Below are 57,148 nucleotides of genomic sequence, written 5' to 3' on the forward strand. Positions count from 1 at the left end.
CCCGAGGGCTGGATCCGGACCGAGGCGCTCGCCGGCCTGCTGACCCTGTCGCCCGACAGCGACGACCCGCGCGCCCGGACGGTCTCGGCGGTCCGCGACGGGATCAAGCGGGCCGCCGCCCTGGTCCGGCTGATCACGCCGATCCCCGCGCAGCCCGGGCCGGCCGGAGCCGCCGCGGGCGGGCGCACGGCCGAGGAGTTCTTCCGAACGGTGCTGGACCAGACCGGCGACGGCCACCTCGACTGGCCCGACCTGGCGGCCATGGCCCGCGAGCTCTCCGGCCGGCTCGACCTGGACGAGCCCGAAGAGACCCGGCTGTACGCCGCGTTCGCCGCGTGGTGGAAGGAGCTCCAGGGGGCACTGGACGCCGACGGCGACGGCCGGGTGAGCGCCGAGGAGTACGCCGCGGCGGCGCCGGGTCTCGCCGGGCCGGCGCTGATCAGGCTCGCGGACGTGCTGTTCGACGCCGCGGACGCCGACGGCGACGGGTCGATCGACGCCGAGGAGTACCGGGCACTGTTCCGCACCGGTTTCCACCGGGACCCGGCCGACGCCGACGGGACGTACGCGCGCGGCGCGTTCGTCAAGGACTTCCTGTCCTTCATGTCGGGCCGTCGGCGGTCGCGGGCGTACGACCCGCTGCTGGCCCAGGCGTGAGCCGGGCCCGGGGGCCCGGGGCCCCCGGGCCGGGTTCAGCCGGGATCGCCGAAGAACCGGGCGGCGCGCCGGAGAACGGCCGGGTCCCCCTCCAGGTCGGCGGGCCGGCCGGCCCGCGTCAGGAGGGCGCCGCCCCAGCGCATGCCGAGGTAGTCGGCGGTCTGCCGGAGCATCCCGGTCAGCGGGTCGGTGTCCCGTGCCTCCCCCCGGGCGTAGGCGGTGACCGCCCACAGCGTCTTGCCGCGCATGCGCTCCCGGAAGCCGACGTCCGGCAGGCCCATCCACAGCGCCCAGTAGTCGAGGTAGAGCTTGGTGGCCGCGGACACGCTGTACCAGTAGAGCGGGGAGGCGACGACGAGGTCCGTGCTCCCCAGCGTCGCGTCCAGCAGCAGCTTCTCGTTGCCCCGGGGTGCGGGGCGCCCGTCGCCCGGCCCGGGTTCGGTGAACTCCGGGAGCGGCAGGTCGTGGAGCCGGAGCCAGGTGCGGCCGGTGTCCGGGCGGAGGCCGCCGGCCGCGTGGCGGGCCAGGGCCTCCGTGTTCCCGCCGCTGCGGGCGCTGCCCAGCACGAAGGTGAAGTTCCGCGTCGCGACGTCGCCGGGCGTGCGCGTCACTGCTGTCCCGCGCACCCCGTCAGCCGTGCGCCGGTACGGGCCCGCCGGCGCGCGCGACGAGCTCGACGTGGCGCTTGGCGTCGCTGAGCAGCTCGTCCGTGTACTTGACCTTGCCGCCGCGGCCGGCGTAGCGCCGGTTCTTGGCGGCGGTGGTGCGGCGCAGCACGGTGATGCTGTTCTGCATGAGCTTCTGGGATTCCAGGAGGTTGACGACCTCCAGCTCGCCGGGGTGGGCGCGCTGGAACTGCTCGATGTAGCGCAGCAGTGCGTCGCCCTCGGGGTAGGTCATCAGGTAGTGCATGACGACCAGGCCGCCGTCCGGGTTGATCAGCTCCCAGAAGTGGTCGAAGAAGTAGAGGCACTCCCAGGCGTCGACCCAGGCGAAGTCGATGGGGGCGAAGTCCTCGGGAAGGCGGTCGAGGGAGTCCCGGAGGTCTGCGTTGACCACGGTGACCCGGTCGTCGAGGCCGAGTTCGGTGAGCACCTCGTGGACCCGGCCGGCGGAGGAGTCCGCGATGGACAGGTTGTCGATGGCCACCAGCCGCGGGCGGTACGGCTCCAGGTGCAGGGCCGGGGAGACGAGCGGCGGGTTCGCGAGCAGCCAGTCGTCGTTGAGCTGCTCCCCGCCGTCGAGGTGGCCGCGGGTTTTGGCGGCCAGCGCCAACGACTCGGCCGCGACGGTTTCCTCGGCTTCGGCGAGCGCGCCGGCGAGAAACGGGGTCGTGTAGCCCATGCCGACTTCGAGTACGCGCTCGGGCCTGAGGAGTTGCACGAGATTCGCGAGAAGCGGACCGACGACTTCCGTACCCATTCCGGGCACACTCAGTCGCGCCACGGCCGTACGGAACTCTGCACTGTGAACGGTATGAGTCATTGCCTACCCTTATTCGTGGATCCGTCTGCGCGGGTGTACGCCACGCGAAGAAATCTGCCGGCGCCGGGCTCGGCCGGGCAGCAGTTAAATCCCCCACAATGATTTCCGCCGGGGGTTGCCACTACAACGCTCCGCCCTAACATGTATGCGCAATGCATGATCATGCTGGAAGGGCAAATGGGATATAACGGGTGCGAAAACGAGATCTGCCGACCTGGACTCTGCGACACCGGCCTCCTGCGCTACCAGGAAGCCGTCACCGCGGGGTCCGTCCCCGCTGAGCCGACCGTCCGCTGCGCCGTGGAGCTCGGGCTCCTCGAACCCGTCCCGGGCGACCCGGAGCGGCTCGCGCCGGTGGTCCCGACCGTCGCCGCCAGCCGGGCGATGGCCCCCATCGAGGAGGAGATCGCGGCCGGACGCCGCAATCTGCAGACCCTCGCCCAGTCCTTCGAGTCGGCGGACGAGGTCTTCCGGGCCGCACGAGCCGGACAGCTGCCCTCCTCCAGCATCCTGCGCGGCGGCGACCTGATCGCCCGGACCATCGACGCGGCGGTCACCGCCTGCCAGTCCGAGCTGCTCACCGCCCAGCCCGGCGGCCGCCGGCCGCCGCAGATCCTGGCGACCGTCGTGCGCCGCAACCTCGAACTGCTGGACCGGGGCGTCGCCCAGCGCACCCTCTATCAGCACGCCGTGTGGACGCACCCGCCCACCGCCGAATACATCAGAAAAGTCGCCGAAGCGGGCGGAAACATAAGAACCGTTGATGAGATGTTCGACCGGCTCATCATCTGCGATCGGAAAGTCGCCTACATACCGACGAGTTCGGAGTACCCGGACGAGGCACTGGAGGTCCGCGACCCGGTGATCGTCTGGTTCCTGGCGAACGTATTCGAGTACACCTGGGCCCGCGGCACACCCGTCGATCCCGGGGTCAGCAAGCGCCCCGAAGCGGTCGTCTCGGAAATCGAGCAGAGCATCGTGAGATTTCTCGTCGCGGGGCACACGGAAGAGAAGATCGCGCGCGGACTCGGCATCAGCCGCCGCACCGTCGCGGAATACATCAGCCGCATTTCCCGTCGGCTCGGCAGCGCCAGCCGGGCCCAGCTCGGCTATCTGATCGCGACCCACGGCTTACTCGGCGACCAGGAGCCGGCCGGCCCCGGCTGTCCGTGCGGACAGGGCGGCTTCCACACCGGCTGAGCGGACCGGCCGGCCGGTGGCGCCGGCGACGTCCCGCGTGATGCGCGCGGCGACTCCGTCCGGATGGTCGAAGAGGTAGAAGTGGCCGCCGGGCCAGGCACAGGCCGTGGTGGCCGCCGTCGTGCGGCCGCTCCAGGGAGCGGTCATGGCGGGGGTGGCCACGGGGTCGTCCGCACCGGTGAAGACGGTGACCGGGCAGGCGAGCGGCGGGCCCGGGTGCTCCCGGTAGGTGTCCACGACGGCGAGGTCCCCCCGCAGCACCCGGACCATCAGGTCCACCACGTCGGGGAAGGCGAGCACCTCCTCGGGGGTGCCGCCCAGTTCGCGCATGAACCCGACCAGCCGTTCCCGCGGCCACAGGTCGCGGCGGTCGTGTCCGGGGCGGTGTCCGGGAGCGGGCGCACCGGACAGGCCGACCCACACGGGCGGCGCCCCCTGCCCGGAGAGCCGGCGGGAGAGCTCGTAGGCGACGAGCGCGCCCATGCTGTGGCCGAACACCGCGTACGGGCCGTCGAGCAGCGGCAGGAGCCGGGGGGCCAGCCAGTCGACCGCCTCCCCCGTCGAACGGCAGCCCCGCTCCCCGGTGGCCATCATCCGGCCGGGGAGGTCGACCGCCAGGACGTCCCAGTCGGCGGGGAACCGGTGGGCGAAGGGTGCGAAGGAGGCCGCCGACCCGCCGGCGTGGTGCAGCAGGACCAGCGTGAAGCCGGCCCGCGGACGGCGCGGCCGGGTCCCGTCGGGCGGGAGCACCGGGGCGAGCCGGGCCCGCAGGTCCTTGGGGCCCGCCGCGGCGGACGCGTCGACGCTCATCGGCCCCGGTACTCCACCGCGGTGACGCCCCAGGTGAACCCCATGCCGCTGCTGGCGAGCAGCAGCAGGTCGCCGGTCTCCAGGCGCTTGTGGTCCGTGAGTTCCCGCAGGGCGATGAGCAGGTCCGATCCGCCCATGTGCCCGAGCCGGTCGTAGCTGAAGACGCTCCGCTCGGCGGGGAGGCCGAGCCGGTCGAGCAGCCGCTCGTGCATGCCCTTGTCCCCCTGGTTGATCAGGAAGTACGAGACGTCGGACAGCGTGCGGCCCAGCGCGGTGAGGACGTCGTCGACGCGGGCCGGGAAGTTCTCCAGGTAGGCGTCGCCGAGCCCTTGGCGGCGGCCGCGGCGGCGCATGAGGACCTGGGAGTCCTCCAGGTCCCCGGAGTAGTAGTCGGCCCAGGACGGGTCGGTGCGCATGGAGGAGGTCAGCACCTCGAAGGCGCAGTCCTCTCGGCCCAGGAGCACCGCGGCCGGTGCGTCGCCGAAGTTGAACAGGGCCTTGGAGTCCGGGTCGGTGTAGTCGACCAGCCGGCTGAGCCGGTCGCCGATGAGGACGAGCGCGTACGGGGCGGCGCCCAGCGCGAGTTCGTTCAGGCCGGTCCGCACGGCGGTCATGCCGGCGTTGCAGAAGTTGGCGACCTCGAAGCAGTGGGCCCGGCCTATGCCCAGTTCACCGGCGACCTTGGCGGCCGGGGACCAGAAGGGCAGGTCCCATTCGCCCGAGCCCGCGTAGATGACGTGGCCGATGTCGTCCGGGGAGACCCCGGTGCGCGCCAGGACGGCGCGGGCCGCCTCGGCGGCCAGTTCCCAGGCCTGTTCGTGTTCTCCCAGGGCGGGGAACTCGGCGGTGTGCGTGACCGCCAGGATGTCGGCGACCGACACCCCGGAGTCGGCGTGCATGTCCTGCACGCGCGCGCGAGAGGAGGGGAAACGGACTTCGAAGTCGACTATGCCACCCACGGTCCCATTCGCTTTCGTCGTTCTTGTTCCGCTGGTCACGGCTGTACGTGCGGTCGGCCGGCGAGTTCGCGCAGCGTGTCGAGGTGCCGCAGGCTCTCCAGGACGGACCGGGTGGGGAGCCCGAAGTCGATGAGGCAGGCGACCTCGTCGACGCCGATCTCCTCGAAGCGGGCCACCGTGGAGCGGGCCTTGTCGACCGTGCCGAGCAGGCCGCCGTCGTCGAAGTAGCGGTCGAAGGAGCGCGCCACGATGAAGTCGATGTCCTCGGGGGCGAGCTTCGAGGCGTCGATCCGGCGACCGTCGAGCTGCGAGCCCAGCAGCAGCCCCAGCGAGCTGCGCAGGTAGTCGCCGAGCGGCTGCCGCACGGCCTCGCGGACGGTGTCCTCGTCCTCGCCGAGGAAGGTGTGCACCATCAGCGCGACCTGGCCGGTCCAGCCGTCGGTCCGGCCCTGCTCCGCGATCGCCTTGCGGTACTCGGAGATCTTGAACGCCAGGTCGTCCAGGTCCTGGCCCAGCAGGTGGGTCAGCAGCCCGGCGCCCGCCCGGCCCGCGTTGCGGAAGGTCTCGACGCCGCCGGCGCTGGTCACCCAGACGGGCAGCTCGGGCTGGACCGGGGGCGGGTAGATGCCCAGTTCCCGTGCGGTGCCGACGCCGTCGGTGACGGGGATGGTCTCGCCCCGCCACAGCGCGCGGACCTGCTCCACCTGCTCCAGCAGGATGGTCCGGCGGTTCTCGTAGTTCTCGGGGCGGAGCGCGAAGTCCGTGGCGTGCCATCCGGAGGCGAAGGACAGTCCGACCCGGCCGCCGGAGAGGTTGTCGACGACCGACCACTCCTCGGCGATGCGCAGCGGGTGGTGCAGCGGGGCCACCACGCTGCCGGCCCGGATGCCGATCCGCTCGGTGACGGCGGCGATGGCCGCTCCCGTGACGGCGGGGTTGGGGTAGAGCCCGCCGAAGGGGTGGAAGTGCCGCTCCGGGGTCCAGACGGCGGAGAAGCCGTTGCGGTCGGCGAACCGGGCTCCCTCCATCAGGAGTTCGTACCGGTTCGCGTCCCGCTCGGTGCTGTCGTTGGCGAAGTAGAAGAGGCTGAAGTCCATCGGGTTCTCCGGGCGGTCTATGCGGGCTGGGCGACGGCGGGGGCGGGCTGGCGGGTGCGCTCGGCCCAGGCCGCGACGGCCGGGGCGGCGAGGCCCGCGGCGAGCAGCAGGCCGGCGAAGACCAGCCAGCCGGGCCAGCCCAGGCGCACGATCAGTACGGTGGCCAGCGCCGGGGTCACCACGGAGCCGAGCTGCGTGGACATGCCGAACATGCCCTGGTACTGGCCCTGGGCGTGGTCCGGGGCCAGGCCGAACGCCAGGGACCAGGAACCCGCGCTGTAGAACATCTCCCCCACCACGTGCACCGCGGCCCCGGCCAGCAGGAGCACGATCGCGAGCCAGGCGGGCTGCCCGGCGGCCAGGGCGAAGAGGCCGCAGCAGACGGCGAGGAGCATGCCGCAGCGGCGCAGGGTGCGGGCGCCGCCGCTCACCTCGTCGCTGCCCTTGCTCGCCCGCACCTGGAACAGCACGACCATGATCGTGTTGAGGATGAGGATCACCGAGTACAGCCACTTGGGGGCCGAGGTCTGGGTGGTGATCCAGATGGGCAGCGCCACGGTGAGGATGGCGACGTTCATCACCAGGACGGAGTTGAGCAGGGCGACCGTGGCGTAGGGGAGGTCGCGCAGGACGACCCACTTGGGGCCCTGCGCCTCGCGCGGGACCGGCTCCACCTGCGGCACGGTCAGGTAGGCGAGGCCCGCGATGACGAACATCGCACCGCCCGCGATCAGCAGGCCCACGTAGGCGGGCCGGTTGTCGAACCAGAGCGCGACGGCTCCGGCCGCGGCGCCGAGCGAGACGCCGAGGTTGCTGACGGCCCGCATGTAGGACCAGGCGCGGACCCGTTCCTTCTGCGGGATGAGTCCGGCGATGAGCGCGCCGCGCGCCGCGTCGGTCGAGGACTCGGCCATCAGCGCGAGGCTGGTGGCCACGGCCAGGCCGATGAAGCTGTCGACGAACCCGTAGGCGCCGACGAACAGGCCGAGCAGCAGCAGGAACCCGACCGTCGTGTTGCGCGGGCCGATGACGTCGGCCAGGCGTCCGGCGGGGATGCTCGCGGCCATGCCGACGGCCGCACCGATGGTCAGCGCCAGTCCGACCTGCTCGGCGGGGATGCCCACGGTGCGGGTGAAGAACAGCACGCTGACGGACATCAGGATGCCGTGCCCGGCGGTCTTCGCCAGGTTGCTCAGGCACAGGGTGCGGACGATGCCGGGTGGCGGGACTATGTCGGTGAGCAGGGACATCGAGGCTCCTTAGCGGGAGGCTCGGACGGCCGTCGCGGTGTCGCGCGCGAGCAGTTCCGAGGTGATGCGGGGCCGGTCGACCTTGCCGTTGGGGTTGAGCGGCAGGGTGTCCAGGTGCTGGAAGCGGCGGGGGACCATGTGCACGGGTACGTGCTTGCGCAGCCAGCGGCCGAGGATGTTCGGCTCGATCGGGCCGCCGGTGTGGCAGCCGACCAGTTCGACGGTGTCCTCGCGCGTGAGGGCGATGACGACGGCCTGGCCGATGTCGGGGTGGCGCCGCATCGCGGCCTCGATCTCGCCGAGTTCGATGCGGTAGCCCCGCAGTTTGATCTGGTTGTCCAGGCGGCCGAGGTGGACGAGGTGGCCCGCTTCCCGGCGCACCCGGTCTCCGGTGCGGTAGTAGTGCGCGGGGGTCAGGGGGCCTTCGCCGTCGTACGCGGTGGCGCCGTCCGGGCCGTGGCTCAGGAAGCGGCCCCGGTTGTCGGCGGGGTCCAGGTAGCCGTCGAAGCGCTGGGAGCCGCGCACGCACAGCTCGCCCTCTTCGGCGGGGCGTCCGTCCTCGTCGAGGACGAGGTGGTCGAGGAACCCGTAGACCGGTCCGATCGGCACCGTGTCGTTGGAGGTGGCCGGCCAGGCGCCGGGGTCCGCCGGAAGGGCGAACTCGGTGCAGGCGACGGTGAGTTCGGTCGGTCCGTAGACGTTCTCGATGGCCGCCGCCGGCGCCACGGCCCGCCAGGCGCGGGCCTGGTCGTAGCTGAGCTGCTCGCCGATGAAGACGCTGGTGCGCAGCTCGGTGACGCGGCCGGTGGGCAGGCTGCCCAGTTCGGCGCTGACCGAGACCACCGAGGGCACGGAGAACCAGTGGGTGATCCGGTTGTCCACGAGGTAGTCGACGGGCGACAGCAGCTCGGCCCGGCCCGGGACGACCAGGGTCGCGCCGGCGCCCCAGGTGACGAACAGGTCGAACACCGAGGGGTCGAAGGTCAGGTCGAAGGTGTGGGACATCCGGCAGCCGGGCCCGATGCCGTAGCGCTCGATGTTGTGCGCGATGTACGGGGCGAGGTTGCGGTGGCGGATCGGCACGCCCTTGGGGCGGCCGGTCGAGCCCGACGTGAACAGCACGTACGCCACGTCGTCCGGGGCCGCGGTGCGGGCGGGCAGCCCGCCCTCCGGGAGGCCGGCGCCGGCGGCGGCCCCGGTGTCCCGGTCCGCGGCGCGTCCGGCGGCGGCCACCTCGTCGGCGTCGAGCCGCAGTTCGGTGCGGACGACGCCGGACAGCTCCTTGTCGAGCTGTCCCGCGTCGGCGGCGTCCACGACGAGCACCTCGGCCCCGGCCAACTCGCAGATCATGCGGTTGCGCTGGGCCGGGAAGGCGGGGTTGACGGGGGTGACGGTGGCACCCAGCCGCAGGGCGGCCAGGTAGCCGGCGAGGACGGCGACGCTGCGGGTCGCCATCACGGAGATCCGCTCGGGCACGCCGCCGTGCGCCAGCACGATCCGGGCCGCGACGCTCTCGGCGGCCCGGCGCAGCTCGGCGTAGGTCAGGCGGGCGCCGCCCGCCTCCAGGGCCGGCTCGTCCGGGTGGAGCGCGGCCGAGCGGTCGAACCACTCGTACAGGGTGCGGTCCTCGGCGTCAGCCACGGGGGGCCTCCACGGCGGCCGGGACGGCCAGGTCCGGGGCGTCCACGCGCATGGTCGTGGGCAGCTCCTGCGGCGCGGGCTCGATGTGCAGCAGCTCGATGTCCTCTCGGCCGCTGCCGGGCCGGGCGGCCAGGGCCGCCTGCTCCGCCAGGCAGCCGCAGTCGCTGCCGGTGAACCCGGCGAAGCGGTAGGCGACCTCCATCATCCGGTTGCGTTCCGTGCGCCGGAAGTCGGCGCTCAGGTGCACCCCCGAGGCGGCGGCCTGGCCGATGAGCCAGCGCAGGATGACGGTGCCCGCGCCGAAGGAGACCACCCGGCAGGAGGTGGCGAGCAGCTTGAGGTGCCAGAGGCCGGGGCGGCGTTCCAGCAGGACGATGCCGACGGCTCCGTGGTCGCCGAAGCGGTCGCGCAGGGAGATGACGAGGACCTCGTGGCCGGGGTCGGCGAGCAGTTCCCGCAGCCGCTCGTCGCCGTAGTGGACCCCGGTGGCGTTCATCTGGCTGGTGCGCAGGGTGAGTTCCTCGACCCGGGCGAGGTCCGCCTCCGCGGCCCGGCCGATGGTCATGACCAGGCCGAGGGTGCGCAGGAACTCCTCGTCGGCGCCGCCGTACTCCTCGCGGGCGGCCTCGCGGCGGAAGCCCGACTGGTACATCTCCCGCCGGCGGCGGGAGTCGGCGGTGGTGACGGGGCTGAACTCGGGCAGGCCGGTCAGCTCGGCGACCTGCTCCGCCGGGTAGCAGCGGACCTCGGGGAGGTGGTGGTTGACCTCGGCGCGCTCGGCCGGCTGGTCGTCGATGAAGGCGATGGTGGAGTGGGCGAAGTTCAGGTGCTCGGCGATGCTGCGCACGGACTGCGACTTGGGGCCCCAGCCGATGTGCGGGAGGACGAAGTACTCGCTGACCCCGAGCTTCTCCAGCCGCTCCCAGGCGTGGTCGTGGTCGTTCTTGCTGGCCACGGCCTGGAGGATGCCGCGCTCGTCGAGGGCGGCGATGACCTCGCGCACCGCGTCGGACAGCACGACCTCGCCGTCCTCCAGCAGCGTGCCGGCCCACAGGGTGTTGTCCAGGTCCCAGACCAGGCACTTGACGGCCTTGACGGGGGTCCCGGCCGCCTCGGCCGCTTCGGGAGCGGTCGTCGCGGACTCGGTCGGGTTCGGTGCGTCTGTGTTCACTGCGTCTCTCACGGTCGGGGCGGCGGCTTCCGGCACGGTCACACCTCCCACAGCGTCACGGCCCAGGCGGCGACCGGGCTGTTGTTGAGTACGAGGACCAGGTCCCCGGGGGCGAGTTCGCCTCCGGCGAGCAGCCGGTCCAGGTTGAGCACGACGTCCATCGCGCCCAGGTGGCCGTAGCGGGTGAGGTGTTCGTTGCAGACGGGGTGGATCGGCAGGCCGAGGAGGGCCTCGTAGAACTGGTAGGCGCTGGAGGTGACGTTCTGCATGAGCGTCGCGGCGACGCCCTTCTTGTCGACGCCCGCCTCGGCGAGGACCTCGTCGACCATCCGGCCGAGGCGGACCCGGCTGTGCATCGCCAGCTCGAAGCGGTAGCGGTCCGGAGACTGGCACTCCTCGCGCCACTCGTAGTACGGCACCTGCTTGTAGTCGACCCGGAAGAGGTCGTGGAAGGTGCCGTCGGTCTCCATGCGGTGGGACCGCAGGACCGGCCGTCCGCCGCGCACCAGGGTCATCGCGTAGGCGCCGTCGCCGATCACGGTGACCGGGAAGCGGACCCGGTCCAGGCCGGTGGGGCGGCTGCCGTGGGCGATGACGACGCCCTGCCGGCCGGGGTCGGCGAGCAGCAGGTCCCGGCCGAGGGCCCAGGCCGCGCTGGAGCCGGTGCAGCCGAGCCCGTCGACGGTGAACGCGAACGCGCCGTCGAGCTTGGCCTCGGCCTGCACCCGGCAGGCGTCGGAGCCCAGCAGGACGTCGGGGGCGCGCGGGCCCACCAGCATCAGGGTGTCCGGCCGGCCGCCGGGGGCGGTGCCGTCCCGGCCGTCGAGCAGTCCGCGGACGGCTTCGGCGGCGAGGTCGCCCGAGGTGCGGTCCTCCAGGACGCCGACGGTGGCGATGCCGCTGCCCCGGACGAACTCGGCCTCCTCGTGCGCGAGCGCGGCGAACTCGGGGAGCTCCTCGACGGGGGTGCGCACGTCCGGGAGGAGGCAGTGCACCGCGCCGATGCCGATGGCGTCGCCGGCGCCGGGTGCGCGGCTCATGACCACACCGCCAGGGCGTGCTTGCCCAGGAGCAGCTGGCTGATCTCGTTGCTGCCCTCGATGATCTCCATGAGCTTCGCGTCCCGGTAGGCGCGGGCGACCGGGCCGCCGTCGCGGGCGCCGGCCGAGGCCAGCACCTGCACGGCCGTGGCCGCGCCGCGGGCCGCGTTGCCCGCGGCCAGGTGCTTCGCGGTGACGGCGGCCGTCACCAGCTCGGGCCGCCCCTCGTCCCAGCAGCGGCTCGCCTGCTCGCAGCAGCGCGCGGCGGCCTCCTGGGCGACGTGCAGCTCGGCGAGGTGCCGGGCGACCAGTTGGTGGCCGGCGAGCGGCGAGCCGAACTGCTCCCGGGTGGCCGCGTGTCCGCAGGCCGCGCGCAGGCAGGCCCGCAGGATGCCCACGCAGCCCCAGGCCACGGAGACGCGGCCGAAGGTCAGGGCCGAGGTGACGAGCCAGTCGACGGGCAGGCCCGCCCCGCCGAGGAGGCTGTCGACGGGCAGCGTCACGGAGTCGAGCCGGATGTCGGCGTGGCCGGCGGCCCGGCAGCCCAGGGGGTCGGCCACCCGTTCCACGCTCACGCCGGGGGCGTCCGTGGGGACGAGCACGGCCGCGGCGCCCTGCTCGTAGCGCCCGAAGACGACCACGTAGTCCGCGTACGCGCCGACGGTGACCCACACCTTGCTGCCGTCGATGACGACCGTGTCGCCGTCCTTGCGGATGGTCGTGCCCATCGCCCCGAGGTCGCTGCCGGCGCCCCGCTCGCTGAAGGCGACGCCGGCCAGCCGGCCCGAGGTGAGCTCGTGCAGGTAGACGGCCTTCTGCTCCTCCGCGCCGAACCGCTCGACCGTCCAGGCGGCCATGCCCTGGGAGGTCATGACGCTGCGCACGGAGGAGCACAGGGAGCCGACGTGGGCGGTGAGCTCGCCGTTGACCGTGCTGCTCAGGCCCAGGCCGCCGTACGAGGTCGGCACCTGGCCGCACAGCACGCCCTTGGTGCCCAGCTCGCGCAGCACGTCCAGCGGCAGCCGGCCGGCCGTGTCCCAGCCCTCGGCCCGGTCGCCGACGAGGTCGGTGGCCAGCCGCTCCAGCTCGGCGAGGGGCGGGGGGAGCACCTGCGCCTCACTCACCGGTACCACCCCGCAGCCGCAGGACGAGCGCGGTCATCCGGTCCACGCTGCGGAAGTTGTCCAGCGTGAGGTCCTGGCCGCCGACCTGGACGCCGAAGGACTGCTCGACGTGGACCAGCAGCTCCATGGCGAACAGGGAGGTCACCAGGCCGGTGGCGAACAGGTCCACGTCGGGCCCGACGGCCGTGCGGGTGCGCTGCTCCAGGAAGGCGGAGAGGGTCGCGCGGATCGCCTCGGTGGTGTCCGCCGGGGTCGTCGGGGTGCTCATGACGCGTGTCCTCCGTACTCGTAGAATCCACGGCCGGTCTTACGGCCGAAGTCACCCGCGGTGACCTTGTCCAGCAGCAGCGCGCAGGGCTCGTAGCCCGCGTCTCCGGTGCGCTCGTGGAGCACGCGCAGCGAATCCACCACGTTGTCCAGGCCGATCAGGTCGGCGGTGGCGAGCGGGCCGGTGGTGTGGCCCAGGCAGCCCTCGAAGGCCGCGTCGACGGAGGCGGCGGGGGCGATGCCCTCGGCGACGATCCGCGCCGCCTCGTTGATCATCCGTTGCAGGATGCGGTTGATCACGAAGCCGGGCCCGTCGCCGACGACCACGCCGTTCTGGCCGAGGTCGGCCAGCAGCCTGCCCGCCGCGGCGAGCGCGGCCTCGCCGGTGCGCGGGCCGCGGATGAGCTCCGCGGTGTGGATCATGTAGGGCGGGTTCATGAAGTGGATGCCCGCCAGGTCCTCGGGCCGCAGCACCGAGTCCGCCTGCTCGTCGATGGGGACGGCGGAGGTGTTGGAGATCAGCAGCGTGCCCGGGGCCACCGCGGCCGAGGCCTCGGCCAGCACCTTGGCCTTCAGCGGGGCCAGTTCGGTGACCGCCTCGACCACGGCCGTGGCTCCGGCGATGTCCTCGATGCGGGTGGTGGTCACCAGCTCGCCGGTCGCACCGTCGCGGGGCAGCTTGCCCATCATCCGGGCCAGCCGCAGCTGGTTGGCGACGTTGGCGCGGGCCCGGTCCAGGATGTCCTCGTCCACGTCCACCAGCACCACGGGCAGTCCGCGGCCGACGGCCAGGGTGGTGATGCCGGTGCCCATGACGCCGGCGCCGATCACCGCCAGGCGGTGGGCGGGGGCGTGCGCGCCGTCCGGCGCGGTGTCGTCGCTCACTTGTCCTCCTCGGGGTCCGCGGACGTGCCCGCGGCGGCGGCCGCGAGTTCGGGCAGCAGGACGCCGATGTCCTCGGCCCGCTGCGCCAGGAAGGCCAGACCGGCTCGCAGCTGCTCGCCGGTGACGGCCGGGGAGAGTCCGCTGCGGCGCAGCCACGGCTGCCAGCCCCGGGCCTGTACGCCGGCCTCGTCGAGCTCGTGGCCCTCCATCTCGTAGAGGGCGGTGGCGGAGAGGACCTTGCTGCCGGTGGCCTTGGCCTGTACCGCGACCAGCCGCTGCCATTCGGTCAGCGTGACGGTGCGGGTGGGCAGGCCGGCCTCGTGGAGGGCCTCGAAGAGGTCCTCCAGGCTGGGCGAGATCTCGTCGACCAGGTGGTAGGCGCGTCCCACGGAGCGGGTGGACACGGCCAGTTCGGCCACCGCGCGGGCCAGGACGTCCACCGGGGAGACGGGCATGCCGCGGTCGTCGACCGGGCGGGCCCCGACGACCAGGCCGCTGGCGAGCAGGAACCAGATGAGGTCCTTGTCGTTGCAGGCGCCGGTCTTGCTGGAGGCCATGATCAGGCCGGGCCGGAAGATCCGGACGCGCATGCCGTCCTGGTCCGCGCGCTCCAGGATGCGCTCGCCGACCCACTTGCTGACGCCGTAGCCGCCGAGCTGGGGGTCCAGGGGCTGTTCGCGGGTCTCCATGAGCTGCCCGTCCGCTCCGGCGGGGGCGGTGGCGGCGACGGTGGAGATGAAGCTGACGTCGCGGATGCCGAGCGGGCGCATCCAGTTGAGGAGGTCGACCAGCGGGAGGATGTTGTCCTCGCGCAGCATCCGGTAGGGCTCGGTGAAGACGACCTTGGCCGCGCAGTGCAGCACGTGGCCGATGCGGGTGGCGAGTTCGCCGCCGCGGTAGGCGCGGACCACGGCGCCGATGTCGCGCAGGTCGCCGGGGACCACGTGCACGCGCGCGGCGTCCGGCTCCGGCAGGTCGAACTTGCGGGCGGCGGCCTGGAGCCGTGCCATGCCCTCGGCCTCGTCGGCGGCCCGTACGACGCAGTAGACGCGCCCCTTGGAGGCGGCGAGCAGCTCGTCGAGGAGGAAGGCGCCGAGGTAGCCGGTGGCGCCGGTGAGCAGGACGTCGCGGCCCGGCGCGGTCTCCTTGGCCAGCGGCTCCAGCGGGATCTGGAGGTCCGCGTCGACCAGGGCGCCGTCGCCGTCGGCCGCCGGGTCGACCTCCTCGTCGCCGAGCCCGGCACCGTTCTTGAGCCCGTGCACGATGGTGGTGAGGCGGCGGATGGTGGCCTGGCTGCCGCCGGCGCGGTGGATGTTGATCAGTACGCCGTGGCGCTGCTGGATCTCCAGGACCATCTGGACCGACAGCAGGGAGGTGCCGCCGAGGGAGCCGAACTCGTCGTCGACGCCGATGGTGTCCAGGCCGAACAGCTCCCGCCACAGGGCGGTCAGCTCGGCTTCGAGGACGCCGGCCTCCCCGGTGGCGGGCGCGGTGGGGGCGGCCGCGGCCGGGGCGGCGGGCAGGAGCGGGCCGTCGAAGGCCGGCAGCCGGTCCAGGGCCCAGTGCCGCTTGCGGGTGAAGGGGTAGGTGGGCAGTGCGACGCGGCGGCCGGTGCGGCCCGCGGCGGCGGCCCAGTCGACCTCGACGCCGTGCAGCCAGGCGGCGGTGAGGGCCTCGTCGAGGAGGTCGGCGACCTCCTCCTCCCGCTCGGGGAGGCGGACGAGGTGGCGCTCGCGGCCCGCTTCTCCGTGGCCGACGAGGATCGGGAAGCGTCCGTCGGGCAGGGTCCCGGCCGGTCCGGTCAGCACGTCGGCCAGCTCGGGCAGCGTCGCACGCAGCCCGTCGGCCAGCGCGTCGACCAGCGGCGCGGGCGTCCCGTCGGCCGGCGGCAGGACGAGCACCGGGCGGCGCGGGGCGGACCGCTCGGTCCGTACGGCCGGAGGCCGCGGCATCCGCAGGGCGGCGGCCAGCCGGCCGGCCGGGGCGGTGACCACGCGGCGCTCGGTGAAGGCGGCGCGGCCGACGCGCAGGGTGTGCGCGACGTCGGCGGCGTCGAACTCGCCCTCGTCGAGGGCGTCGGCCAGCCGGCGGGACTGCTGGTCCAGCTCGGCGCGGGTACGGGCCGACAGGACGAGCCGTACGGTGTCGCGGCGGGGGGCGGGGGCGCGGAGCGGCTCCGGCGGGGCGGCCAGGACCACGGCGGCGTTGGTGCCGCCGACGCCCATCGAGTTGACCAGTACGTGCCGGTCGGCGTCGGTGGTCCGCTCGGCGCCCGTGGTGACGAAGAACGGGCTGTCGTCGAGGATGCCCGGGTCGCGGGGCCGCTCGAAGGTGGGGTGCGGCGGGATCTTGCCGGTGCGCGCGACGTGGACGGCCTTGATGAAGCCGGCGATGCCGGCGGCCGGTCCGGTGTGGCCGATGTTGGACATGACCGAGCCGAGGGCGCAGTAGCCGCTCTTGTCGGTGGTGGCGCGGAACGCCTTGGTGAGGGCGATCAGTTCGATGTTGTCGCCGACCGGCGTGGCGGTGCCGTGCGCCTCGACGTACCGCAGCAGTTCGGCGGGCACGTCGGCGGTGCGCAGGGCGGCGGCGATCACGTCGGCGACGCCGTTGGGGCTCGGGGCGATGAAGCCCAGCCGGTCGCCGCCGTCGTTGCCGACCGCGCTGCCCTTGATCACGGCCAGGACGTTGTCGCCGTCCGCCAGGGCGTCGTCGAGCCGGCGCAGGGCGACGACGCCGACGCCCGAGCTGTATGTGGTGCCCGTGGAGGAGGCGTCGAAGGAGCGGCAGTAGCCGTCCTCGGAGAGCACCCCGCCGGGCTGGTGGCGGTAGCCGCGGAAGGGCTCCAGCACGGTGGCGCCACCGGCGAGGGCGATGTCGCACTCTCCGGAGAGCAGGCTGAGGGTGGCGTAGTGGACGCCGTACAGCGAGGAGGAGCAGCCGGTCTGGAGGCTGACGGCGGGGCCGCGCAGGCCGAGCTTGTAGGCGGCGCGGGAGGTCATGAAGTCGGCCTGGCCGCCCACGGTCAGTTCGAGGTCGTCCACGGCGGCGCGCAGGCCGGACTCGCGGGCCTTGGCGGCCAGGAGCGCGGCCGAGTAGTTGCCGGCGGCGCTGCCCGCGAAGACGCCGACGACCGGGCCGTCCTTGCGGACGGGGTGGCCGGCGGCCTCCAGGGCCTCCCAGGCGGCTTCGAGGAAGATCCGCTGCTGGGGGTCGATGGTGTCGGCCTCGCGGGGCGGGTAGCCGAAGAACTCGGAGGCGAAGTCCGCGACGCCGGGGAGCGTGGTGGCGACCCGTACGAAGGCGGGGTCGGCGAGCATCTCGGCGCTCACGCCGGCGGCCTGGAGCTGCTCGGGGGACATCTCCCGCATGGAGACGACGCCCCGGTCGATGTTGCGCCAGTACTCCTCGGGGGTGGTGGCGTCCGGGTAGCGCAGGCCGACGCCGATGACCGCGATGTCAGTGCTGTTCGTCATGGTTCCGCTTCCTGTTACTCGGATACGAGCTGTTCGCGGCGGGCACGGCCGAGCAGGCCGCCGCGGTTGCGGGCGCCCAGCTCCGCGAGTGCGGCGTCCGCGCCGGCGGGGTCGGCGAGCAGGGCGGCCTGCGCCCGGACGGTGCTGTGCTGGAACAGGTCGGAGACCTTCAGCGTGCGGGAGGTCAGCGGGTGGAGCTCCTCCCAGAGCATGATGAGCAGCAGTGAACTGCCGCCCGCTTCGAGGAAGTTGACGTCCTCGGGGACCTCGTCGGCGGTGTCCAGGTCGAGCACCTCGGCCCAGGCCTGGCGCACGCGCGGGAGGAGGTCGGCCTCGGTCGGGGCCTGGGTGCTGTCGGCCACGGTGTTGTTCACGGTGTTCTCCTGATGAGTGGGTGCGACGCGGGATCGGCGGCCAGGTCACCGGCGGCGGCGGCCACCTCGGCGAGCAGGTCGCCCACCGTGGACGCCGCGAACAGGTCGGTGGCGTAGGAGGCGGCCAGTTCCACCTCGTGGTCGGCGCTCTCCGTGGCGACGAGTTCGAGCTCGTACTTGAGGTAGAGCGGATCGAGCGGCCGGTAGTGGCCGGTGGCGGCCCCGTCGAGCGGCGGGGGCGCCGGGACGCCGGTCTGGGCGCTCAGGTAGACGGGGGTCAGGGAGGGGCGGCTCAGGTCGCGGTCGGGGTGCAGTTCGGCGGCGAGCGTGTCCAGGGGCACCTGGGCGTGGCGGTAGGAGACCGTGCTGCTGTCGCGGACCCTGGCGAGCAGCTCGCGCCAGGTGGGGTCGTCGCGCAGGTCCACGCGCAGCACGAGGGTGTTGACGAACATGCCGACCGCCTCGGTGCTGGCGGCGGCCTCCCGGCCGGCCCAGGGGAAGGCGAAGAGGAAGTCCCGCTGGCCGCTGCCGCGGGCCAGCGCCACGGCGAGCAGGGCGGCGGCGGTCATGAACAGGGTGCAGCCGAGCTCGTCGGTGGTGACGGCCCGCAGCCGCGCGGCCACGCCGGGGTCGAGCCGGACCGCGCAGAGGCCGGCGTCGGTGGTCTGGAGCTCGCCGCGCGGCCAGTCGTGCGGCAGGGCGATGTCGTTGGGCGCCCCGCGCAGGTGCTCCAGCAGGACCGCGGCGGCCCGCGCGCCCGACGCGTCGGCGCCGGCCCCGGGGTCCGCCGCGGCCACGGTGGCGGGGTGGACGGGCACGGGCAGTTCGGGTTCGTCGCCGGCGCGCAGGGCCCGGTAGCTCGTGGCGATCTCCGCGAGCAGCAGGTCCCGGGACCAGCCGTCGGCGACGATGTGGTGGACCACCAGGACGAGCAGGGTCCGTTCGGCGCCGAGGCCGATGACCTCGGCCCGGGCGGGCGACTCCCGGGCCAGGTCGACCGGCGTCCAGCAGAGCCCGGACAGGTGGCCGCGCAGCCGGGCGGCGCTCCAGTCCACGGCGTCGCCGAGGCCGCAGACGGCCGGGGTGCCGGCCGTGGTGTAGTGCACCTGGCGCTTGCGGCGGTCGAGGTGGAAGAGCGAGCGCAGGGCGGGGTGCCGGGCGAGCACCAGGTCGACGGCGGCCCGCAGGGCCTCCCGGTCCACCGGGCCGGCGTACTCGACGACGGTGGGGATGAGGTAGGCCGAGCGGAGCGACGGGAGCCGGTCGAGGAACCAGAACCGCTGCTGCACCGGGGAGGCGGGGTGGGACTCGTCGTCCGCGACGGGCGCGGCCACCGCGGGGGCGCCGTCCGGGCCCGCGGCTCCGGTGCCCGGCGCGTTCCCGGCGCGCGCCTCGGCGTCGGCCTCCGCCGCGGCGAGCAGCGCGGCCAGCCCGGCGACCGTCGGGTCGGGCAGGAAGTCGCGGGGCGAGACGGTGAGGCCGTGGCGGCGCTTGGCCTCGGCCAGCATGGTCACGGCCAGCAGCGAGTGGCCGCCCAGGGCGAAGAAGTCGGCGCCGGGCGCCAGCTCCGCCGCCGCGGGTCCTGCGCCGGCCCGGTCGCTCAGGGCCGCGGCGAACAGGTCCGCGGCCCGCGCCTGCGGGGCGGTCAGCGCGGGTGCGCCGTCGGCGGCTCCGGCGGCGGGTCCGGGCGCCGCGAGGGGCGGGAGCCCGGGGAGGGGCGGCAGGGCCCCGGGGGCGGGCTCGCCGGGCAGGGCGGGCAGCTCGGCCAGGGGGACCGTCGGGTCCTTGACGGCGTGGGCGAGCACGTCCGCGAGGCCGTCGGCGACGGCAGCGGCCGTCTCGGGGGGATAGCGGTCGGTGTCGTACTCGACGGTGACGGACAGCCCGTCGGGCGTCTCCTCCAGGATCAGCAGGAGGTCGAACTTGGCCGTGCCGGTGGGCAGCACGGCGGGCGCCGACCAGCGGCCGCCGGCGGTGCGCGGGGCCGAGGTGTTCTGGTAGACGAAGCCGATGTCGACCAGGGCCCGCTGTCCGGCTCCGCGCGCCCGGGTGACGGCGGCGGTGAGCCGGTCGTAGGGGATGCGCTGGTGGGTCAGGGAGCGGAAGGCCTCGCGGCGGGCGGCGGCGCACAGGTCCGCGAAGGATCCGGCGGCGTCCACCCGGCAGCGCAGCGGCACCGTGTTGACGAAGAAGCCGACCAGCTCCTCCAGGTCGGGGTGGAGCCGGTTTGCGGTCATCGTGCCGAGCAGGAAGTCGCTGCGGCCCGACCAGCGGTGCAGGACCGTCTGCACGGCCGCGCCCAGGACGACGTACGGGGTCACGCGCAGGGAGCGCGCCAGGTCGGCGACGTGCGCGTGGACAGAGCGGGGGACGGTACGGGTGTACTGCCGGCCCGGCCGCGTCCCTTCGGGGGAGGCGGCCCCGGGGGCGCGGCCGGCGAGGGCCAGGCCGGGGGGCAGCTCCAGCAGTTCCGCGACCCGGGTCCCGGTGGCGCGGCGCAGCTCCGGTTCCGCCTCGGCCGACCGCTCGCGTACGGCGAATTCGGCGTAGGTGGTGGGCAGTTCGGGGAAGGTGGCCGGGGCTCCGGCCAGTTCGGCGGTGTAGGCGAGGGCGAGGTCGTCGAAGAGCGGGGCCAGGGACCAGCCGTCCACGGCGATGTGGTGGACGGTGAGCAGGACGGCGTCGCCGCCGGGCACCGCCTGCCACACGGTGCACCGCAGCAGCGGCCCTTCGGCCAGGTCGAAGGGGGCGCGGCCGCGGGCCAGGGCGGCCTCGCGGGCCACCGACTCCGCGTCCGGCACCCCGCCGAGGTCGACGGTCTCGACGGCGATGGGGAGCGGGTCCAGGACGTTCTGGGCGGGCCGTCCGCCGTCCAGCCGGAAGACGGTGCGCAGCGGTTCGTGGCGCAGGACGACCGCGCCCAGCGCGCGGCTGAGGGCGAGCACGTCGATCCGGTCGCGGGAGCGGAAGAAGAGCGGGACGTTGTACGTGGGGTTGCCGGGCGCGGCGGCGTCGACGAACCACATGCGCTCCTGGGCGAAGGAGAGCGGGAGGGCGGGGCGCGTCACGGGACGGCCACCTCCCCCGTCTCCGCGCCGACGTGGCCGGCCAGCTCGCCGAGGGTGTCGGACAGCAGGACCGCCCCCGCGTCCACCGGCACGCCGAGCCGCTTGAGGACGCGGGCGGCGACCTGCATGGCGAGGATGGAGTTGCCGCCCAGGTCGAGGAAGTTGTCGGAGGGGAGCACGGTCCGGTCGGTGCCGAGCACGTCCTGCCAGATCGCGGCGAGCGCGGCGGTCACGGACTCGGAGTCGGGGGCGGGCTCGGGGGCGGCGGGCGCAGCGGGGGCGGCCGGGGCGAGGAGTTCGAGGAGCCGGGCCCGGTCGGCCTTGCCGGTGGACCCGAAGGGGACCCGGTCGAGGACCAGCCAGCGGGCGGGGAGCATGTAGCGGGGCAGCGTCTCGCCGAGCCGCCGGTTCAGGGCGGCGGGCAGCTCGGCCGCGGCGACCTCGGCGGACGCCTCGCGGGAGGGCAGGACGAAGCCGACGAGGGAGGCGGTGGGCCCCTCGCCCACCTTCTCGACGAAGGCGGAGTCGGCCAGGCCGCAGGCCAGGGCGGACCGCTCGATCTCCTCCAGCTCGATGCGGAAGCCGCGCAGCTTGACCTGGCGGTCGCTGCGGCCGAAGAGCTCGACCGCGCCGCCCGGCAGCAGCCGGCCGGTGTCGCCGGTGCGGTAGATCCGCTGCCCGGTGGCCGGGTGGGTGACGAAGCGTTCGGCGGTCAGCTCGGGGCGTCCCAGGTAGCCGAGGGCCACCCCGGGCCCGCCCACGCACAGTTCGCCGGTCTCGCCCGCCGGGACCTCGTTCAGGCCGGCGTCGAGCAGGTACAGGGCGGTGTCCTGGAGCGGGTATCCGACGGGGATGCGCTCCGCACCGGCCAGGCTCTCGGGGGTGCAGTCGAAGTAGGCGGCGAAGGTGGTGGTCTCGGTGGGGCCGTAGCCGTTGACCAGCCGGGCGGGCGGCTCGGCGGCCAGCACGCGGTTGACGGCGGTCAGTTCCAGTTGCTCGCCGCCGACGACGAGGTTGCGCAGGGTGCCGAAGGCGCCGGGCCGCTCCCTCGCCACGGTGTGGAAGAGGGAGGTGGTCAGGAACATGGTGTCGATGCGCTCGGTGCGGATGAGCGCGGTCCACTCGTCGATGGGCAGGTCGGTGACGGAGGGGAAGACGACGACGGTGGCACCCGCGGTGAGGGTGTTCCAGAGCTCGAAGGTGGTGGCGTCGAAGGCGGGGTTGGCGGCGCTGGCCACCTGGTCGCCGGCCTCGACGGTGCAGAAGCGGGAGCGCAGCGCGAGGCGCAGCACGGCCCGGTGCGGGACGACCACGCCCTTGGGGCGTCCCGTGGAACCCGAGGTGAAGTTGACGTAGGCCGGGTCGTCGCCGGCCGAGGCGATCACCGGCACGGGGGCGCCCGGGTCCGTACGGGGGAGCGCCAGCGCTTCGACGCCCTCGGGCAGCCAGGAGGCGGGGTCGGCCCAGCGGCCGCCCGCGCCGGCGCCGCGGCCGGGTGCGTGCACGGCGAACCGCGCACCCGACCCGGCCACGATGTCGGCGAGGCGGCTCGTGGGGGCCAGGCCGTCCAGCGGGAGGTAGGCCGCGCCGGCGCGCAGGATGCCGAGGAAGGTGACGACCAGGTCGACCGACCGGTCCTGGGCGACCGCGACCAGGTCGCCCGGGGAGACCCCGCGCCGTGCCAGATCCGCGGCCAGCCAGCCCGCCCGCCGCCAGAGCTCCTGGTACGAGAGCTCTTCGGCGCCTTCGGGTGCGCGGACGGCGCAGCCGTCCGGCCGGCGCTCGACCCAGTGCGCCACGATGTCATGCACGTTGGCTGCGTCCGACACAGCAAGTCCCCATTTCTGCAGAGGTTCCGGAGCCGAGGCGGGTGCCGCTAGGGCTTCGGGGATCCCCAGCCGTGGTCGGCGAGCACGTTGACGTCGGAACCGGAACCGCCGTGCCCTGCCTGCATTCCCGAGGAGACGAGCGGGAGGGCCGCGAGGATGAGGGCTGCCGTCGTCGTGCCGAGAATCTGGGTGAGGCGCTTGCGCATGTCTTCGTCAATCCCTTTTTCGAGGAGCCGTGAAGACTCCGAGTGGGGTTTGTTTTCGGAACGTCGCCATCGTGCGCACCGCCGGGGATTGCGGGCAACGCATTCGATCCGCACGCCTGCGCAGCGCATGTTCGTGCGGGCGGATTAAACGGACATGCCGGGATGGACCGGCCGGGCGGTTTCCGGTCCGCCCGTACCATGGGAGCCGTACGCGGGGTACTTCTCCGACCGGGTTGAGCGGCCGGTACATGCCCCTGAAATCCGGCATACTGGAGGCTACCGGTGACACTTTTCGGCCACCCGCTCGACGAGAACGCACAACTCCGGCCATTGGAGCCGTGGAACGCCGTCGAGTTCGCCGAGTACGTCGACCGCGACCGGGAACACCTCGGCCCCTGGCTGCCCTGGGCCCATGCGATCACCGATTCGGAATCCGCCCGTAAGTGGCTTCAGGCCTACGCCGAAAGGCAAGCACGAGATGAAGGACGGATATTCGGAATCTGGCTGGACGGAAAACTCCAGGGCGGCGCCCTGTTCCGCACCTTCGACGTGCCGTCGGGCGTGTGCGAACTGGGCGCGTGGCTCTCGCCCGAGGCCGGCGGACGCGGCCTGGTGACGCGGGCGGCCGACCGGCTGGTGCGGTGGGCGCTGGACGAGCGCGGCATGACCCGGGTCGAATGGCGCGTGACTCCGGCGAACAAGCGCAGCATCGCGGTGGCCGAACGGCTCGGAATGCGTCACGAGGGCACCCTGCGCCAGGTGTTCCCGTTCAACGGGGTCCGCCAGGACCTGGAGATCTGGGCCCTCCTCGCGGCCGACCGGGGCTGAGGTGCTCCGGGAGCTGTCCGCACCGGCCGGGGCCCGCGTGTGGTGGGTGGACACGGCGGCCTACCGGCACACCGTCCCGGGCTCCCTGCACGTCCTGGACGCGCGGGAGACGGCCCGCGCCGCCGCCTTCCTCCGCGAGGCCGACCGGGAGACCTACCTCTGCGCGCACCTGGCCCTGCGCCGGCTGCTGGGCGAGCACCTGGGCGTGGCGCCCGGCGCCGTGCGCTTCACCCGCGGGCCGCACGGCGCCCCGGCCGTCGCGGACTCCCCCTGGCGGTTCTCGCTCGCGCACAGCGGGGCCGTGAGCCTCGTCGCGCTCTCCCGGGCCCCGGTGGGCGTGGACGTGGAGGCGCTGCCGGAGCCGGGCACCGTCGAGCGGGTCACCGGGGCCCTGCACCCCCGCGAGGCGCACGAGATCCGCGCCGCCGCCCCCGCGGACCGGCCGGCCGCCTTCGCCCGTGCGTGGACCCGCAAGGAGGCCTATCTCAAGGCCCTCGGCACCGGTCTGACCCGCGACACGGCGGCGGACCACACGGGCGCGGGCCCCCGCCCGGCCCGGCTCCCGGGCTGGCGGCTCACGGACCTCGTCCTGCCCGTCCCGGACACCCACCGCGCGGCGCTGGCCACCCGGGTCGGGGGCGCGCCGGACCGCCCTCCGGGAACGTCACCGCCGCCCCCCGGAACGGGCTGACCGTTCGCCCCCTCCCCCGCGCCCGCGGGTGTCAGCGGGCGGGGCCGGGTCCGTACAGCTTGTCCTGCTCCGCCCGGAGCACGTCGACCAGCCGGCCCGGCGGCAGGGTCACGTCCCCGTACGCGAGCACGGCGTCCCGGGGCACGGCCCGGCGCAGGACGCAGCCCTCGGCCACGCCCATCGGCAGCAGGTCCTGCTCCCGCACCGTCCCGTGCGCCTCGGCCACGCCGTAGGTGTCGTAGCCGCCGATGCCGTCGAGCACCGCGCCGGCCGGCAGGGCGCGCTTGGCGGTGGCGACCACGTCCACCCGGGGCCCGGCGGGCGGGGTCAGGGCCGCGTCGCCGAAGTCGACGGCGCGCGCGATGGAGTGGGGCACTTCGAAGTGGCACAGGTGGTAGGGGGTGTAGAAGCTGTACAGCGGTCCCTTGCCCAGCTTGTACAGCTCCAGGTAGTGCCGCTGGCGCGGGTCCTCGTGGGTGCCGAGCACGTACACGCCGGGCCCGGGCTTCGCGCCGACCACGTAGTCCACGATGCCGCCGAGCTCGCGGAGCCGGTCGGGGTCGTAGTGCGCGGTCAGCTCGTCCACGTGCCCGGTGTGGGCCCGTCCGTACATGCCGCGCCGGGCGACCGTGAGGCCGAATGCGTTGGCGACGACGGCCTGCTCGAAGGAGACCTTCGTGCCGTCGGCGAAGCTGGTGACCATGTGCACGTTCTGGCCCCAGCGCGCGGCGAAGTCCCGCTGCGTCGTCGGCGTGCGGTACTCGTCCTGGAGGCCCTTGACGTTGCCCGCCACCAGGGGCGTCACGCCGAGGCTGCGCACGAAGCGCAGCAGGTTGCCCTGGACCGCGGGCTGGTCGCCGTCGGCGGCGGTGAGCACCACCCCGGCCTCGCGCGCCCGGTGGGCGAGCAGCGGGCCCACCGTACCGTCGAGTTCGGCGTTCATGGTCACCACGGGCAGTCCGCGGCCGATGGCGGCGACGGTGACGCGCGCGCCGAACTCCACCGCGCCGGTGGCGTCGACCAGGCAGTCGATGCCCTCGGCGGCGAGGAGGGCGAACGCGTCCTCGGTCACCACCGTGTGGCCGGCGGCCATCTCCGCCTCGATGCGCTCCGCCGTCGCCGCGCGGACCGGCCGGACGCCCGCCTCGGCGCAGGCGCGCTCGGCGCCGGCGAGGGTGCGGTTGGCGACCGCGGCCAGCCGCATCCCCGGCACCGAGCGGACGAGGTGCCGGGCCAGCCCGCGCCCCATGAAGCCGGCACCGACCAGCGCGACGCGGATCGGGCGGCCCTGCTCCTCGCGCCGGCGCAGCGCGCTGTCGACGAGGATCACCGCGGGCTCAGCGGGACGTCGGCGGCGTGCGGCAGGCGGGCCCCGGGGGCCAGCAGGGGCCAGCCGGCGTCCTTGGGCGAGACCAGGCGCACCGGGGCCGGCCACTGCACGCCGAGCACCGGATCGTCCCAGCGCAGACCCCGTTCGGCGCCCGCGGTGTAGGCGGCGGACACCTGGTAGAGGGTCTCCGCGTCGTCGGTCAGGGTGAGGTAGGCGTGCCCGAAGTTGCGGGGCACGTGCATGGCCAGCCGGTTCTCGGCGGTGAGCGCCGCACCGAAATGCGCGAGGTAGGTCGGGGAATCCGGCCGCAGGTCGACGATGACGTCGTACACGGCCCCGCGGGTGCAGCGGATGGTCTTGGCCTCCGCGTTCGGCGCGAGCTGGTAGTGGAATCCGCGCAGGGTGCCCTTGCGGTGGTTGAAGGACAGATTGCACTGCTCGATTGCCGGTTCGAGCCCGGCCGCCTCGAATTCCGCCCGGCAGAACGAGCGGGCGAAGAATCCCCGCCCGTCCTCGGCCGGCTCCAGCTCCAGCAGCGCGGCGCCTTCCAGCGGGGTTTCGTGAACCAGCATGGCGATTCCCTGAGGTGAGTCGTCTCGGCACGGAAAAGCGAGGCTACGACCGCGGGCCGAATTCCGGCAACAGCCCGCACCACCTGCCCGGCTGCCGTTGCCGGACGGCCTTTCGACTGCTTATCGTCCGCACTTGAACACGACGGCGGCCCTGTTCACGCCTGTTCACGGGGAGAGTTGACGCCGGACCCGACCGGCTCGCTATCCTCGCGCAATGCGCCCGCTGCCCGTCGCAGAGCCAGGAAATCCGGATATCCGGTCCGCCACCCGCTATCTGTTGTGGCTCGCGGGCCGCATCGCCCGGCCGCTGAGCGCCGCTTCCTTCTGCGGGCTGCTCTGGCTCGGATCCCAGGCGATGATGCCGGTGGTCATCCGCGAGGCCATCGACGAGGGCCTGGTGCCCGGCGACATGGACGCGGTGCTGACCTGGTCGGCCGTCCTCCTCGGGCTCGGGGTGGTGCAGGCGGTCTCGGGCACGGTCCGCAGGCGGCTCAACCTGTACAACGCGCTGTCGGCCGGCTTCCGCACCGTCCAGCTCGTCGTCGGGCACGCCCACCACCTCGGCGCCTCCCTCGAACGCCGGGTGGACGACGGCGAGATGGTCAGCATCGGCACCTCGGACATGAACACGATCGGCAACGCCTTCGACATCGTCGGACGCACCGTCGGCGCCGTGTTCTCCGTGGCCCTGGTGGCCGTGGTGCTGCTCGACCAGTCCGCCTCTCTGGCCCTGATGCTGCTGGTGGCGCTGCCCGCGATCATCCTGCTGATGGGCTACACGCTGCGTCCGCTCCACCGCCGCCAGGGCGCCTACCGCGACCTCCAGGGCGAGCTGACCTCGCGCCTCACCGACGTGGTCGCCGGGCTGCGGGTGCTGCGGGGCGTCGGCGGCGAGACCTCCTTCGCCCGCTCCTACCGCGAGCGCTCCCAGCGGGTCCGGCACGCCGGGTCCCGGGTCGCCGGGGCGGAGGCCCTGATCCGCTCCGCCCAGGTGCTGCTGCCCGGACTGCTCGTCGCCACCGTCACGTGGATCGGCGCGCGGGCAGCCCTCTCGGGGTCGGTCACCCCCGGCGAACTGGTGGCCTTCTACGCCTACGCCGCGTTCCTCGTCGAACCGCTGGGCATCTTCACCGAGACCGCCGACCGGTTCGCCCGCGCCCACGTGGCCGCGCGGCGCGTGGTGGCCGTCCTGGCCCTGCGGCCCGAGTCACGGCAGCAGCCGCAGCCGGATTCGACGTCGGCGTCGGCGTCGGCATGGCCCTCGGCGTCGGCGTCGGAAACCGGGGATGCGCCGCCGGCCGGCCCGGTCCGCCCGGACCCCGCGCCGGCCCTGGTCGACGAGCGCTCCGGGCTGGCGGTGCCGGCCGGAGCCCTCCTCGTCGTCGTCGCACCCGCCGCGCAGGGCGTACGCCTCGCCGACCGCCTCGGCGGCTACACCGACGCGCCCGTCAGCTGCGACGGGCTGCCGCTGACCGGGCTGCCGGCGCGGGAGGTGCGGCGGCGCATCCTGGTGGTCGACAACCGCTCCCGGCTGTTCAAGGGGCCGCTGCGCGCCAGCCTGGACCCGCACCACCGCTCCGACGACGCCGCGATCGGCGACGCGCTGCGCGCGGCCGCCGCCGAGGACGTGGTCGAGGCGCTGCCGGACGGCCTGGACACCGAGATCACCGGCGACGGGCGGCGCTTCTCCGGCGGCCAGCGGCAGCGGCTCGTCCTCGCCCGGGCCCTGCTCGCCGACCCGGACGTCCTGATCGTGGTGGACCCCACCTCCGCGGTGGACGCGCACACCGAGGACCGGATAGGGCAGCGACTGCGGGCCGCGCGCGCCGGTCGGACCACCGTGCTCATCAGCTCCAGCCCGCTGCTCCTCGACCGGGCGGACGCGGTGGCCTTCCTGCCGCGCGGCCGGGTGACCGCCTCCGGCTCGCACCGCGCGCTGCTGGCCGCCGACGAGGAGTACCGGCTGGTCATCCAGCGCGAGACCGGCGCCGACGGCCCCGAAGTGCCGGTCCCCGGCCCGTCGCCCGACCCGTCGCCCGACCCGTCCGACGCCCCGCCCTCCCCGCGGCCGGCCGGCCGTGCGTCCACCCCCCTCGCCTCCGGACGGAGCACCGAATGAGCAGGGCCCCGCTGCCGGTCGCCGGGACGGCGGAGGTCCGCGCCCACGCCCGGGCGCTGGCCCGCCGCCACCGCGGGGACCTCGCCTGGATGCTCGCGCTGCACGGCCTGGCCGCGATCTGCGGACTCCTCGGGCCGTGGCTGATCGGCCGGCTCATCGACGAGGTGGTCCGCGGCACCACCGCCGACGCGGTCGGCCGGCTCGGCCTGGCCCTGCTGCTGTCCCTCGTCGCGCAGGCCGTGCTGACGTACTGGGCGGTCCAGCGCTCCTGCCGGTTCGGGGAGAAGGTCACCGCCGAGGTCCGGGAGGACTTCGTCGACCGCGTGGTCGTCCTGCCGCTGTCCACGGTGGAGGACGCCGAGCCCGGCGACCTCATCACCCGGGCCTCGCGCGACACCGACGCCCTGACCAACACGGTGCGCTACGCCGTGCCCGAGACCCTGATCGCGGTGCTTACCTGCCTGTTCACCTTCGCCGCGCTGTTGCTGGTCGACCCGCTCACCGCGCTGCCCAGCCTGGTGGTCATCCCGCTGCTGTGGGCGGGCACCCGCTGGTACCTGCGCAGGTCCGGCGACAGCTACCGCAGGCGCGGGGCGAGCTACGTCGCGCTCGGCGACAACCTCGCCGAGACCGTGCCCGGGGCCCGCACCGTGGAGGCGCTCGGGCTGCACTCGGCGCGCCGCCGCATGCTGGACGGCGACCTCGGCGAGGCGTACGAGGCCGAGCGGTACACCATGTGGCTGCGCAGCTCCTGGTACCTGCTGGTGGAGTTCAGCTACGTGGTGCCCGTGGTCGCCACGCTGGCGGTCGGCGGTCTGCTGCACACGGGCGGCCTGGCCACCCTCGGCCAGGTGGTGACCGCCACCCTCTACGTCCGGCAGCTGATCTTCCCGCTGGACGACGTGCTGAGCTGGATGGACGAGCTCCAGATCGGCTCCGCGTCGCTCGCCCGGGTGCTGGGCGTGAGCAAGCTCCCCGCGGACCGGCGGCCCACCGGGGCCACCCCAAGCGGCAAGGACCTCGTCGCGCGCTCCCTGTCCTACTCCTACCTGCCCGGTCGGGACATCCTGCGCGGGGTCGACCTCCACCTCGCCCCCGGCGAACGCCTCGCCGTCGTGGGCCCCTCCGGTTCCGGGAAGTCCACGCTCGGCAAGCTGCTGGCCGGCATCTACGAGCCGGGGTCCGGGGCGGTGGAGCTCGGCGGGGTGCCCCTGCTGGACCTGAGCACCGAGGAACTGCGCGGCCGGATCGCCCTGGTGACCCAGGAGCACCACGTCTTCCGGGGGACGCTGCGGGAGAACCTGACGCTCGCCCGCCCGGCCGCCGAGGAGGAGATCGGGCGCGCGCTGAAGACCGTGGGCGCCGAGCGGTGGGCGGCGGAGCTGCCGCAGGGCCTGGACACGCAGGTGGGCTCCGCCGGATTTGAGCTGACGGCCGCGCAGGCCCAACAGGTCGCGCTGGCCCGGCTGGTGCTGACCGACCCGCACACCCTGGTGCTCGACGAGGCGACCGCGCTGCTCGACCCGGCGACGGCCCGGCAGGCGGAGCGGGCGATGGCGGCCGTGCTGAGCGACCGGAGCGTCATCGCGATCGCGCACCGGCTGCACACGGCCCAGGACGCGGACCGCATCGCGGTGGTCGAGAACGGCCGGGTGAGCGAACTCGGCAGCCACCACGAACTGCTGGCGGCCGACGGCGCGTACGCGGCCTTGTGGCGGGCCTGGCACGGGAATTGAGATCGTTGCGGGAAAGGCCGTTCCGGTCCTAGCCTGGATATATGAATCCAAGGCAGCCACATGTGGATTGGGACAGCCTTTTCGGCGACGACTACGATCATTTCGACCTTCCGGACCTGACTCCGGAACTGAGCGCGAAAGAAGCGTCGGACATGGTCAGGCTCGGCGGTTTCGAGCCCGGTACGACCCTCCTCGACGCACCGTGCGGACACGGTCGGCACGCCAATGTGCTGGCCTCCAGGGGCTATACGGTGACCGGCATCGACCGGGACGAGCGCTTCCTCTCCATGGCGGCCGACGAAGCACGCGAGATGGGTGTCGACGTCGAATACCACCACGTCGACCTGCGCGAGATGTCCTTCGACGCCGAATTCGACGGAGCCGTGTCCTGGTACAGTTCCTTCGGCTACTTCGACGACGAAACCGACCGCGACATTCTCCGCCGCTATCGCCGCGCACTGCGTCCCGGCGGCCGGTTCCTGCTCGACATGCATTCTCCGTACCGGCACATTCCGAGCGTGCTGGCCAACCACGAGATGCATGTGGACGTCCTGCGGCGCGGGGCGGACATGGCCATCGACATCCAGGAGCTGGACGCGGTGGCCAGCCGCTACTACGCGGAGAAGATCACCATCCGGGACGAGAAGGTCGAGCGGGCCCGGTACAGCGTCCGCATGTTCAACGCACCGGAGATCCTGGAGTGGTTCCGCACCGCCGGATTCTCCGGGGCGCGCGTCATGGACGAGCGCGGCGGCACGTTCACGGTCGGCAGCCGGCGCCTCGTCGTGCTCGGCACCGCCTGAGAGCGCCCGGGCGTCGGCACGCCCGGGCGCCGCACGACCGCAGATCCGCACGACCGCAAATCCGCACGACCGCAGGGCGTCCCCCAGGACGTCCGGTTCATCGTTCGTCTCACCGTGAAGGAGGGGTTCCGTGGTCGTCAGTTCCGCCCAGAGTTCCGCCCGGCTCATGGCATCGATCGACAGGTTCCGCACCACCGGCATCGACGTGGAGCACCTGCGCGCGCACTACGCGGCCCACCGCTGCGCCCAGTTGCCGCAGGTCGCCGACGTCTCCGAGCTGCGCACCGCGGCCCGCTCCGCCTACGAACTGCTGCGCACCGAACCGGTGCTGGACGCGCAGGAGCACACCGACGAGCAGGGCACCCTCGGCTACGGGTTCCGGCTGCTGCGCATCGACGCGAAGTCCGACTCGCCGGAGCACACCGAACGGGTCACCTCCGTCTTCCGCGAGTTCGGGCTGCTGGGCTGGGCCGAGCGGATGGCCGCCGACCTGCTGCCCACCGTCAACCGGATCACCGGCCGCGAACTGCGCTACGAGCGGGTCTTCCTGCTCGCCTACCGGGAGGGCGACTACATCGGCCCGCACGGCGCGGAGCAGGACACCGACCTCAACCGCTTCAACCTCCAGTTCCCGCTGTGCTACGACTCGGTCGGCTCCATGCGCATCCTGCGCGAGGGCTATCTGGAGCCGATGTACGACCACGACGGCGACGCACGGCTGCTCGGCCCGCGCATGTGGCACGAGGTGCCGCCGCTGTTCCGGCTGCCGGGCGGACCGGACCCGCTGCGCCTGGTCGTCTCGCTGCGCCTGATGGCCGCGTAGTGACGCCCCCCGGAGCCGCCGGTGCGGCCGAGGCGGTGGCCTGCGAGGTCTTCCGGCGCCACGGCGAGGACTTCGCGCGGGCGCGGCGGGCGGCCGGCTGGACGAACGCCACCTGGCTGGGCGGCGCCCTCGCGGTACGGGTCGCGGGCACCGAGGGCTCCGGGGACCTGGAGCGGGAGACCCGGCTGGCCGCCGTGCTGCCGCCCGAGGTCGGCTACCCCCGCGTCCTGGAGACCGGCACCTCGCACGGCCTCCAGTGGGTGGCGACCGCGCGCATCCCCGCGGTCCCGCTCGACGAGGCCTGGGACGGCCTGGACTGGGACCGGCGGATCGGGGCGACCCGGCAGCTGTGGGCACGGGCCCGGGCGGTGCACCGGGCCGACCCGGCCGCGGCCGCTCCCCTGGCGCGGCCGCGCAACCCCTTCTACGCCGTGTCCCCGGGCGAGTCGGCCCAGTCGCTGCGGCGCCTGCACGCCGCGGGGGTGCTCACCGACGGCGAGCTGCACCGGCTGCTGCGGGCGCTCGACCGGCACTGGACGGCGCTGCCCGCGGCCCGGGCCGTCCTCAACCACGGCGACCTCTCCCCGGTCAACGCCTTGTGGGACGGCGCCTCGGTGGTGTCGCTGCTCGACTTCGAGTTCGCCGTCCTGGCCCCCGTCCACCTGGACCTCAACGAACTGGTGAAACTGGCCTACGCACCCCCGGACCAGGACACCGCGCCGACCGGCCCGGACGCGGCGGGGCGGCGTCGGCTGCAGGAGGCCGTGCGGGAGCTGGCCCGGCCCTTCCTGCGCACCCGGACGGACGTGGACCTGCTGCTCGGGCACAGCATCCAGCTGGAGGCGTGGGGGTTGGAGCGGGAGCTGGCCAAGCCCGGCCGCGAGGCGTTCCGCACCTGGGAGCCGTACCGGATGCTCGTCGCGTGCGCGCACCGGGACGGCGGCTGCTACGCCCCGCTGCTGGACGGCTGAGCCGGGGACGGGGCGGGGGCGGCCGCGGCGCGGTCGCCCCCGCCGGCCCGGGGACATGACGTGACGACGGAACCGAGGAGGGACCTCGCGGTGATACGGACGCTTTTCGTGGACGCCGGCGGCGTGCTCTACAACAACATCAACGAGGAGACGGACTTCCTCGTCCGGGTGGCCGACCGCTACGGCGTGGACCGGGCGGAGCTGGCCCGGCTCGTCGAGGAGGCGGCGCCCGCGTACGAGGACGGCGGCACGCACGTGCACCGGGTCTTCGAGCGGGTCGTCGCGGCCGGCCGCGGCCGGCCCTGCGCCGGACCGGCCGACCGGCGCTGGCTGGACCGGGCCTACGCGGACAGCGTGCGGGCGTACGAGGACAGCTTCGGAGCCCTGCGCGAACTGCGCCGGGAGCGGCCCGGCCTGACGGTGGTGCTGACCAACAACGAGGCCGAGCACTGGGACCGGCTCAAGGACGCGGCGTTCGGCCATTTCGCGCTGTTCGACGCGGTGTGCTCGTCCTGGCGGGTGCGCCGGGTCAAGCCGTCCGGGTCGTTCTTCGCCGAGGCGCTGCGAAGATGCCGGGCGACGGCCGCCGAGACCCTGCTCGTCGACGACCGCGTCACCGTCCTGCGGGCGGGGGCCGCGCTCGGGATGCGCACGCTGCACGTGTCCGCGCCCGGGGTGCTCGCCCGCCGGCTCGGGCCGGCCGTCCTGGGCGAGGCGCTGCCGACCACCTCGTGAGGGCCGCGGGGCTCAGTCGGTGATCTCGTGGATGTTGTCGAGGACCTTGCGGAACGCCAGCGCTATGTCGTTGACGGCGTCGAGGGGGGCCAGGAGGACCTCGTGGCCGAAGCTGACGACGCTCTCGTGGATGCTCTTGGCCACGGGCAGGTCGAAGCGGGAGGGGTCCACCCGCGCCAGGTAGTCGGGGCCGGTGGCGAAGCGGCGGCGCGAGCTGGGCCGGTTGAGCGGGTTGTCGTTGAGCGGCCGGTGCGTCTGCATCACCGCGAAGCCCAGCTCGGCCGTCAGCGCCTGCGCGATGCGCCCGACGGGGGCCACCGCGAGCAGCTCGTCCGGCAGCCGTACCGCGTACCGGTAGTAGGCGCGGTCGGTGGTTCCGGGCGAGGTGTCCTGGACGGTCAGCCCGAGCTCGCCGAGCCGGTCGTCCAGGTGCTCGGCGGCCCGTACCCGGCGGGCGTTCTGCCCGTCCAGCAGCCCGAGCTGGTCCAGCAGGACCGCGGCGTGGAACTCGGACAGGCAGGCGTTGCTGCCCATGAGCCGCCCGGTCTCCTGCAGTTCCATCTCGCCGACGCCCACCTCGTCGCGCCGCAGGATCCGCCCGTCCGCCCGCAGGTGCTCGGCGCGAGCGGCGATCTCCGGGTCGTCCGTGACCACGGCCCCGCCCTCGCCGCAGGTCAGCAGTTTGCTGCCCTGCATGCTGAAGACTCCGGCCGCGCCGAACGCGCCGACCGGCCAGTCCCCGTACCGGGCGCCGTGGGCGTGGGCGCAGTCCTCGATCAGGGGCAGCGCGTGCCGCTGGGCGATGTCCAGCAGCGAGTCGAGGTCGGCGACGGCCGAGTAGGCGTGGACCAGGGTGATGGCCCGGGTCCGGTCGGTGATCGCGGCCTCCACCGCGGCGGGGTCCAGGCAGTAGGTGGCGGGGTCGACGTCGACGAGGACGGGCACGGCGTTGATGCCGAGCACGGCGGACGCGGAGGCCACCCAGCTCAGCCCGGGGACGATCACCTCGTCGGAGGCGCCGACCCCGCAGGCTTCGAGCGCGATGGCCAGGGCGGCGGTGCCGGTCGCCGTCGGCACGCAGATCGCGGAACGGCAGTAGTCGGCGAATGCCTCGGCGAATTGCCGCTCGTAGGATTGCCGTCCCTGATAGGCGCAACTGATCGTCCAACGCCCGCTTGTCAACACGTCTTCGAGGCTTTTCAATGCCCGGTCTCCCGGCTGTGGCCAGCGCGGCCACTCACGGTCGGTCAGCCGAGGCCCGCCGGAGATCGCCAGTGAAGTTCCCATGGTTGCCCTCGCCTTTCCAGGAAGCGACGAATGAGAGCGGAATTTACGCGCCCCGGTGCGGCGTACGCCACAGTGCGCGGGGCCCGTGCCCGGCGGACCGGGGCCCTTGCGGAGCCCGTTCGACTGAGGAACGCGCGCAGTCGAACGGGTGGGTACGCTGCGCTGGGCCGGCCACCGGGATATCGGGCCGCCTCTTCACGGCCAATGGCGGGGACGGCGGGAACAGGGAAAACCCATCCGGCAAGGGGAGTCAGAGATGTCCGGTAATCCAGGAGCGAAACACGGATCCGTCGGGCGCGCCCGGGTGCTCGTCGTGGGCGGCGGTCTCGCCGGACTGGAATTCGCCTCGGCTCTGGCGGGGCACGGGGTCGGGGACATCATGGTCCTGGAGGCGGGCCCGGGCGAGGACCTGGACCACATCCACCGGGCGTACAGCCGGGAAAGGGCCTCGGAAATGGTGTTCGCCCCCGAGGGCGATCCCCACTTCCACCGTCCGTGGTCCTCGCGGACGCAGCCGCACTACACCGGCATCTCGGGCCTGCGCCGCCGGCTCGGCGGCCGGTCCCTGTACTGGCACGGGGTGATCCTGCCGCTGGAGGACTGGGCGCTGCGCGAACCGTGGTGGCCGGCCGACGTGGTGGCGGACCTGACCACGGGCCACCGGGGCGGTCCCTCCCTGTACGACCGGGTCACCGCGGACCTCCTGGAGTGGAGCGGCGGCCCGGCCGGGGAGGACGGCGGGGCGGGGGCGCGCCGGTTCGGCGGGCAGTCCTTCCGGCCGCTGCCCCGCGCGTGCCGGGCGGTGCCCGGCACGGACCGCTGGGAGGCGTACACCCCGTTGGAGGGCTGGCGCGGCGCGGACGGGCGCGTGGCGCCGCCGGCGGGGATCGGTGTGCGCTGCGGCACCGACGTGCTGGCCGTGGACGTGCGGGACGGACGGGCGCGGGGCGTCGTGGTCCGCGACGGGGCCGGGGGGACGGAGACGATCGCCGCCGACACCGTGGTCCTGTGCGCGGGCACGGTGGAGAGCACCCGGCTGGCCGTGCAGGCCCTGACGGTGGCGGGCGTGCTGCGCGAACCGCGGCTCGGCGGCCTCGCCGACCACATCGTGCAGGGCTTCGTGGTCCGGCTGCCGGCCGGCGGCCCGCCGCCCGGCTCCTACTACGTGCCGACGAGCCCCGCGACGCGGTCGTACCTGCGGATGGACGTGACCCCGGACGGCCCCGGATCCTGCCTGCTGGACGTACGGATCACCGGGGAGCAGCTCCCGGACGAGCGGAGCGTCGTGGAGTGCCGGCCCGCGGCCGACTTCCCCTGGCCGGCGCGGGTGCGCAGCGGGCTGCGGCCGGAGGACCGGCGGCTGGTCGCCGCGCAGCGGGAGGTGCTGCGGGACTTCTGGCGGGCGGCCGCCCCCGAGGTCGGCGTGCTGGCGCGGCCGCTGGAGTTCACCGCGTTCGGGGACGCGGACCGGGACAACACCCGGGTCCTGCCGGGGCGTACGCGGCGCCAGCCGGTGGGCCGTCCGGAGACGTGGACCAGCCTGCTCGGCACCGAGGACCACGAGGGCGGCAGCCTGCCGTTGGGCCGGGTGCTGACCTCGCGGCACGAGTTCGTCGGCCTTCCCGGCCTGTACGCGGCGGGGCCGGCGGTCTTCCCGCGGCTCGGCGCCGCGAACCCGTCGCTCACGACCATCGCCCTGTCGCGCCGGCTCGCCGCGGCCCTCGCCGCCGAGTCCCGCTGACGCCCACCACACCCAGGGAGGAACCGTGCCAGGACCCGGATACCGCTTCGTCGGCGAGGAGGAGCGGGAGAACGTGCTCGCCGTGCTCGACCACTGGAGCTCCGGCCGCGAGACCTTCGACGCGCCCGAGGAGGGGGTGTGGGTGCGCCGCTTCGAGCAGGCCGCGGCCGACCGGTTCGGCGCCGCGCACTGCCTCGGGGTCAACAGCGGCACCTCGGCGCTGCTCGCGGCGCTGGTCGGCCTCGGCATCGGGCCCGGCGACGAGGTGATCGTGCCCGGCTACATGTTCGTGGCCTCGATCGCGTCCGTCCTGCACTGCGGGGCCGACGCGGTCCTCGCCGAGATCGACGAGTCGCTGACCCTCGATCCGGCGGACGTCCGGGCGAGGATCACCCCGCGCACGAAGGCGATCATGCCGGTGCACATGCTGGGCGCGCCCGCGGACATGACCGCGCTGCGCGCCCTGGCCGACGAGTACGGGCTGCACCTGGTCGAGGACTGCGCGCAGGCCGCGGGCGGCAGCCACGCGGGGCGCGCGCTGGGGACGATCGGCGCCGCCGGGGCGTTCTCCCTCAACCACTTCAAGGTGATCACCGCCCTGCAGGGCGGGTTCGTGCTGACCGGTGATCCGCGGGTCTTCCAGCGGGCGTACTCCTTCCACGACCAGGGCTGGTTCCCGTACCGGATGGACCACGGGGAGGGGCACCGGCTGCTCGGCATGAACCTGGGGCTGGGCGAACTGCACGCGGCGGTGGCGCTGGCGCAGCTCGGGAAGCTCGACCGGGTGCTGGAGCGGGTCAGGGCGGTGAAGCGGGAGCTGGTCGAGCGGATCGGGGAGCTGCCCGGGGTGCGGCGCAGGACGCTCCACGACGCGGCGGGCGAGTGCGCCAGCTTCGCCGTGTACGTCTTCGAGGACGCGGGGCACGCCCGGCGGACCGCCGACCACCTCAAGGTGAAGCCGCTGCTGGAGTCGCCGACGCACTACTACGGGAGCCTGCCGGCGCTGACCGCGTTCGGGCGGGGGGACCGCTCGGTCGTGCCGTTCAGGGCGCCGGGCGCCCTGCCGCCGGCCCACTGCTACGAGCCGGGGTCGCTGCCGCGCACGGACAGCGTCCTGGGGCGCTCGCTGGCGCTGGCGACGGGGGTGTCCGACAGCTACCTGGGGGCCGGGTTCGGGGTGCACGCGGGCTCGTCGTCGATCGAGGTCAGGGAGGCCGCGGACACCTTCCGGCGCGCGGTGCTGGGCGGCGGCCCGGCGCGCTGAGTCGGCACGCGGACCGCTGTCCGGGGCCGGGCCCGGGGTCCGGTGGGCCCGGCCGGGCGTCAGAGGACCTGGGTGCGGAGCCGGTCGGTGAGTTCCGCGGCCAGACCGCGCCGTGCGTACACCAGCCACGGCGCGTCGAGCCGCCGGCCGCCCGACAGGTCGTCGACGTGGCCGCCGGCCTCCCGGACCAGCAGGGCGGCCGGCGCCCGGTCCCACACGTGCCCGCCCTCGTCGACGGCCGCGTCCACCCGGCCCTCCAGCAGGTCGGCGATGAGGCAGACCGGGGCGTCGACCCAGGTCGTGCCGGCCGGGACGCGGGTGGCCGGCGAGTCGGGGAAGAGGAAGCCGCCGAGCCGGGCGGAGCGGAGCGCGACCGCCTCCTGCCGCATCCGCAGCCGGCGGTCGGTGGAGAGCGGCTGCGCCGAGGTGGACGCGTAGGCCCCGGCCCCGGACCGGGCCCACCACCGGCGGCCCTCGGTGGGCCTGCTGAGGACGACGGTCCGCAGTGCGCCGTCGACCTCCAGCGCCACGTGCGTGCCCCAGGCGCGCTCACCGGCCAGGAAGGGGATGGTGCCGTCGATCGGGTCGAGGATCCAGCGGCGCGCGGGCTGCGCGTCCCCGCCGGCCGCCGGGGCCGCGCCGCACTCCTCGCTCAGGACCGCGTCCCCGGGCCGTTCGGCCGCCAGTACCTCCAGCATCGCCCGTTCCACGGCGAGGTCCGCCTCGCTGACCGGGCTTCCGTCCGCTTTCCGGTGCGAGCGGGGGCCGTTGCGGAAGTGGCGGAGCGCAATGCCGTCGGCCAGGTCCACCAGGCGGTGCGCGAGACGTCCGTCGCTGTCGATGTCCATCACAACACCCTAACCAGGCAAGGGAGTTGAACGCATCGACGGACATCCGCGGCGGTCGGGGCCGGTGTTAGCCTCGGGCATGCTCATGGAGAACACGCTCGTGGAACGCCGGAGCCTGCTCCGGCTCGTCTCGGACCAGTTCCCGGACCGTCTTCCCGGCGGCGCGGAAGCGTCCGAGCCGGAATTCTTCCCGCTCGGCGAGGACAGCTGGTCCTACCGCTGCGGACCTCTGTGGATCAGCGTGCGCCGCGACCTCGACGGGCACTTCCCCGGCGCCTACGAAGCGGCCGTGCGGCTGCGCGAGAGCGGGATGGACTTCGTCCTCGCGCCCCTGGCCGGGCGCGACGGCCGGGTCGTGCACACGGTCGCGGGGCTGCCGGTGGTCGTCTTCGCCTACGCCGAACGCGCGCTCGTCGCATCCGTGCACCCGACGGCCGCCCAACTCGACCTGCTGTGCGACCGGTTGCGCCGGATACACGGCTTCTCCTCCCCCGCCGAGCTCGGCGCCCAGGTGCCGGTGGAGGACTTCCGGTTCCCCTTCGAGACCGACCTGGAGAAGGCGCTGCAGGCCGCGCTGGACGGGGCGGCCGCCGAGCGGGGTCCGTACGGCCGGCGGCTGGCGGAGCTGGTCTCCGTACGGTCGGACCACCTGGCCGCCCTGCGCCGGGAGGCGGCCGACGTGGCCGACCGGTGCGCGGACCTGTGGCGGACCGAGCGTCCCGTGCTGACGCACGGGGACCTGAGCCCGGACAACGTGCTGTTCGGCGCGGGCGCGGAGATCCTGGACTGGGGCGGCGCGATGTGGGCCCCGCCGGAGCGCGACTGGTCCGCGCTGATCCGGGCGTTCGGTGCGCGACCGGGAGGCCGGGAGCCGTTCCTGCGGTTCTACGCGCTGCGCTGGACCCTCGCGGAGATCGCCGAGTACGCGGCGCGCTTCTCGGCGCCCCACCGGGGCGACGCGGACGACCGCGCCATGTGGGACAGGCTCACCCGCTACCTCCCCGCGGGCTGAGCCGGCCGCCCGCGCGGCCGCCGCGGCGGCCGCGCGGGCTACGAGGAGATCTGGGCCCGGCTGTGGTCCCCCAGGACGAGCCGGTGCGCGTGCGGCACCGGCGGCGCCGGGGTGACCTGGACGTGCCGTCCGATGAGCGAGGCCTCGATGCGCCGCACGCCGCTGATGGAGGCGCCGCGCAGCACGATGGAGAACTCCAGCTCGCTGTCCTCGACGAGGCACTCCTCGGCGATCGAGGTGAAGGGGCCCACGTAGGAGTCGGCGACGACCGTGCCGGCGCCGATGACCACGGGCCCCACGACGCGCGCGTTGCGCACGACGGCGCCCTCCTCGATCCGGACCCGGCCGATGATCTCGCTGTTCTCCACGACGCCGTCGCAGCGCGGTTCGACGGCCTCCAGCACCAGCCGGTTGACCTCCAGCATGTCGGTGACGTTGCCGGTGTCCTTCCAGTAGCCGGTGATCCGGCTGGAGCGGACGTCGCGGCCCTCGTCGATCAGCCACTGCACGGCGTGCGTGATCTCCAACTCGCCCCGCCAGGACGGCGTGACGGCCCGGACGGCCTCGTGGATGGCCGGGGAGAAGAGGTAGACGCCCACGAGCGCGAGGTCGCTCTTCGGGTGTGCCGGCTTCTCCTCCAGCCCGCGCACGCGTCCCGACGCGTCGAGTTCGGCGACGCCGAAGCCGCGCGGGTCGGAGACGTGGGTCAGCAGCAGGTGCGCGTCCGGGCGGTGGGCGCGGAACGCCTCGATCGGCCCCTCGATCCCGCCGACGACGAAGTTGTCCCCCAGGTACATCGTGAAGTCGTCGTCGCCCAGGTAGTCGCGGGAGACGAGGACGGCGTGGGCCAGGCCCAGCGGCGCCGACTGGGGGATGTAGGTGATGTCGAGACCGAATTTCGACCCGTCCCCGACGGCGTCCGATATCTCGCGCGCGTTGTCGCCGACGACGATGCCCACGTCCTTTATCCCGGCCGCCGCTATCGCCTCCAGTCCGTAGAAGAGCACGGGCTTGTTGGCGACCGGGACCAATTGCTTCGCCGAGGTGTGGGTGATGGGGCGGAGCCGGGTTCCCGAGCCGCCGGCGAGTACGAGGGCTTTCATCGTGTCCTCCGTGGTTGGTCTGGCGAGAAAGATACGACCCCTGGCGCATACCTGTCCCGGCGTCATCCGGGCGCGTAGGAAGTGCGTACGTCTGCACGCCGTCGGGGGTGGTCGTGCTGGCTGGATTCCGCCGTAGAGAGGTCCCGTCACATACCCGGAGCCCCCTCCCGTGCGGGCAACCGCGTCGGTCGGGCCGCCGGGGGCGACTCCGGGCCGGGCGTGTCCGTTCCCCACAGGGGCGTTTACCAGTCGCTTTACCTTGCTTTACTAACGACCCGGCAACTGCTAAGCATATGCCGGGGAAAAGTAACGGGGGCGCTTCGGTATGCCGTCCTGCGGCATTCATTTCCATCGGAGGGGCGTAATGAAGCCTATGTTGAGGAACAACCCCGCCCACGTACGCGACCAGCCGGACCATTATTCGGAGGAAGCCGACGAAATTACACCCGCATTATCGGCCATGGTCAGGGTACCCATTGATTCCCTGTGCCCTTCCGATTCCCCGCGCAGCGCGGGCGAGGACATGGAACACGTACGGGCGCTGGCCGAGTCCGCCGCACCGCTTCCCCCCATCGTGGTGATGTCCTCGACCATGCGGGTGATCGACGGCATGCACCGGCTGCGGGCCGCCGCGCTCCGCGGTGCCACGGAGATCGACGTACGCTACTTCGAGGGCGAGGAGAAGGACGCCTTCGTCCTCGCCGTGAAGTCCAACATCGCGCACGGCCTGCCGCTCTCCCTCGACGACCGCAAGGCCGCCGCGGGGCGCATCCTGCGCAGCCATCCGCTCTGGTCCGACCGGGCCATCGGGCTGTCGACCGGTCTGTCGGCCAAGACCGTGGGGACGCTGCGCTCCTGTTCAACCGAGGGACTTCCCCAGTCGAACATCCGCATCGGCCGGGACGGTCGGGCCCGCCCCCTGGACCCCACCGAGGGCAGGCGGCTGGCCGGCCGGCTGATGGAGGAGAACCCCTCGGCGCCGCTGCGCCAGATCGCGGCCCAGGCCGGCGTGTCCCTCGGTACCGCCTCCGACGTCCGCAAACGGCTGCGCCGCGGCGAAGGCCCCCTGCCCGAACGGGCCCGCCCCCGGGCCGAGTCGGAAGCGGGAGCCGGACAGGCGAGAGCGCGCCGCGCCGACGACGCCGAAGCGGGCCGGCCGTCGCGCGCGCTGATGCTGCACCACCTCAGCCGCGACCCGTCCGTCCGCCTGACCGAGGACGGGCGCGCGCTGCTGCGGTGGCTCAACGTCGTGGCGGTGCGCAGCGCGGACTGGCACCGGCTCCTCGGCAACGTCCCCCCGCACCGGGTCGGCGCGATCGCCGAACTGGCGCGCGGCTGCGCCGAGATCTGGCAGCAGGTGGCCGAGCAGCTCGAACAGGCGGAGGACGAGGAGGTCCCGGCCCGCGATGAACGGGCCTTGGGGTGAAGCGGCCGACATGAGTACGTTTTCCCCGGTGGCGAGGCGCGGGGAAGCCCGCATCCGGATTCCGGAGTAGCGTGCGCAGCGGCCCCGCCCCGACTTCGGCTCCGGCCCCGGGCGTCGGCCCACGAGCGCACATCCGCGCTGCACCATCGATCCCCCTGAAGGACATTCTTCCTATGAGCACGTCGGAAACCGTCGACGTCCCGGACGCGCTGGTCGCGTCGTACACCAAGAACGGTGACGAGGCCGAGTCGGCCTGGATCGCCGCGCTGCCGAAACTGGCCGCCGAATTCCTCGACCGCTGGGAGCTGAAACGGGACGGCGCGGCCGGCTGCGGCGAGGCCTCGCTGGTGCTGCCGGTGGCACGGCGGGACGGCACGCGCGCCGCGCTGCGGTTCCAGATGCCCCGGGAGGAGACCGCGGCCGCGCTGATCGGGCTGCGGACCTGGAACGGTGACGGCGCGGTGCGCCTGCTCGACCACGATCCGGTGACGGCCACCATGCTGTTGGAGCGGCTGGACGGCTCGCGCACCCTGGAGTCCGTCGAGGACGACGACACCGCGATGGGCGTCCTCGCCGGGCTGCTGGCCAGGCTCGTCGCGGTGCCCGCCCCGCAGGGCCTGCGCGGGCTCGGCGACATCGCCGCGCAGATGCTGGAGGAGGCGCCGCGCGCGGTGGCCGCCCTGGTGGACCCGGCCGACCAGCGGCGCCTGCACACCTGGGCCTCGGCGGTGGAGGAGCTGGTGGGCGAACCGGGGGACCGGATGCTGCACTGGGACCTGCACTACGGCAACGTGCTCGCCGCCGAGCGCGAGCCCTGGCTCGCCATCGACCCGGAGCCGCTGGCCGGGGACCCGGGCTTCGACCTGTGGCCGGCGCTGGACAGCGGCTGGGAGGAGCTCGCCGCGGCGGGCGACGACCTGCGGGTGGTGCGGCGGCGGTTCGACCTGCTGACCGAGGCGCTGGGCCTGGACCGCGCGCGGGCGGCCGGCTGGACGATGGGCCGGCTGCTGCAGAACTCCCTGTGGGACATCGAGGACGGCAGCGCCGTCCTGGCCCCGTCCCAGATCGCCGTCGCGGAGGCGTTGCCGATCCGCTGAACGCGGCGCCGGGCGGTGCCCGTCCCCCGGCGGCCGGACCGATACCCGAACGCACACCGATACCCAATGAGGAGTGGCATGAGTCTCGTCAGCGTGCACAACGAATGGGATCCGCTGGAGGAGATAATCGTCGGTACGGCCGTCGGGGCGCGCGTTCCCCGGCCCGATCGCAGTGTGTTCACGGTCGAGTACGCCGACCAGTACGACGACCAGGAGCAGGTCCCCTCCGGCCCCTATCCGGACCGGGTGCTGAAGGAGACCGAGGAGGAGCTCCAGATCCTGGCCGAGGAGCTGGGCCGGCTGGGGGTCACGGTCCGGCGTCCCGGCGAGCGGGACCAGTCCGCGACCCTCGCCACCCCCGACTGGCAGACCGACGGCTTCCACGACTACTGCCCGCGCGACGGCCTCCTCTCGGTCGGGCAGACGGTCATCGAGACCCCGATGGCCCTGCGCGCCCGGTTCCTGGAGTCGCTGGCGTACAAGGACATCCTGCTGGAGTACTTCGCCTCCGGCACCCGCTGGATCTCCGCGCCCAAGCCGCGGCTCACCGACGGCATGTACGATCCGTCGGCGCCCGCGGGAGAGCGGCTCCTGGAGCAGGAGCCGGTCTTCGACGCGGCGAACGTGCTCCGCTTCGGCACCGACCTGCTGTACCTGGTCTCCGACAGCGGCAACGAACTCGGCGCCAAGTGGCTCCAGTCGGCGGTCGGCGACGCCTACACCGTGCACCCGTGCCGCAAGCTGTACGCCTCCACCCACGTCGACTCCACCATCGTGCCGCTGCGGCCCGGCCTGGTGCTCGTCAACCCGTCGCGGGTCAACGACGGCAACATGCCGGAGTTCCTGCGGTCCTGGCAGACCATCACCTGCCCGGACCTGGTGGACATCGGCTTCACCGGCGACCGCCCGCACTGCTCGGTGTGGATCGGGATGAACCTGCTGGTCGTACGGCCCGACCTCGCGGTGGTGGACCGCCGCCAGACCGGGCTGATCAAGCTGCTGGAGAAGCACGGCATGGACGTGCTGCCGCTGCAGCTCACCCATTCCCGGACCCTCGGGGGCGGTTTCCACTGCGCCACCCTCGACGTCCGGCGCACCGGGTCGCTGGAGACCTACCGGTTCTGAGCGCCCCGTCGGCCCCGCGGCGGCCTTCCCCTTGCCGCCGCGGGGCGCCGCACCCCTTCATCCCGACCGCGACAGGAGGCTGTCCACGTGATTGGCTACGGGGTCTGCGTTGGCCCGACCGATCTGTTCGACCGTATCTGCCGTCCGGGCATCGAGCGCGTCCGCACCCCGGGCAGCCCGTTGTTCACCATGCGCCACCAGCGCTCCATGTTCGAGGCGTACAACGCGATCTTCGACCAGGCGGCCGCCAACTCCGACGTCACGGGGCTGGTGATGCTCCACGACGACGTCGAACTGCGGAAGAATCCGGTCGATGTCGCGGGCCCGGTCTTCGAGGACGAGTCGGTGGGCATGCTCGGCTCGCTCGGCGGCTCGGACACGGTCTCGCTGGCCTGGTGGAACGAGAAGTCCACCCGGCGCGGCCGGGTGGCCGACTACGACAAGGTGCACGACCACGGCGCGGGCCGGTTCGAGGTGCACGCCGTCGACGACGTCATCCTGTGCGTCAACCGCTGGGTGATCGAGAACGTCCGCTTCCCGCAGGGCCACTACCGCGGCTTCGAGGGGCTCGGCGTCATCCTCGCCACGCTGGTGCGCGCCGCCGGCAAGCGGGTGATGGTCGAGGACCTCCAGGACGTGATGCACCACAACGCCGGCCGCGGTTTCAACGGCCTGAAGGACTGGCGCCACAACGAGCTGCGCTGGCAACGGGAGTTCTTCGACCTCGGCCCGCTGGAGCGGGTGGGCAACCACCTGGAGGACCTGGCCGTTCCGGCGATCCCCGCCCGGATAGCGGCCCGGCGGCTGGCCCTGCGCGCCGCGGGCCGCGGGCACGAGGTGAGCGACGGGGAGTCGGGCGATCCGGCGATCGACGCCCTGGTGGACGGCTGGTACCGGCGGTGCAGGCGGCTGCGCGGCCGGATGACGGTGTGAGGAGAGGACATGGCGAACTACACGCGGCTGCGCTACGACGTCACGAAGATCCCCGTCGCCGAACTGGTCCGCGAGGTCATGGCGGTGGACGACCTGGAGGGCCTGGCGGCGAGCGACGCGCCGGCCACGCGGGAGACCGACCAGAGCACGCCCTACCACCGGCGCTTCTACGACAGCTTCGACGTCGTGGCTCCGGTCTACCGCAAGCTCGCGCAGGAGCTGCTGGGTCAGGAGACCGAGAGGCTCTACCTCCAGCGGGTGCCGACCTTCCGGGTGCACCTGCGCAACTCCCTCGCCGTCGGCGACTGGCACCGTGACCGGGACTTCGGCCACGACCCCTCCGAGGTCAACTACTGGGTGCCGCTGACGAGGGCGTACGGCAACAACACGGTGTGGATCGAGAACGAGCCGGTGCACGCCGAGTACGGCGAGGTCATCGTCTTCGACGGCGCCAACTCCTGGCACGGCAACGTCGTCAACGACACCGGCATCAGCCGGGTCAGCATGGATTTCCGCACTCTTCCCCGCGACCGGTACCGCCCCAACGCGAAGAAATCGGTGTCCTTCGGAATGCCGTTCCTGCTCGGGGAGTACTGGGACATCATCTGAAAGGCGGTCGCCATGGGCATACCCCCGCACGCACCCCAGGACGGTCCCGGGGACGAGCGCGCCGACGAGGCCCTCGTCCATCTGGACGACCGGTTCCAGCAGTTCCTGGCCGGCCTGCCGGCCGACCGCCCGGTGTGGTTCTGCTTCTTCTCCTCCGGGCTCCTGCACGTCATCCAGCACTTCCTGCGGTTCGTCCCGCCGGACCTGAACTGCGCCTTCGTCTGTACGGGGCTGACCCCGGCCGAGGCCGAGGTCCGCGACACCATGAGCCGCGGCCTGCCCGCCTTCGACATGGACGAGCCGGTCGGCAGCCACGAGATCTTCGAGTTCCTGCTCCGCAACCTCGACCGGCCCTTCGGCATCGTCGACAGCGACTGCTTCGTCATGGACTCCACCTGGTTCGCCCGGTGCACGGACGGCCTGGAGCCGGACGTGGCCGTCAGCGGGCCGCTCAGCTACGGTCCGATCCCGCTGGCCGCTCCCCCGTTCCTGGCGGTCAATCCGGCGGCCCGCCCCGCGATCGAGCGGGCCATCGGCGGGCCGGTCTCCCCCGCCGCCTACGCCTACGCCCCGCCCGGGCCGGAGAAGGAGATCGACGGCGCCATGGTGCGGCTGATCCGGCCCCACCACGAGGCGGCGCTGGCCCGGGTGCTGGCGCTGGAGGAGCACCGGCTGCCGTTCCCGCAGGGCGGACTGCTGGACGTCTTGGACGACGGGCGCGAGGTCCGCAGCCACGAGCGCCACCACCACCTCCAGGACGGCCACAGCGTGATCCGCGTCGTCTTCGACGGGCTGATGTTCTACCAGCTGATGGCCCTGGCGGCGGGCTGGCGCATCGCGCACTTCCGCAGCTTCCCCGGCACCAAGGTCTTCGCGCCGGAACTGGTCCACGCGGGCGGCATCTCCTACTGGCACCGGCTGCGGCCCAGCGAGATCGCCGCCGGCATCCACGAACTGCCCTGGTCGGCGCATATCGACGCGCTGCTGCTGGAGGACTTCAACGCCCGCCCGGACGCCCCCGAGGCCTACCTGGCCCGCGGCACCCGGCTCGCCGCGAGCCTGCGGCGTTCCGAGGTGGACCTGGCGACCCTGCGCAAACAGCTGCGCGAGCGGCTCGCCGCGGCCGGGGTCGACGTCACCGATCCGCGCTGGCACCCCGTGGTCGGCTGAGGCGGGGGCGGGCGATGCGCGTACTGCTGACCGGCCACCAGGGCTACCTGGGGACCGTCATGGCCCCGGTCCTGGCCGCCGCGGGACACGAGGTGACGGGCCTGGACAGCGGCCTGTTCGCGTCCTGCGTACTGGGATCGCTGGACACCCCGGACGTGCCGGGGCGGGCCCTGGACCTGCGCGAGGTCACCGTGGAGGCGCTGCGCGGCCTCGACGCCGTGGTGCACCTCGCGGCGCTGTCCAACGATCCCCTGGGGTCGCTGGATCCGGAGGTCACCTTCGCCGTCAACCACCGGGCCTCGACCCGGCTGGCCCGGCTGGCCAAGGAGGCCGGGGTGCGCAGGTTCGCCTACGCCTCCACCTGCTCGGTGTACGGGGCCCAGTCCGGCGGCGAGCTGGTCGACGAGGACGCGCCGCTGAAGCCGGTGACCCCGTACGCGGTGTCGAAGGTGCGGGTGGAGGACGACCTCGCGGAGCTGGCGGACGGGCACTTCACGCCGTTCTTCCTGCGCAACGCGACCGCCTTCGGTTTCTCGCCGCGGCTGCGCACGGACATCGTGCTGAACAACCTGGTCGCCTCGGCGGTGCTGACCGGCACGGTGACCGTGCTGTCGGACGGCACGCCCTGGCGCCCGCTGGTGCACGCCGAGGACATCGCGGGCGCGGTGGTCGCCGGGCTGGCCGCACCGGCGGACGTGGTCCGGGCCCGGGCGTACAACGTGGGCACGGAGGAGAACAACCGCACGGTCGCCGAGATCGCCCGGGCCGCGGCGGACGCGGTGCCCGGCTCGGTGGTGGAGATCACCGGGGCGAACGGCAGCGATCCGCGCTCCTACCGGGTCGACTTCGGCCGGGCCCGCGAGGAGCTGGGGTTCCGGGCCCGGTGGAGCATCCCGGACGGCGCGGCGCAGCTGCGGCGGGAGTACCTGGCGCGCGGGCTGACCCCGAGGTCGTTCCGGGAGGAGTTCACCCGGCTCGCGGTGCTGGAACGGCTGCGCGGCCAGGGCAGGTTGGACGCGTCCATGCGGATCTCGACGCCTTGATCGGACCGGTCGAGGAGGGAGGAGGGCAACATGAACAGGCAGACGGGTAACGCGGACATCCCGGTCGTGCTCCTGTGCGGGGGCTACGGCACCCGCATCCGGGAGGCCAGCGACCGGCTGCCGAAGGCCATGGTCGAGATCGGCGGCCGGCCCATCCTGTGGCACATCATGAAGATCTACGGCCACTACGGCTTCCGCAGGTTCGTCCTGTGCCTGGGCTACAAGGGCTGGGAGATCAAGAGGTTCTTCCTCAACTACCGGGCGCAGATGTCCGACTTCACGATCTCGCTCACCGACGAGCACCGGCTGCACTTCCACGACGACCGGGCCGACGAGAACTGGGAGATCACCTTCGCCGAGACCGGTCTGGACACGGCGACCGGCGCGCGCCTGCGGCGGGTGCGGCACTACGTGGACACCGACGACTTCATGATGGGCTACGGCGACGGGGTCGGGAACATCGACCTGGCCGCCCTGGAGAAGGAGCACCGGGCCGCCGGCCGGATCGGGACGGTCACCGGCATCCATCCCACGTCGAAGTTCGGCGAGATGGACGTGGCGGGCGGCGAGGTCGTCGAGTTCAACGAGAAGCCCACGCAGGTGACGGGCTTCGTGTCGGGCGGGTTCTTCATGTTCCGCCGGGAGTTCCTGGACGACTACCTGGACGACGACCCGATGCTGTGGCTGGAGAGCGAGCCGCTGCAGCGGCTGGCCCGCGACCAGCAGTTGACGCTCCACCCGCACCACGACTTCTGGTGCGCCATGGACACCTACAAGGACCACCAGCACCTGAACGCCCTGTGGTCGGCGGGCAACGCCCCCTGGAAGGTGTGGGACCAATGACGGGGAGTGCGCGCATGAAGGTGGGGATCGTCGGCGCCGGCCGGATGGGCCGGCTGCACGCGAGCACGCTGGCCGCGCTGGACGAGCCGCCCGCGCTGCTCTTCCACGACGTCGACCGCGGCGCGGCCGAGCGGCTGGCCGGCTCGCCGGGGACGGGGCCGGGCGGGGCCGGGCGGGCCCGGCACACCCTGGACGAGGTGCTGGCCGGAGCGGACGCCGTCGTGGTAGCGACCCCGGCCGCGGGGCGCCGGGAGGTGCTGTCGGCGGTCTGCGGGGCGGGGCTCCCGGTGTTCTGCGAGAAGCCGCTGGCCGCCGGGGTGCAGGAGGCGCGGGAGCTGGCCGCGGACCTCGCGGGGGCCCGGCTGCACGTGGGCTTCCAGCGGCGCTGCGACCCGGAGTACCGGCGGCTGCGCGAGGAGATCGCCTCGGGACGGCTGGGGCGGATCCTGCTGGTCCGGTGCACGGCCTTCGACCGGGAGCCGCCGGCGGGCGCGTACGAGCTGACCTCGGGGGACATCTTCGCGGACTGCCTGGTGCACGACATGGACGCGGTGCACTGGCTGACCGGGCAGCCCACGGTCGCGGTGCAGGCCGACGGGGCCACGCTGCTGGGCGGCGGTGGCGGGTACGACGTCGCCACGGCCGTGCTGACCCTGGCGGACGGCGCCCGCGCGGTGCTCTCGGCGTCCCGGCTCGACCCCGAGGGCTACGACCACCGGGTCGAGGTGCTCGGTACGCGGGGCTCGCTGGCGGTGGGGCTCGGCGAACGGACACCGCTGCGGCGGGTGGGGCCGGCCGGTGGCGCGGCCGCGGTCGGGCCCGGGCCGCAGGCCCCGTACCAGGACTTCACGGACCGCTTCGCGGAGGCGTACCGGCAGGAGATGCGGGCGTTCCTGAGGATGGTGACGCACGGCGAACCGAGCCCGTGCACCGTGCAGGACGCCCTGCTGGCCCAGGAGGTGGCCGCGGCGGCGGGCCGCTCGGCCCGGACCGGGACCCGTACCGCACCGGGCGACGGGCTCCTCCCGGCGGCGGCCGTGTCCGCTTCGGGGGCGTCCGCGGCAGGGGCGTCCGCGTCCGAGGGGTCCGCGGCGCGCGTGTCGGGCCGGTCGCGGTGAGGCCCGGGCGCGGGGCCGCCGCGCGGGGCGGCGGGTGGCGGCGGGGGCCGGTCGCGGGGGCGGCGGTGCTGGCGCTGCTGACGGTGTCGGCGGCCTCGCCCGCCGTGGGCCGGGCCGCGGCCGGGCCGGACGGCGGTGCGGGGGCTCCGGTGCGCGACGTGATCCTGCTGGTCGGGGACGGGATGGGCGAATCGGAGATCACCGCGGCCCGCAACCACGGTCCCGGGGCCGGCGGCCGGCTGGCCATGGACACCCTGGCGGTGAACGGATCCTCGCTCACCTACGCGGTGGACGAGCGGGGCCGGCCGGTCTACGTCACCGACTCGGCCGCCGGGGCCACCGCCTGGGCGACCGGGCACAAGACGGTCAACGGACGGGTCTCGAAGTCCCCGGACACCGACCGGCCGCTGCCGACCCTGCTGGAGCTGGCCCGCGACCACGGGTACGCGACGGGCAGCGTGACCACGGCCTCGGTGGCCGATGCCACGCCGGCCGCCCTCACGGCGCACGTGACGGATCGTTCCTGCAAGGGTCCGGCCGACATGGCGGCGTGCCCGTCCGACACCCGCGCCGCGGGCGGGGCCGGCTCGATCGCCGAGCAGACGGTGGCCGCGCGCCCGGACGTCCTGCTCGGGGGCGGGGCCGAGGTCTTCGCGCAGACCGTGACCGACGGCCCGTACCGGGGCCGGTCCGTGCTGGAGCAGGCCCGGGCGAGCGGCTACCGGGTGGTGCGCGACCGGGCGGAGCTGCGGTCGGCCCGGCCGGGCGAGCCGGTCCTCGGCCTGTTCGCGCAGGACTACCTTCCGGTGGAGCGGGTCGGCCCGCGCGCGGTCGTCGGCGGCACGGCGCCCGCGCGCTGTGCCGGCAATCCGGACCGCCCGCCGGGCACGCCCACCCTGGAGGAGTCGACCCGGGCCGCGCTGGAGCTGCTCGGCGCGGGCCGCGGGCGCGACGGGAAGGGCGGCGGCAAGGGCTTCCTGCTCCAGGTCGAGGGGGCCTCGATCGACGACCGGGCCCACGACGCCGACCCGTGCGGCCAGATCGGCGAGACCCTCGCCTTCGACCGGGCCGTGCGGGCCGCGCTCGACCACGCCGCCCGCAACCCGCGGACGCTGGTGGTCGTCACGGCCGACCACGGCCACGCCGGCCAGGTCCTCCCGGCGGACGCGCGGCCTCCGGGCCTCTCGGCGACGCTCGTCACCGACGAGGGCGGACTCATGCGGCTCGGCTACGCCAGCGGGCCGGTAGACGACTACCAGGAGCACACGGGCATCCCCGTCCGGGTCGCCGCCCAGGGCCCGCTGGCCGACCGGGTGCGCGGCCTGAACGAGAACACCGCCCTGTTCGACACGGTGCGCACCGCGCTGCGCCTGCGCTGACCCCTCTCCGGCCGGACCCCTCCGGCCCTCCCCTCTGTCCATCCACCGTTCCGTTCCTCAGCACGCCCTGCGCGACATCGGAAACACGCATCAGAAAGGTGTGAAGTCTTGAGCAACTTCCGGGAACTACCGAGGTGGCCCCAGCTCTCCGACGACGACGTCGAGGCGGCGGTCGCGGCCCTGCGCTCCAACCGGCTGGTCGGCCTGGGCAATCCCGTGGTCGACGAGTTCGAGGCGGCCCTCGCCGCCGGGCAGGGCGTCGGGCACGCGGTCGTGGTCTCCACGGGGACGGCCGCGGTCCACCTCGCCCTGCACGCCCTGGACGTCGGACCGGGCGACGAGGTGATCGTGCCCACCCACACGTTCATCGGTTCGGCGAGCCCCGTCACCTATCTCGGGGCGCGCCCGGTGTTCGCCGACGTCACCCCCGACACGCACTGCCTGGACCCCGACTCGGTCAAATCGCTGATCACCGAGCGCACCAAGGCGATCGTCGTCGTGCACATCAACGGCTGCGCCGCCGACATGAAGGCGCTGTCCGCGGTGGGCGCCGAGGCCGGTGTCCCGGTCGTCGAGGACATGGCCCAGGCCCTGGGAACCAGCATCGGCGGGCGGCCCGTGGGCGGCTTCGGCGACCTGGCCTGCGTCAGCCTCTTCGAGCAGAAGGTGATCACCTCGGGCGGCGAGGGCGGCGCCGTGCTGACGGACAACCCGGTCTACGCGGACCGCATCCGGCGGCTGCGCAGCCACGGCGAGGGGCAGATCGAGGGCCGGCCCGGCCTGATCTGGGCCCACGAGGTCGGCTACAACTACCGGCTGACCTCGGTGCAGGCCGCGGTGGGCCTCGCCCAGCACGCCCGGCTCGGCTCGATGGTCGCGGCGCGCCGGCACAACGCCGCGTACCTCTCGGAGCGCCTCGCGGGGATCGAGGGGCTCGAACTGCCCGTGGAGCCGGAGGGCACGGTCCACGCGTTCTGGAAGTACGTGGTGCGCGCGGTGCCGGGCGGGGGCCGGCCGCCGGCCGCCGAGATCGCGGCGACCCTGCGCTCCCGCGGGGTGCCGGTGCTGCTGCGTTATCCGTTCCCGCTGCACAGGCAGCCCGCCTTCGCCGACCACGCCGAGGTGTCCCTGCCCGTCGCGGAGCGGCTGTCGCAGGAGCTGCTGGCGCTGCCCTCGCACCCGGGGCTGGCCGAGGGCCACCTCGACCACATCGCCGACGAGGTCCGCAAGGCCTTCGCGCCGTGACCGGGCCCCGAGCCGAAGGAGAGCCGATGTCCGGTTCCGCGTTCCCCGCCTCCCCGCTCGCCGAGGGGCCGCCGGTGCTGCTGGGCACCTCGGCCTTCGGCCAGGACGAGCGGTCCTTCCCCGTCTACGACGCCTACTGGGAGGGCGGCGGCCGGGCCTTCGACACGGCCTGGCTGTACGGCCACGCCTACGGTCCCGGCTGCTGCGAGCGGTCCTTCGGCGCGTGGACCCGCTCCCGCGGGCTGGAGAAGGAGGTGTGGGTCCTGGCCAAGGGGGCCCACACGCCGGAGTGCCTGCCGGACCGGGTGGAGGTGCAGCTGACCGAGAGCCTGGAGCGGATGGAGCGCGACGGCGCGGCGCTGTACATGCTGCACCGCGACAATCCGGAGGTTCCGGTCGGCGAGTTCGTGACGGTCCTGGCCGACCTCGTCGGGCGCGGGGTGATCGGCGGGTACGGGCTGTCGAACTGGCCGCTGGAGCGGGTGCGCGAAGCGGTCGCGTACGCGCGGGCGCACGGCCTGGTCACCCCGTCCGGGGTGAGCAACCAGTTCAGTCTCATCGACATGGTGCACCCCATCTATCCGGGCACGGAGACCTCCAACGACCCGGCGTGGCGGGCCTGGCTGGCGGACGGCGCCGTGCCGCTGTACCCGTGGGCGAGCCAGGGGCGCGGCGCGCACGCCCTGGCGGACCCGGCCGAGCTGCGCACCGGGCCGCTCGCGGAGAGCTGGTACAGCGAGGCCAACGAGCAACGGTTGCGTCGGGCGCGGGAGTTCGCGGAGGACCGGGGCATCTCCTCGACCGGCGTGGCCCTCGCGTGGACCCTGTCCCAGCCGTTCCCGGTCGTGGCCCTGATCGGCCCGCGGCAGCCTGAGGAGGTCCGCGACTCGCTGGCGGCGGCGTCGTACCGCCTGACGGCGGCGGAGCGCGACTGGCTGGAGACCGGCACGGGCGCGCTCCCGACGCGCTGACGGACCGGGAGCACGGAGCGGCGGCCCGGCCGGGGCAGGCAGCACCCCCGGCCGGGTCGCTTCCGTGTCCGCTTCCGGGCCGGACGGCCGGCGGGCAGTCGGATTCCGCCTGCCCACCGGTGACGGCGCGTCGGCCACGGTCCGGTTCTCCCCTCATTCCTGAGATGCACGCGGATCGGCCCTCCAGGGGGATTCGCCCCGGAAGGGAGTGCAACAGGCTGGTGGGGTCCACGACTTCACCGACCGCAAGGAAGCGTCTCGTGCGCCTGAAACGCCTCGTACCCCTGCTCGCCACCACCGGTCTCCTCGCCACCGCCCTGCCCCTGCTCGCCGCGACCCAGGCCTCCGCGGCCCCCGAGCCGGCGTACCTCAAGCAGAAGCCGGCCTGGCAGCGCTGCGCGGGCGAGGGCCCGGCCGCGTACGAGTGCGCCACGCTCAAGGTCCCGCTCGACTACCGGCGGCCCGGAGGACGCACGATCGACCTCGCGATATCCCGCATCAGGACCGCGCATCCGGCCCAGCGGCACGGGGTCATGCTGTTCAACCCCGGCGGCCCGGGCGGCAGCGGCCTTCAGGACCCGCTGCTGATGGAGGAGTTGATGCCGAAGGACGTGCGGGACCGGTACGACCTCATCGGCTTCGACCCGCGCGGCGTCGGCGCCAGCACCCCGCTCACCTGCGGGTTGACCGAGGACGAGCAGAACATCAACCGGCCGTTCCGCCCCGAGACCTACCGGGCCGACCTGGCCTGGGCGCGGACCGTCGCCGACAAGTGCCGCGAGAAGTCCGGCGACCTGATCCCGCACATCACGACCCGCAACACGGCCCGCGACATGGACACGATCCGCGCGGTGCTGGGCGAGCGGAAGCTGTCGTACGTGGGCTACTCCTACGGGACCTACCTCGGCGCGGTGTACGCGCAGATGTTCCCGCAGCGCACCGACCGGTTCGTGCTGGACAGCGGCGTGGACCCGCAGCGGATCTGGCGGGGCATGATCCAGGTGTGGGCCACCGAGGCCGAACCGGCCTTCGCCCGGTGGACGCGGTACGCGGCGGAGCGCTCGGCCGAGTTCGGGCTCGGTGCCACGCCCGAGGCCGTGTCCACGACGCTGTGGGACCTGGTGGCGCGCGCGGACCGCGAGCCCATCGACTACTACGGCACGAAGTTCACCGGCACCGACATCCGCGCCTCCCGCGCCGTCTTCTTCTACCCGGCGCAGGCCTCCGAGTTCGTCCGGCAGCTCAAGGCCGCGGCCGAGGGCACACCCCTGCCGGAGGGCGCGAAGGCACCCGACCTGCGCCGGCTGGTCGGCGGCGCACGCTCCGGGGACCCGCAGCCGGCGGCCGACAACGGCACCGCGGTCCTGTGGTCGGTGCTCTGCGGGGACACCGGAGCCTGGCCGCGCCAACCGGAGCGGTACGCGCGCGACGCCGCGAAGGACGGGGCGGCGTACCCGCTGTACGGGGACATGGCCTCCAACGTCAAACCGTGCGCCTTCTGGGACCGGCCGGTCGAGCCGGCGACGGCGATGACCGGGCGGGCCGACGTGCTGACGGTGCAGAACGAATGGGACTCGCAGACCCCGCTCGCCAGCGGCCTGGGCCTGCACCGTGCGCTGAAGGGCTCGCGGATGGCGCTGGCGGCCGGGGGCGAGGGCCACGGCGTGTACCTCATCGACGCCACGTCCTGCGTGAACCCGGTGGTCAACGGCTACCTGACCACCGGCCGGCTGCCCGCATCGGACGTGACCTGCCAGAACCCGCCGGCCGACCGTCAGCGCAGGCTGTCGCGGAACCCGGTGGAGCCGCTGCCGTTCCCGTCCGTTCCGGGTCCCTTCCTGGCCTCCTGAGCCGCGGCGGTCCCGCGACGCACGGCGAAAGGCTTCGCACCGGGCGCCGTCCGCGCCATCATGGGCGGTGCCCGGGTCGTGCCATCGGGGGACCACGGCCGGGCGGGAGAAGTCCGGGGGGACTCGTGTCCGCGTCCGCGCGTTCGCACGCACCACATCCGTCAGCCGCTTCCGCCACCGGCGCCGCGCCCGGCCCCGGTCCCGGCGCCGACTCCGCTTCCGCCGCCGGGCCGCCCGGCGGCGCGGGCCGGGGACGGGGCGTCCTGGAGGGCGCCTTCGCCCTGTTGGAGGCCCTGCGCCGGGAGGGCGCCGAGGCGGGGGTCACCGAGCTCGCCCTCGCCTGCGGGGTGCCGAAGGCCACCGTGCACCGGCTGCTGGACCAGCTGTCGGCCCTCGGTGCGGTCGAACGCCGCGGTGCCCGCTACCGGTTGGGCGCCGAGCTGTACCGGATCGGGCAGGCCTGGCAGCCCCATCCCGGCCTGCGGGCGGCGGCCCGGCTGCCCCTGCACCGGTTGCGGGCGGCGACCGGGGCGAGCGTGGTGCTGACGGTGTTGCACGAGGACCTCGCGCTGACGGTGAGTTCGGTGCCGGGCGCGGTGGAGCCGGTGCTGCCGGTCCGCAACGGGAGCGGGTTCCGCCTGGACACGGCGGCCGGCCGCGCCCTGCGCGGACCGGCCCGGCCGGGGCCGGTGCTGGACCGGGAGGACCTCCTGCCGGGAGTGTGCTGCGCGGCGCTGCCGGTACGGGCGCCGGACGGCGCGGTGGTGGCCGCGCTGGCCGCGCTGGTGCCGACCGGGCAGGCCCTGGAGCACCTCGCCCAGGGCGTGGCGCAAGCGGGCGCGGCCATCACCCGGGGCCTCGCACGCGGCCCGCGCCGCCCCGCGGCGCTCCCGCCGGCCCTGCCCCCGGGGCTGCTGCGCTGACCCGCGCGCGGCCGTACGGGAGCGCCGCCGGACCCGGCCGGGGACGCCGCGGACGGGTCGTTCCGGGTGCGTTCCGGGTGCGTTCCACTGAGTGGAACGCGCGTAGAACCGGGTTCGCGGCGCGCGGCACAGTGGTGGACGTGCCGGGGGGACCGGCGCACCGGATCGACACCGAGACCGGTACACCAGACACGGGGGACGCACCATGAGCCGTCACACCATCCGCTTCGCCGCCGCCGGGCTGCTCGCGCTCGGCAGCCTGGCCGGCTTCGCCGGAGCGGCGCAGGCCGAGCCGATCGACTACGTCCGGGTCGAGCTGCTGGAGCTGACCTGCCACCAGCAGAGCGAGGGCGACCACGACGAGGCGTACATCAAGATCACCGATGCCAACGGCAACCAGGTGAAGGTCTGGCCCGGCAGCGGCAAGTACCAGACCATGGGCACGAACTACCTGCGCTCGCTGGGCGACGCGAACGGCAACGCCGCGCTCGTCCTGGGCAAGCAGCAGGCCCGCACGCTCACCCTGTGGGACTTCGACTCGACCAGCTCGGACGACAAGCTCGGCTCGACGCTGGTCACCGGCAGCGAGGCCGGCGGCGAGGTGCAGTACCGCTCGCTGGAGGGCTCGGGCGGCGTGTACACGATCGCCTACCGGGTGATCGACATCTGATCCGCCGGACCGCACGCGCGGTGGGCCGGCCGGGACGCTTCCCGGCCGGCCCACTTCGTGCGCCGGGCGGCCGGCGCCGCGTACGCGGGCGGCGGGCGCGTCCGCGGTCCGGCGTCAGGGCGCGAGCGCGGCCTCGGCCGCGGCCTTGATGCGGCGGCCGAAGTCGGGGGCGTCCTTGCGGGCGGCGTTCGCGGCGAACCCGGCCAGCAGCCTGCCGACGCCGTGGCCGCTCAGGGTGTTGAAGATCCGCACCCTCGTACGGCCGCCCGGGAGGGCTTCGAGGTCGTAACCGCCGTCCGCCGTGACCAGGTTGCGGCTCTGCTCCGTCCAGCGGATCAGGCGGG

At 73.9% G+C, this 57,148-nt stretch carries 51 protein-coding genes (2 of these 51 cut by a window edge); 28 read left to right on the top strand and 23 right to left on the bottom strand.

Annotated elements, in window-relative coordinates; all coding sequences use genetic code 11:
* Window positions 1-657 carry the 3' portion of an oxygenase MpaB family protein gene (locus CP968_RS05595; protein ID WP_229886216.1) on the top strand. It extends 789 nt beyond the left edge of the window, so 657 of the gene's 1,446 nt are visible here — the last part of the coding sequence; the start codon falls outside the window, past its left edge; it ends in the stop codon at window positions 655-657.
* Window positions 658-692: 35 nt separating this feature from the next.
* Here the strand turns inward: CP968_RS05595 and CP968_RS05600 are convergent, their stop codons facing one another.
* Entirely contained in the window at window positions 693-1,268 is a 576-nt protein-coding gene (locus CP968_RS05600; RefSeq protein ID WP_150516931.1) for a flavodoxin family protein, read from the bottom strand.
* A gap of 19 nt (window positions 1,269-1,287) precedes the next feature.
* A complete protein-coding gene (locus tag CP968_RS05605; RefSeq protein WP_229886218.1) occupies window positions 1,288-2,040 on the bottom strand; it encodes a class I SAM-dependent methyltransferase in 753 nt (250 codons plus the stop codon).
* 258 nt (window positions 2,041-2,298) lie between these two features.
* Between CP968_RS05605 and CP968_RS05610 the strand changes: the two genes are divergently transcribed.
* On the top strand, window positions 2,299-3,342 hold the full coding sequence (locus tag CP968_RS05610; protein ID WP_167536765.1) for a helix-turn-helix transcriptional regulator: 1,044 nt from the start codon (window positions 2,299-2,301) through the stop codon (window positions 3,340-3,342).
* Here the strand turns inward: CP968_RS05610 and CP968_RS05615 are convergent.
* The 15 genes from CP968_RS05615 to CP968_RS34020 form a co-directional block, all read right to left on the bottom strand.
* Window positions 3,274-4,152 (bottom strand): thioesterase II family protein, encoded by an 879-nt coding sequence (locus CP968_RS05615; protein ID WP_150516934.1) that lies wholly within the window; start codon window positions 4,150-4,152, stop codon window positions 3,274-3,276. The two genes, CP968_RS05610 and CP968_RS05615, sit on opposite strands and share 69 nt — an antisense overlap.
* Entirely contained in the window at window positions 4,149-5,051 is a 903-nt protein-coding gene (locus CP968_RS05620) for a 3-oxoacyl-ACP synthase III family protein (protein WP_229886265.1), read from the bottom strand. Before CP968_RS05620 ends, CP968_RS05615 begins: the two co-directional genes overlap by 4 nt.
* 95 nt (window positions 5,052-5,146) lie before the next feature.
* Window positions 5,147-6,208, bottom strand: coding sequence for a MupA/Atu3671 family FMN-dependent luciferase-like monooxygenase (locus tag CP968_RS05625; protein WP_150516936.1), 1,062 nt, complete (start codon window positions 6,206-6,208; stop codon window positions 5,147-5,149).
* A gap of 17 nt (window positions 6,209-6,225) precedes the next feature.
* Window positions 6,226-7,458 carry an MFS transporter gene (locus CP968_RS05630; protein ID WP_150516937.1) on the bottom strand — a complete coding sequence of 411 codons (1,233 nt, stop codon included), beginning with the start codon at window positions 7,456-7,458 and terminating at the stop codon, window positions 6,226-6,228.
* A 9-nt stretch (window positions 7,459-7,467) separates the two neighbouring features.
* Window positions 7,468-9,099: an amino acid adenylation domain-containing protein gene (locus CP968_RS05635; protein WP_150516938.1), complete on the bottom strand. Its 1,632-nt coding sequence runs from the start codon at window positions 9,097-9,099 to the stop codon at window positions 7,468-7,470.
* On the bottom strand, window positions 9,092-10,177 hold the full coding sequence (locus tag CP968_RS05640) for an HAD-IIIC family phosphatase (protein ID WP_229886268.1): 1,086 nt from the start codon (window positions 10,175-10,177) through the stop codon (window positions 9,092-9,094). Before CP968_RS05640 ends, CP968_RS05635 begins: the two co-directional genes overlap by 8 nt.
* A 131-nt stretch (window positions 10,178-10,308) precedes the next feature.
* Window positions 10,309-11,310: a 3-oxoacyl-[acyl-carrier-protein] synthase III C-terminal domain-containing protein gene (locus tag CP968_RS05645; RefSeq protein ID WP_150516940.1), complete on the bottom strand. Its 1,002-nt coding sequence runs from the start codon at window positions 11,308-11,310 to the stop codon at window positions 10,309-10,311.
* On the bottom strand, window positions 11,307-12,395 hold the full coding sequence (locus CP968_RS05650; RefSeq protein WP_150521743.1) for an acyl-CoA dehydrogenase family protein: 1,089 nt from the start codon (window positions 12,393-12,395) through the stop codon (window positions 11,307-11,309). The genes CP968_RS05645 and CP968_RS05650 overlap by 4 nt, the downstream gene beginning before the upstream one ends.
* Window positions 12,396-12,426: 31 nt before the next feature.
* Complete coding sequence (locus CP968_RS05655) at window positions 12,427-12,702, bottom strand: acyl carrier protein (RefSeq protein ID WP_150516941.1); 276 nt, start codon at window positions 12,700-12,702, stop codon at window positions 12,427-12,429.
* Window positions 12,699-13,586 carry a 3-hydroxyacyl-CoA dehydrogenase family protein gene (locus CP968_RS05660; RefSeq protein ID WP_208836024.1) on the bottom strand — a complete coding sequence of 296 codons (888 nt, stop codon included), beginning with the start codon at window positions 13,584-13,586 and terminating at the stop codon, window positions 12,699-12,701. The genes CP968_RS05655 and CP968_RS05660 overlap by 4 nt, the downstream gene beginning before the upstream one ends.
* Window positions 13,583-17,062, bottom strand: a complete 3,480-nt coding sequence (locus CP968_RS35310) for a thioester reductase domain-containing protein (RefSeq protein WP_150516942.1) — start codon at window positions 17,060-17,062, stop codon at window positions 13,583-13,585. Before CP968_RS35310 ends, CP968_RS05660 begins: the two co-directional genes overlap by 4 nt.
* Before the next feature lie 14 nt (window positions 17,063-17,076).
* Entirely contained in the window at window positions 17,077-17,436 is a 360-nt protein-coding gene (locus CP968_RS05670; RefSeq protein WP_208835979.1) for an acyl carrier protein, read from the bottom strand.
* The gene (locus tag CP968_RS35315) at window positions 17,433-20,504 is read right to left on the bottom strand and encodes a condensation domain-containing protein (RefSeq protein ID WP_150516943.1); all 3,072 of its coding nucleotides are present in this window, start codon (window positions 20,502-20,504) and stop codon (window positions 17,433-17,435) included. Before CP968_RS35315 ends, CP968_RS05670 begins: the two co-directional genes overlap by 4 nt.
* A complete protein-coding gene (locus CP968_RS05680) occupies window positions 20,501-22,315 on the bottom strand; it encodes a non-ribosomal peptide synthetase (RefSeq protein ID WP_208835980.1) in 1,815 nt (604 codons plus the stop codon). Before CP968_RS05680 ends, CP968_RS35315 begins: the two co-directional genes overlap by 4 nt.
* A 65-nt stretch (window positions 22,316-22,380) precedes the next feature.
* A complete protein-coding gene (locus CP968_RS34020) occupies window positions 22,381-22,539 on the bottom strand; it encodes a hypothetical protein (RefSeq protein WP_167536766.1) in 159 nt (52 codons plus the stop codon).
* Between the two features lie 282 nt (window positions 22,540-22,821).
* Between CP968_RS34020 and CP968_RS05685 the strand changes: the two genes are divergently transcribed.
* Window positions 22,822-23,367, top strand: a complete 546-nt coding sequence (locus CP968_RS05685) for a GNAT family N-acetyltransferase (protein ID WP_150516945.1) — start codon at window positions 22,822-22,824, stop codon at window positions 23,365-23,367.
* A gap of 1 nt (window position 23,368) precedes the next feature.
* Window positions 23,369-24,058 carry a 4'-phosphopantetheinyl transferase family protein gene (locus tag CP968_RS05690; RefSeq protein ID WP_150516946.1) on the top strand — a complete coding sequence of 230 codons (690 nt, stop codon included), beginning with the start codon at window positions 23,369-23,371 and terminating at the stop codon, window positions 24,056-24,058.
* A 31-nt stretch (window positions 24,059-24,089) separates the two neighbouring features.
* Here CP968_RS05690 and CP968_RS05695 read toward each other — a convergent pair whose 3' ends face one another.
* Both CP968_RS05695 and CP968_RS05700 read right to left on the bottom strand, forming a co-directional pair.
* Window positions 24,090-25,388: an NAD(P)H-dependent oxidoreductase gene (locus tag CP968_RS05695; RefSeq protein ID WP_150516947.1), complete on the bottom strand. Its 1,299-nt coding sequence runs from the start codon at window positions 25,386-25,388 to the stop codon at window positions 24,090-24,092.
* Complete coding sequence (locus tag CP968_RS05700) at window positions 25,385-25,960, bottom strand: dTDP-4-dehydrorhamnose 3,5-epimerase family protein (protein WP_150516948.1); 576 nt, start codon at window positions 25,958-25,960, stop codon at window positions 25,385-25,387. Before CP968_RS05700 ends, CP968_RS05695 begins: the two co-directional genes overlap by 4 nt.
* 214 nt (window positions 25,961-26,174) lie before the next feature.
* Between CP968_RS05700 and CP968_RS05705 the strand changes: the two genes are divergently transcribed.
* The 6 genes from CP968_RS05705 to CP968_RS05730 all read left to right on the top strand — a co-directional run bounded on the left by CP968_RS05705 (window position 26,175) and on the right by CP968_RS05730 (window position 33,147).
* Entirely contained in the window at window positions 26,175-28,079 is a 1,905-nt protein-coding gene (locus CP968_RS05705) for an ABC transporter ATP-binding protein (protein WP_150516949.1), read from the top strand.
* Window positions 28,076-29,815 (top strand): ABC transporter ATP-binding protein, encoded by a 1,740-nt coding sequence (locus tag CP968_RS05710; RefSeq protein WP_150516950.1) that lies wholly within the window; start codon window positions 28,076-28,078, stop codon window positions 29,813-29,815. The genes CP968_RS05705 and CP968_RS05710 overlap by 4 nt, the downstream gene beginning before the upstream one ends.
* A 41-nt stretch (window positions 29,816-29,856) precedes the next feature.
* Window positions 29,857-30,618 carry an SAM-dependent methyltransferase gene (locus CP968_RS05715; RefSeq protein ID WP_150516951.1) on the top strand — a complete coding sequence of 254 codons (762 nt, stop codon included), beginning with the start codon at window positions 29,857-29,859 and terminating at the stop codon, window positions 30,616-30,618.
* A 130-nt stretch (window positions 30,619-30,748) separates the two neighbouring features.
* The gene (locus tag CP968_RS05720; RefSeq protein WP_229886222.1) at window positions 30,749-31,441 is read left to right on the top strand and encodes a StsF protein; all 693 of its coding nucleotides are present in this window, start codon (window positions 30,749-30,751) and stop codon (window positions 31,439-31,441) included.
* Window positions 31,441-32,412: a phosphotransferase family protein gene (locus CP968_RS05725; RefSeq protein ID WP_150516952.1), complete on the top strand. Its 972-nt coding sequence runs from the start codon at window positions 31,441-31,443 to the stop codon at window positions 32,410-32,412. The genes CP968_RS05720 and CP968_RS05725 overlap by 1 nt, the downstream gene beginning before the upstream one ends.
* A gap of 90 nt (window positions 32,413-32,502) precedes the next feature.
* Complete coding sequence (locus CP968_RS05730) at window positions 32,503-33,147, top strand: HAD family hydrolase (protein WP_150516953.1); 645 nt, start codon at window positions 32,503-32,505, stop codon at window positions 33,145-33,147.
* Between the two features lie 12 nt (window positions 33,148-33,159).
* On the opposite strand, the gene CP968_RS05735 is transcribed toward CP968_RS05730, so the two are convergent.
* Complete coding sequence (locus CP968_RS05735; RefSeq protein WP_150516954.1) at window positions 33,160-34,434, bottom strand: DegT/DnrJ/EryC1/StrS aminotransferase family protein; 1,275 nt, start codon at window positions 34,432-34,434, stop codon at window positions 33,160-33,162.
* A gap of 256 nt (window positions 34,435-34,690) precedes the next feature.
* Here CP968_RS05735 and CP968_RS05740 point away from each other — a divergent pair, with 256 nt between their 5' ends.
* Both CP968_RS05740 and CP968_RS05745 read left to right on the top strand, forming a co-directional pair.
* Window positions 34,691-36,175 carry a GMC oxidoreductase gene (locus CP968_RS05740; protein WP_150516955.1) on the top strand — a complete coding sequence of 495 codons (1,485 nt, stop codon included), beginning with the start codon at window positions 34,691-34,693 and terminating at the stop codon, window positions 36,173-36,175.
* Window positions 36,176-36,200: 25 nt separating this feature from the next.
* Window positions 36,201-37,439 (top strand): DegT/DnrJ/EryC1/StrS aminotransferase family protein, encoded by a 1,239-nt coding sequence (locus CP968_RS05745; RefSeq protein ID WP_150516956.1) that lies wholly within the window; start codon window positions 36,201-36,203, stop codon window positions 37,437-37,439.
* A gap of 59 nt (window positions 37,440-37,498) precedes the next feature.
* On the opposite strand, the gene CP968_RS05750 is transcribed toward CP968_RS05745, so the two are convergent.
* Window positions 37,499-38,287 (bottom strand): inositol monophosphatase family protein, encoded by a 789-nt coding sequence (locus CP968_RS05750; protein WP_229886224.1) that lies wholly within the window; start codon window positions 38,285-38,287, stop codon window positions 37,499-37,501.
* Between the two features lie 85 nt (window positions 38,288-38,372).
* Here CP968_RS05750 and CP968_RS05755 point away from each other — a divergent pair, with 85 nt between their 5' ends.
* Window positions 38,373-39,299: a phosphotransferase gene (locus CP968_RS05755; protein ID WP_244330568.1), complete on the top strand. Its 927-nt coding sequence runs from the start codon at window positions 38,373-38,375 to the stop codon at window positions 39,297-39,299.
* A 38-nt stretch (window positions 39,300-39,337) separates the two neighbouring features.
* Here the strand turns inward: CP968_RS05755 and CP968_RS05760 are convergent, their stop codons facing one another.
* Complete coding sequence (locus CP968_RS05760) at window positions 39,338-40,402, bottom strand: glucose-1-phosphate thymidylyltransferase (protein WP_150516959.1); 1,065 nt, start codon at window positions 40,400-40,402, stop codon at window positions 39,338-39,340.
* A gap of 364 nt (window positions 40,403-40,766) precedes the next feature.
* Here CP968_RS05760 and CP968_RS05765 point away from each other — a divergent pair, with 364 nt between their 5' ends.
* The 15 genes from CP968_RS05765 to CP968_RS05835 all read left to right on the top strand — a co-directional run bounded on the left by CP968_RS05765 (window position 40,767) and on the right by CP968_RS05835 (window position 56,804).
* Window positions 40,767-41,828, top strand: coding sequence for a ParB/RepB/Spo0J family partition protein (locus CP968_RS05765; RefSeq protein ID WP_150516960.1), 1,062 nt, complete (start codon window positions 40,767-40,769; stop codon window positions 41,826-41,828).
* 173 nt (window positions 41,829-42,001) lie between these two features.
* Window positions 42,002-42,925, top strand: coding sequence for an aminoglycoside phosphotransferase family protein (locus tag CP968_RS05770; protein ID WP_150516961.1), 924 nt, complete (start codon window positions 42,002-42,004; stop codon window positions 42,923-42,925).
* Window positions 42,926-43,003: 78 nt separating this feature from the next.
* Complete coding sequence (locus tag CP968_RS05775; protein ID WP_150516962.1) at window positions 43,004-44,050, top strand: inosamine-phosphate amidinotransferase 1; 1,047 nt, start codon at window positions 43,004-43,006, stop codon at window positions 44,048-44,050.
* Window positions 44,051-44,137: 87 nt separating this feature from the next.
* Complete coding sequence (locus CP968_RS05780) at window positions 44,138-44,983, top strand: glycosyltransferase (RefSeq protein WP_150516963.1); 846 nt, start codon at window positions 44,138-44,140, stop codon at window positions 44,981-44,983.
* 9 nt (window positions 44,984-44,992) lie between these two features.
* Entirely contained in the window at window positions 44,993-45,592 is a 600-nt protein-coding gene (locus CP968_RS05785) for a streptomycin biosynthesis protein StrG (protein ID WP_150516964.1), read from the top strand.
* A 12-nt stretch (window positions 45,593-45,604) separates the two neighbouring features.
* Entirely contained in the window at window positions 45,605-46,762 is a 1,158-nt protein-coding gene (locus CP968_RS05790) for a dTDP-dihydrostreptose--streptidine-6-phosphate dihydrostreptosyltransferase (protein WP_150516965.1), read from the top strand.
* A gap of 14 nt (window positions 46,763-46,776) precedes the next feature.
* Window positions 46,777-47,805 carry an NAD-dependent epimerase/dehydratase family protein gene (locus tag CP968_RS05795; protein WP_150516966.1) on the top strand — a complete coding sequence of 343 codons (1,029 nt, stop codon included), beginning with the start codon at window positions 46,777-46,779 and terminating at the stop codon, window positions 47,803-47,805.
* Between the two features lie 30 nt (window positions 47,806-47,835).
* Window positions 47,836-48,648 (top strand): glucose-1-phosphate cytidylyltransferase, encoded by an 813-nt coding sequence (locus CP968_RS05800; RefSeq protein WP_150516967.1) that lies wholly within the window; start codon window positions 47,836-47,838, stop codon window positions 48,646-48,648.
* Window positions 48,649-48,662: 14 nt separating this feature from the next.
* Complete coding sequence (locus tag CP968_RS05805; protein ID WP_150516968.1) at window positions 48,663-49,766, top strand: Gfo/Idh/MocA family protein; 1,104 nt, start codon at window positions 48,663-48,665, stop codon at window positions 49,764-49,766.
* The gene (locus CP968_RS05810) at window positions 49,763-51,145 is read left to right on the top strand and encodes an alkaline phosphatase (RefSeq protein ID WP_150516969.1); all 1,383 of its coding nucleotides are present in this window, start codon (window positions 49,763-49,765) and stop codon (window positions 51,143-51,145) included. The genes CP968_RS05805 and CP968_RS05810 overlap by 4 nt, the downstream gene beginning before the upstream one ends.
* A gap of 108 nt (window positions 51,146-51,253) precedes the next feature.
* Complete coding sequence (locus CP968_RS05815) at window positions 51,254-52,390, top strand: DegT/DnrJ/EryC1/StrS family aminotransferase (protein ID WP_150516970.1); 1,137 nt, start codon at window positions 51,254-51,256, stop codon at window positions 52,388-52,390.
* A 26-nt stretch (window positions 52,391-52,416) separates the two neighbouring features.
* Window positions 52,417-53,361: an aldo/keto reductase gene (locus tag CP968_RS05820; RefSeq protein WP_150516971.1), complete on the top strand. Its 945-nt coding sequence runs from the start codon at window positions 52,417-52,419 to the stop codon at window positions 53,359-53,361.
* A 260-nt stretch (window positions 53,362-53,621) separates the two neighbouring features.
* On the top strand, window positions 53,622-55,211 hold the full coding sequence (locus CP968_RS05825) for an alpha/beta hydrolase (RefSeq protein ID WP_229886230.1): 1,590 nt from the start codon (window positions 53,622-53,624) through the stop codon (window positions 55,209-55,211).
* A 125-nt stretch (window positions 55,212-55,336) separates the two neighbouring features.
* A complete protein-coding gene (locus CP968_RS05830; protein WP_150516973.1) occupies window positions 55,337-56,134 on the top strand; it encodes a helix-turn-helix domain-containing protein in 798 nt (265 codons plus the stop codon).
* A gap of 205 nt (window positions 56,135-56,339) precedes the next feature.
* A complete protein-coding gene (locus CP968_RS05835) occupies window positions 56,340-56,804 on the top strand; it encodes a hypothetical protein (RefSeq protein WP_150516974.1) in 465 nt (154 codons plus the stop codon).
* Between the two features lie 114 nt (window positions 56,805-56,918).
* Here CP968_RS05835 and CP968_RS05840 read toward each other — a convergent pair whose 3' ends face one another.
* A protein-coding gene (locus CP968_RS05840) for an SRPBCC family protein (protein ID WP_150516975.1) crosses the window boundary here: on the bottom strand, window positions 56,919-57,148 show its 3' portion. It continues 223 nt past the right edge of the window; only the last 230 of its 453 coding nucleotides appear in the window; the start codon falls outside the window, past its right edge — the gene reads right to left on this strand; its stop codon occupies window positions 56,919-56,921.

Origin of the sequence: Streptomyces subrutilus (genome assembly GCF_008704535.1) — a bacterium.
In the GTDB taxonomy this organism is placed as follows: Bacteria; Actinomycetota; Actinomycetes; order Streptomycetales; family Streptomycetaceae; genus Streptomyces; species Streptomyces subrutilus.

What these genes read in the sequence shown, in the direction of transcription:
- CP968_RS05655 (WP_150516941.1), bottom strand. Translation starts at nt 12,702, where the DNA reads ATGAGCACCCCGACGACCCCGGCGGACACCACCGAGGCGATCCGCGCG.
- CP968_RS05805 (WP_150516968.1), top strand. Translation starts at nt 48,663, where the DNA reads ATGAAGGTGGGGATCGTCGGCGCCGGCCGGATGGGCCGGCTGCACGCG.
- CP968_RS34020 (WP_167536766.1), bottom strand. Translation starts at nt 22,539, where the DNA reads ATGCGCAAGCGCCTCACCCAGATTCTCGGCACGACGACGGCAGCCCTC.
- CP968_RS05710 (WP_150516950.1), top strand. Translation starts at nt 28,076, where the DNA reads ATGAGCAGGGCCCCGCTGCCGGTCGCCGGGACGGCGGAGGTCCGCGCC.
- CP968_RS05705 (WP_150516949.1), top strand. Translation starts at nt 26,175, where the DNA reads ATGCGCCCGCTGCCCGTCGCAGAGCCAGGAAATCCGGATATCCGGTCC.
- CP968_RS05820 (WP_150516971.1), top strand. Translation starts at nt 52,417, where the DNA reads ATGTCCGGTTCCGCGTTCCCCGCCTCCCCGCTCGCCGAGGGGCCGCCG.
- CP968_RS05740 (WP_150516955.1), top strand. Translation starts at nt 34,691, where the DNA reads ATGTCCGGTAATCCAGGAGCGAAACACGGATCCGTCGGGCGCGCCCGG.
- CP968_RS05620 (WP_229886265.1), bottom strand. Translation starts at nt 5,051, where the DNA reads ATGCACGCCGACTCCGGGGTGTCGGTCGCCGACATCCTGGCGGTCACG.
- CP968_RS05835 (WP_150516974.1), top strand. Translation starts at nt 56,340, where the DNA reads ATGAGCCGTCACACCATCCGCTTCGCCGCCGCCGGGCTGCTCGCGCTC.
- CP968_RS05750 (WP_229886224.1), bottom strand. Translation starts at nt 38,287, where the DNA reads ATGGACATCGACAGCGACGGACGTCTCGCGCACCGCCTGGTGGACCTG.
- CP968_RS05735 (WP_150516954.1), bottom strand. Translation starts at nt 34,434, where the DNA reads ATGGGAACTTCACTGGCGATCTCCGGCGGGCCTCGGCTGACCGACCGT.
- CP968_RS05795 (WP_150516966.1), top strand. Translation starts at nt 46,777, where the DNA reads ATGCGCGTACTGCTGACCGGCCACCAGGGCTACCTGGGGACCGTCATG.
- CP968_RS05700 (WP_150516948.1), bottom strand. Translation starts at nt 25,960, where the DNA reads ATGCTGGTTCACGAAACCCCGCTGGAAGGCGCCGCGCTGCTGGAGCTG.
- CP968_RS05760 (WP_150516959.1), bottom strand. Translation starts at nt 40,402, where the DNA reads ATGAAAGCCCTCGTACTCGCCGGCGGCTCGGGAACCCGGCTCCGCCCC.
- CP968_RS05715 (WP_150516951.1), top strand. Translation starts at nt 29,857, where the DNA reads ATGAATCCAAGGCAGCCACATGTGGATTGGGACAGCCTTTTCGGCGAC.
- CP968_RS05645 (WP_150516940.1), bottom strand. Translation starts at nt 11,310, where the DNA reads ATGAGCCGCGCACCCGGCGCCGGCGACGCCATCGGCATCGGCGCGGTG.
- CP968_RS05765 (WP_150516960.1), top strand. Translation starts at nt 40,767, where the DNA reads ATGAAGCCTATGTTGAGGAACAACCCCGCCCACGTACGCGACCAGCCG.
- CP968_RS05800 (WP_150516967.1), top strand. Translation starts at nt 47,836, where the DNA reads ATGAACAGGCAGACGGGTAACGCGGACATCCCGGTCGTGCTCCTGTGC.
- CP968_RS35310 (WP_150516942.1), bottom strand. Translation starts at nt 17,062, where the DNA reads ATGACGAACAGCACTGACATCGCGGTCATCGGCGTCGGCCTGCGCTAC.
- CP968_RS05770 (WP_150516961.1), top strand. Translation starts at nt 42,002, where the DNA reads ATGAGCACGTCGGAAACCGTCGACGTCCCGGACGCGCTGGTCGCGTCG.
- CP968_RS05625 (WP_150516936.1), bottom strand. Translation starts at nt 6,208, where the DNA reads ATGGACTTCAGCCTCTTCTACTTCGCCAACGACAGCACCGAGCGGGAC.
- CP968_RS05755 (WP_244330568.1), top strand. Translation starts at nt 38,373, where the DNA reads ATGGAGAACACGCTCGTGGAACGCCGGAGCCTGCTCCGGCTCGTCTCG.
- CP968_RS05615 (WP_150516934.1), bottom strand. Translation starts at nt 4,152, where the DNA reads ATGAGCGTCGACGCGTCCGCCGCGGCGGGCCCCAAGGACCTGCGGGCC.
- CP968_RS05790 (WP_150516965.1), top strand. Translation starts at nt 45,605, where the DNA reads ATGGGCATACCCCCGCACGCACCCCAGGACGGTCCCGGGGACGAGCGC.
- CP968_RS05630 (WP_150516937.1), bottom strand. Translation starts at nt 7,458, where the DNA reads ATGTCCCTGCTCACCGACATAGTCCCGCCACCCGGCATCGTCCGCACC.
- CP968_RS05785 (WP_150516964.1), top strand. Translation starts at nt 44,993, where the DNA reads ATGGCGAACTACACGCGGCTGCGCTACGACGTCACGAAGATCCCCGTC.
- CP968_RS05610 (WP_167536765.1), top strand. Translation starts at nt 2,299, where the DNA reads ATGATCATGCTGGAAGGGCAAATGGGATATAACGGGTGCGAAAACGAG.
- CP968_RS05775 (WP_150516962.1), top strand. Translation starts at nt 43,004, where the DNA reads ATGAGTCTCGTCAGCGTGCACAACGAATGGGATCCGCTGGAGGAGATA.